A 56783-nucleotide genomic window follows, 5' to 3' on the forward strand; every position below is an offset into this window, starting at 1 on the left:
CGTGGGCTCAAGCGAACAGAAGCCCTGACCATCCTGGCCCGTAAACTCGCTCGTATCGCCTTTGCGCTGATGCAGAAGCAGGTCGATTACAACCCCGAAAAAGGGGGATCCTTGACATAGAATCTCCCACAAAAACGGGCCAAGTTCTTAGGGTGGTTCAGGGTGCGTAGCTGACGCTTCGTCTGCGCGCCCCTATCCATCCCGAGGCCCGCACCTACAGCCACGTAGGGTGGATGACGCTCTTTTCATCCACCATTGCAATCGCAGAGCGGTGGACGGGTCGGGCCGCGTAGGTGAAGCGTCGTCTACGCGACCCGGTCCACCCTACGATCGGCCGATTGCGCCCCTTTGCAGGCAGCGGCGCTGAAGTCGAGCCGCTCTTAAAGGAAAGGCAGGATACCGATGATGCCCTTGTCTTCTTCCTTGGGCTTGTCTTCGATTGGGCACTCGGGGCGTACGCCGTAATCATCCTTTTCGCAGGGGCGCACCTTGCGCTTCTGGGCCAGGGACACACGCTTCATGTGAAAGGGCTGGCTGGGCGTGCGTTCGACGATGATGCCGCCTGCGGTGATGATCTCCACGGCGATCTGATGGGTGCCGCGGTCGATGTTCTCCAGAGGAAACACCGGGCTGCGCCCGACGTTGCCGTAGGGCTCGCCATCGAGCAGCAGGCGGTAGCTGTGGCCTGGGTGCAGGGCCGGTTCGGCATTGACGGTGACGATCAGGTTGCCGGCGTTGTCGTTGATGGTCGCATCGGGCTGCGGAATGGTGATGCGCAGCAGCTCATAGCTGAGGATCGGCCCACTGGGCGCAGCGGGTGCCGGTGGGGAGAGGCGGCGGGTAGGCGGCTCGATACGGTTCGAGGGCGCCATCTGCACCTGCGTGGCATTGCCGTTGCGCGGGCTGTCGGTAAACACCCGGTTCCCGTCGGCATCCACGTAGGTGTAGACCTGGGCAACGCTTGGCAGGGTGATCAGCAACAGGGCGAAGAGCAGCGTGCGCATGGCGCTCAGTTACCCCGGGCCGGACTGTTGGTGCTGACTCGCTGCACCGTGAAGGTGCGCGTCTCGCTCTGCTGAACGATGTGCTCGCCCTGTATCACCGCCACGGCAATGCTGTGCTCGCCGCGGTCAAGTTCGGTCAGCTGCAGGCGCGGTACGTTGCTCGGCTGCCCGTAGGGCTTGCCGTCGACCAGCAGGCGCAGGCTATGACCAGGGCCCAGGCGCGGTTCGATGGTCACGCCCACGGAAAAAGTGCCATTGTTGGCGCGCAGCGCTTCTTCGCTGGGCAGGTCGCGCAGTTCGAGAATCTGATAGGGGTTTTGTGGCAGTTCGCTCAGGCGCGGTTCATTCGCGCGAGTGCTCGGTGGCGTCGGCTGGCTGCTGGTGTTGATCGGCTTGAGCTCGACGCTTTCCGCCTTGGTACCTTCCGGCGGCTGATTGGTGAACACCGTATTGCCGTTGGCGTCGGTGTACTTGTAGATCTGCGCGCTGACCGGCAGGGCCAGGATCAGCAGCAGGCAAGCGAGCGTGCGGCGCATCGAGCCGGTCTCCTGTCGGGTGATGTCGATAGCCTTGCACCGCCATCGCGTGCTGGCAAGCGCGCGTCGCCAAGGATTTGCACTGGCACCGAAAAATAGTCGGGCATGAAAATGGCCAAGAGCCATTTTCAACGTCCCTTGCGACTGCCCGCAGGATAGTCGTCAGAGATGGCAGGCCATAAAAAAGCCTCCCCGGCAGAACCGGGGAGGCTTCGTCGCGCTACAAACTGTAGCGAGGCCAGCTTAGACGCTGTAGTACAGGTCGTATTCCAGCGGGTGTACGAAGGTACGTACCTTGATTTCTTCTTCCGATTTCAGCTCGATGTAGGCATCGATGAAGTCGTCGGAGAATACGCCGCCCTTGGTCAGGAACGCGCGACCCTTGTCCAGCTCTTCCAGGGCTTCTTTCAGGCTGCCGCAAACCTGCGGGATCAGCTTGCCTTCTTCCGGCGGCAGGTCGTACAGGTTCTTGTCCGCTGCGTCGCCAGGGTGGATCTTGTTCTGGATGCCGTCCAGGCCGGCCATCAGCAGTGCAGCGAAGGCCAGGTACGGGTTGGCAGCCGGATCCGGGAAGCGAGCTTCGATGCGGCGCGCTTTCGGGCTGGAAACGTACGGGATACGGATCGAGGCGGAACGGTTACGGGCCGAGTAGGCCAGCATGACCGGCGCTTCGAAGCCGGGAACCAGACGCTTGTAGGAGTTGGTCGACGGGTTGGTGAAGCCGTTCAGGGCCTTACCGTGCTTGATGATGCCGCCGATGAAGTACAGAGCGGTTTCCGACAGGCCGGCATAGCCTTCACCTGCGAAGGTGTTCTTGCCGTCTTTGGAGACCGAGATGTGTACGTGCATGCCCGAGCCGTTGTCGCCGTACAGAGGCTTCGGCATGAAGGTAGCGGTTTTGCCGTAGGCATCGGCTACGTTGTGCACGCAGTACTTCAGGGTCTGGGTTTCGTCAGCCTTGGCAACCAGGGTGTTGAACTTCACACCGATTTCGTTCTGGCCGGCAGTCGCCACTTCGTGGTGGTGCACTTCGATGACCAGGCCCATTTCTTCCATGGCATTACACATGGCAGTACGGATTTCGTGGTCGTGGTCGCACGGCGGAACCGGGAAGTAACCGCCTTTGACGGCCGGGCGGTGGCCTTTGTTACCGCCTTCGACGTCTTGGTCGGTCATCCAGGAGCCTTGTTCGGAGTAGATCTTGAACATGGAGCCGGAGATGTCGGACTTGAACTTCACTTCGTCGAAGATGAAGAACTCGGGTTCCGGGCCCACGAAGACGGTATCACCGATACCGGTGGTCTTCAGGTATTCCTCGGCGCGACGAGCGATGGAGCGCGGGTCGCGGTCGTAGCCCTGCATGGTGCTCGGCTCGATGATGTCGCAGACCAGGATCAGGGTCGGCTCTTCGGTGAACGGGTCGAGCACGGCAGTGCTGTCGTCCGGCAGCAGGATCATGTCGGAGGCTTCGATGCCTTTCCAGCCATGGATGGAGGAGCCGTCGAACATCTTGCCGACTTCGAAGAATTCGTCGTCCAGGGCGTCACGGGCCGGCATGGTCACGTGGTGCTGCTTACCCTTGGTGTCGGTGAAGCGCAGGTCTACCCACTTCACGTCGTGTTCTTTGATCAGTTGAACAGCCTTAGACATGTTGTCCTCCAGGTGGATAGGGTCGTTCGTTGACCCTTCTTTGAGTTCGTGACGCCGGGCCAGATAGTCTGCCAGGACACCCTGCCTCACAAGGGAGCAATATGCATGCCAGTGCCCCGTCATGGACGCGCACCCCGGAAATCGGTGTTTTGGTGGGCATGGAGGCCACAAAATCAATCATCAAGGCACCTTGTTGGTGCGATTTCCATCGGTTGTGTTCAGTTTTGGTGCTCGTACAGATTGTTTGCGGATTTTTGATCAAAGGTTGAGCAATTTCCTTTATAATCCGCGCCCCTGTTTTTCAGGCCCTGGCCCCCGACATTTGCTCCCATGAAACTGATCGTCAAAGTCTTTCCGGAAATCACCATCAAGAGCCCGCCGGTTCGCAAGAACTTTATCCGGCAGTTGGCCAAGAACATCCGCGTGGTGTTGCGTGATCTCGACCCGCAACTGCAGGTGACCGGTGTCTGGGACAATCTGGAAGTGAAGACCGAGGTGGCCGAGCCCAAGGTCCAGCAGGAAATCATCGAGCGCCTGAGCTGCGTGCCGGGCATCGTGCACTTCCTGCAGATCGACGAATACCCGCTCGGCGACTTCGACGACATCGTCGCCAAGTGCAAGCTGCATTATGGCGAGCTGCTGGCCGGCAAGATTTTCTCTGTTCGCTGCAAGCGCGGCGGCCGCCACGCGTTCTCCTCCATCGATGTGGAGCGCTATGTCGGCAGCCAGCTGCGCCAGCAGTGCGGCGCCGCCGGTATCGACCTGAAGAAACCCGAGGTCGAGGTGCGCATCGAGATTCGCGATCAGCGCCTGTACGTCATTCATCACCAGCACCCCGGCCTGGGCGGCTACCCCTTGGGTTCGCTGGAGCAGACCCTGGTGCTGATGAGCGGCGGCTTCGACTCCACCGTGGCGGCCTACCAGATCATGCGCCGTGGCCTGATGAGCCACTTCTGCTTCTTCAACCTCGGCGGTCGTGCCCACGAGCTGGGCGTGATGGAAGTCGCCCACTACCTGTGGAAGAAGTACGGCAGCAGCCAGCGCGTGCTGTTCATCAGCGTGCCGTTCGAGGAAGTGCTCGGCGAGATTCTCGGCAAGGTCGACAACAGCTACATGGGCGTGACCCTCAAGCGCATGATGCTGCGTGCCGCCAGCCGCCTGGCCGAGCGCTTGCAGATCGACGCGCTGGTGACCGGCGAGGCGATCAGCCAGGTATCCAGCCAGACCCTGCCGAATCTCTCGGTGATCGACTCGGTCACCGACAAGCTGGTGCTGCGCCCGCTGATCGCCAGCCACAAGCAGGACATCATCGACACCGCCGAAGCCATCGGCACGGCCGAGTTTGCCCGCCACATGCCCGAGTACTGCGGCGTGATTTCGGTGAACCCGACCACCAAGGCCAAGCCCCATCGCGTCGCCCATGAAGAACAGCAGTTCGACATGGCGGTGCTCGAGCGCGCCCTTGAGCGCGCCCGCCTGATCGCCATTGATCGCGTGATCGAAGAGCTGGGCCAGGACGTGCAGGTCGAGGAAGTCACTGATGCGCTGCCCGGCCACGTGGTGATCGACATTCGCCACCCCGACCAGGCCGAAGACGAGCCGCTGGAAATCGAGGGCGTGGAAGTCCAGGCGCTGCCGTTCTACGCCATCAACAATCGTTTCAAGGAGCTGGACGAGAACCGCCAGTACCTCCTTTATTGCGACAGGGGCGTCATGAGCCGCCTGCATGCCCATCACCTGCTGAGCGAGGGGCATGCCAATGTGCGCGTTTATCGTCCGGCATAAGACGCCCGGGCTCAATGGCGGCAGCATCCGCCATCGCCCTCCCGACCCGATTGGCGGCGAGTTTGCCGCCACACAGCCTTAACAGACTGCCTTTACCCTTAATCCCGATTTTTCGCGTTGGGCCCTCGAAGCAACTGCCGGGTAGCCCGACCCAACCTACGAGACCACTACTGTGATCGAGAATCTACGCAACATCGCCATCATCGCCCACGTTGACCATGGCAAGACCACCCTGGTCGACGCCCTGCTGCGTCAGTCCGGTACCCTGGAGCGCAGCGAGCTCAACGACGAGCGCGTGATGGACAGCAACGACCAGGAAAAAGAGCGCGGCATCACCATTCTGGCCAAGAACACCGCCATCAAGTGGAACGACTACCGCATCAACATCGTCGACACCCCCGGACACGCCGACTTCGGCGGTGAAGTAGAGCGCGTGATGTCGATGGTCGACTCCGTACTGCTGGTCGTCGACGCCCAGGACGGCCCGATGCCGCAAACCCGTTTCGTGACCAAGAAGGCTTTCGAAGCCGGTCTGCGTCCGATCGTGGTGATCAACAAGATCGACCGTCCGGGCGCGCGCCCTGACTGGGTCATGGATCAGATCTTCGACCTGTTCGACAACCTCGGTGCTACCGAAGAGCAACTGGACTTCCAGGTCGTCTACGCCAGCGCCCTGAACGGCATCGCCGGTCTGGACCACACCGACATGGCCGAAGACCTGACCCCGCTGTACCAGGCCATCGTTGACCACGTCCCGGCGCCGAACGTCGACGTCGACGGCCCGTTCCAGATGCAGATTTCGGCACTGGACTACAACAGCTTCCTGGGCATCATCGGTGTTGGCCGTATCGCCCGTGGCCGCGTCAAGCCGAACACCCCGGTCACTGCCATCGACACCGAAGGCAAGAAGCGTAACGGCCGTATCCTCAAGCTGATGGGCCACCACGGTCTGCACCGCGTGGACGTCGAAGAAGCCACTGCTGGCGACATCGTCTGCGTCAGCGGCATGGACGAGCTGTTCATCTCCGACACCCTGTGCGACCAGAACAACGTCGAGGCCATGAAGCCGCTGACCGTCGACGAGCCGACCGTTTCCATGACCTTCCAGGTCAACGATTCGCCGTTCTGCGGCAAGGAAGGCAAGTTCGTCACCAGCCGCAACATCAAGGAGCGTCTGGACAAGGAGCTGCTGTACAACGTGGCCCTGCGCGTCGAAGAAGGCGACTCGGCCGACAAGTTCAAGGTCTCCGGCCGTGGTGAACTGCACCTGTCGGTTCTGATCGAGAACATGCGTCGCGAAGGTTTCGAGATGGGCGTTGGCCGTCCGGAAGTGATCATCCGTGAAGTCGACGGCGCCAAGCACGAGCCGTACGAAAACGTCACCATCGACATCCCGGAAGAATCCCAGGGCAAGGTCATGGAAGAAATGGGTCTGCGTAAGGGCGACCTGAGCAACATGGTGCCGGACGGCAAAGGTCGCGTACGCCTGGAGTACAACATCCCGGCTCGCGGTCTGATCGGCTTCCGTAACGCCTTCCTGACCCTGACCAACGGTGCAGGCATCCTGACCTCGATCTTCGACCGTTACGACGTGATGAAGTCGGGCCACATGTCCGGCCGCCAGAACGGCGTTCTGGTATCGATCGATACCGGCAAGGCGCTGACCTACTCCCTGGAAACCCTGCAGGCGCGCGGCAAGCTGTTCGTCGAGCACGGCCAGGAAGTCTACAACGGTCAGATCATCGGCCTGAACAGCCGCGACAACGACCTGGGCGTCAACCCAACCAAGGGCAAGAAGCTCGACAACATGCGCGCTTCGGGTAAGGACGAAACCATCGCCCTGGTTCCGCCGGTTCGCTTCACCTTGGAGCAGGCTCTGGAATTCATCCAGGATGACGAGCTGTGCGAAGTCACGCCGAAGTCGATCCGTCTGCGCAAGAAGATCCTCGACGAAGGCGAGCGTACCCGCGCTGCCAAGAAAGCCAAGAACTGATCCGGTTCTAGCTGCCTAGAAAGCCCCCGCCGGCGTGAGCCTGCGGGGGCTTTTTCATGGGCGCAGATTGATGGGGCGATCAGGCCGCTTCGGCTTCATCGCGATCGAGCACCAGTTCCTGAATCGCCTCGCCGACCTCCTCGAACAACTTGCCGGCCTCGGCATCCTCATCGAGCGCCTCGGCGCAGGCAAGAATCACCAGGGCGTCGTCACCTTGCGGGTTGGCGATGCCCATGTGGCAGGCGCGGTGTTGCTGGGTACCGGTTTTCTGCACGAAGGGCACTTGCTCACTCAGGCCAGCCTCCAGCCGGTAGGCCTCGTAGCTGTCCAGGCCCATGATGTCGTAGAGCAGCCTGGTGCTCGCTTCGGACAGCAGTTCGCCTTTGGCCAGTTTGCCGAAGAGCTGGCCGTAGGCGACCAGTGTCGCGCCGTTCAGGCCGGTTTCGTAGTAGCGCCGGTAGGCTTCGTCGAGGTCGCGGGTCTCGAGCTGATCGGGTTTCATCTTCAGGGCATTGGCCACCGCTTCGACGCGCTGCGGGCCGAGTGGCGCGGCGGCGATCTCGACGATCTGGCGATTTTCCAATGAGCGCGCGTCGGGGTGCAGTTGCCCGTACAGTTCGCGGCGCACCTCGAGCAGGCGGGTCACCTTGCCGAAGTCGCGGCCGGCGGCTGCCGCAATGCGCTCGTTGATACGCTGTGCCCCGGCTGCGCGAATCAGCATGTCGGCGGCGGTGTTATCGCTCTCCTGCAGCATCCCGCGCAGCAATTCGCTAATGCTGTAACGGGCGCCGGCGTCTTCCCACACCAGGCCGCCGGAGCCGTCGACCCGGTCGCCTTCCTCTAGGGTGATCGGCTGGTCGAGCTGCAGCTTGCCGTCATCTACCTCCTGCAGCACGGCGATGGCGATCGCCGCCTTGGTGGCCGAGGCCAGGTACCAGGTGCGATCAGCCTGATGGTTCAGCTCGCTGCCGTCGGCAGGGCGCAGCAGGTAAACGCCCAGTTGGCCGGGGGAGGCCTCGTCGAGTTCGCGCAACCGCTCGGCCAACGCCTCGAAGCGCTCGTCGCGCTGGGGCGTCGCCCATAGCCAGAGCGACAGCGCCGCGCAGCCGAGCAGGGCAAGGCCTGTGAGCAGAAATTTCATGGCCATTCCCTCAGTTGAGTGCGTCACGGGTCAGGACGCCCGATGCGCTCAGCGCTTCGCCAACCTGGCGCAGGGTGCGCTCGGCCTTGGCCAGCGACAGTTCGCCCTCCACGCAGGCGACGATCAGCACCGGCTCGGCAGCGCCGCGTTCGGGCGTGCGGATCAGCCCCGAGTCGCAGATGCGTGCGCGCTGGGTGCCGGTCTTGTGGGCGAAGTGGGCGTCTTTCGGCAGCCCGGCAATGATACGTTTGCTGCCGGTCTTGACCCGGCCCATCACCGCCAGCAGGTAGGCCGTCTGCGCCTGGCCCAGCGCCTGGCCATCGGCCAGGCGTTCGAGCAGCTCGCCATAGGCTGAGAGCGTGGCGGCGTTGAGGTTGCTGCGATAGTAGGCGGTGTAAGCGCTGCCCAGGCTGATGGGTGCCAGGGCCGAGCGTGGGACGCCGAGCAGCTCGGCCAGGCGGTTCAGGCGCGCGTCGTCCTGGCGTGCCTGGCGCAGGCGCAGCAGGTCGCGACCACCCAGTTTTGCGGCCGCCGGGTGCAGTTCGGCATAGATATGCCGGCGCACGTCGCCCAGCGTGGTAATCGGCTCGAAGCCCTCGGGCGCCAGTTCACGTACCAGCGCATTCACGGCATCCAGGCTGACCAGGCGAATCAGCCGGTCGGTGGCGGTGTTGTCGCTGTAGATGATCATCTGCTCGAGCAAAAAGCGCACGCTCAGGCGCTCGCCGGGGCCGTACTGGTTGGTGCTGCCGGCACCGTCGACGAAATCGTTGGCGGCGAGCGGCAGGCGCGTATCGAGCTGCCAGTCGCCGCGCTCGACACCGCGCAGCACGGCGATGGCCACGGGCACCTTGATGCCGGATGCCATGTACCACAGCCGCTCGGCCTGCAGGGTCACCGCCAGGTTACTGTGCAGGTCCTTGACGTACACGCCGAGCTCGCCGTCCTGCTTGGCGGCTGTTGCCTGCAGGCGTTCGAGCAGCGGCTCCTGCCAGTCAGGTCGCCCGGTTTCGGCCGTGGCGGTGCCTGCCAGTGCCGCGGCGAGGGCGACGAACAGGGTCCTGGCGAGCAGTCGGGAGCGCATGCGAATCCTCCGGGTGGCGGTGCGGGCCGGTGTGGAGGATTCGAGGGATCAGCGAAGCGAGGTGTTCAGGCTCGCGGGTAACCAGACGTTGCAGACTATTTCGGCCGCCAGGCGCAATAGCCGGGGCGCGGGCCAATCTTGGGGTGATTGCGGCAGGTGTCCGGGCGCCGGTCGTAGATGGTGCACAGCCGGGTCTTGCGATCCAGGTAGTAGCAATCGTTGTTGCTCATGCGCGTCAGGGTGAAGATCCCGGACTTCTGATTGAAGCGCTCGACCAACCCGTCCTTCTGCAGGCGTTTGGCGATGTTGCGAGGCGGTTCGCCGCGCTCGAACTCGTCGACCACGCCGATGCGGATCAGGTCATTGAGGCGCACCTCGACCGGCAACTGACAGCAGCTGGAAATGCAGCTATGGCACATGTCGGCGTTATAGCGCGCCCAGGTATCGAGGCGGTCTATTTCCGCGGCGGCGATCAGGTTGCTTTTCATCTTGGAGGGTTTCGCGTGGTTGGCGGCGCGCGATCATAGCGATGTTGCGGAAATTGTGAACAGCTATCCGCCGGCTGGCGCTCACCTACACCTGCCACAGTCATGAATGAGCAATAAAAACCTGCTGAAAATGTGATGAATTGCAGTATCGTATCGGCGAAAATTCTTGCCTTACCTGTGCGCATCCTTCTTGGACTCGCGGCGCGGGTTGACTCTAGGCTGCCAGGTGCCCGCTCCTGGCCTTCTTTCCTGAGCCTGTTGCAATGGATGCGTCCGCCTTGCTTGCCTCCCTCTCGCGTTGCGCTGCACCGCGTCTGGCCTGTTCTCGCTTCCAGGCGGGCAGGGTGGCAGCATGAATTCGTGCCTGGTCAACGCCTGGCGCCTGGATTTCGCGGTACTGCTTACCGTGGTGGTCTGCGTGGGCGGCGTGCTGCTGGCTCGCTGGGTGATCAACCAGCGCGATTTCCCAGGGCGCGACACCTTCATCCTGATGCACCTGGCGAGCATGTGGTGGATGGCCATGGCCGGCCTGGAAGTCGCCTCCGTGGCGCCCGAGTGCAAGATGCTCTGGGCCACCATGTCGTGGCCGGGCATCATCAGCGTGCCGACGTTCTGGGCGGTGTTTCTCTGGCAATACGTCAGCAGCGTACGCAAGCCGCTGAGCCGCCGTTCGATGCTGGGCATGATCCTCATGCCGCTGCTGATCTGGCTGGTGGTGCTGAGCAATCCCTGGCACGGCCTGTTCTACGGCGCCGCCACGGGGCCGGTGTCTGACGAGCCGGGGGCACCGATTCGCTACGACCACGGCCCGCTGTTCTACGCCACGGCGGTGTACGTCTATCTTTTCATGAGCTTCAGCCTGGGCGTGGTGCTGCGCGCAGCCTTGATTAGCCATGGCGTGCACCGGCGTCATTATCTGGCGTTCGTACTGGTCACGGCAGTGCCCTGGTCGGCCAACATCGCCTATGTCGGTTTTGGTTTCGTGGTATTTGGCGTCGACCCGACGCCGTTCAGTTTCGTCTTCACCTTGGCGGCCTTTTCCTGGCTGATCCTCGGCGTGCGGCTTTTCGACATGGTGCCCGTCGCCCGCCACCTGCTGCTCGAAGCGCTGCCCGATCCGGTGATGGTGGTCGACACCCAGTGGCGGGTGATCGAGGCCAACCAGGCGGCCCTCAAGCTCGGCGGGCTCGATCCCGATTGGCAGGGGCGCAGGCTGCAGGACTGGCCGGGCTTCGGCAGCGCCCTGCAGGCGCAACTGGTCGAGCAGGGCGAGCTGCGTGAGCCGTTGTTGATCCAGAGCGACGCCCACCACTACTTCGAAGTGCGCATGCGCCCCATCGAGCGGCTGACTCGCCACGGCATCCTGGTGCTGGGCCAGTTGCTCTACCTGCGCGACGTCACCCAGCGGCAGATCGCCAAACTCAAGCTCGCCGACGCGCTGGCGTTGAGCGAGGAGCGCCTGCGCACCATCACCAGCCTGCACGAGCAACTGCGCGAACAGGCGCTCTGCGACCCGCTGACCGGGCTGTACAACCGCCGCTACCTGGACGAACTGTTCGGTCGCGAACTGGCACGTTCGCGGCGCGAGAAGTCGCCGCTGGCGCTGGCGCTGATCGACCTCGATCACTTCAAACGGCTCAACGACGAGTACGGGCACCTGGATGGCGACGACGTACTCAAGAGCGTGGCCCAGTATCTGCTGGTGAACTTGCGCAGTTCCGATACGGTCTTTCGTATCGGCGGCGAAGAGTTCCTGCTCATTCTCCCCGGTGCCGATGCCCGCGAAGCGATCAAACGCCTCGAGGCCATCTGCCAGGGGCTGGCGCAAAAACCGATCGAAACCCGCAGTGGCGTGCGCCACGTGACCCTCTCGGCTGGCCTTTCGCTGTGGCCCGAGCAGGGCAAGGCGCTCGACGAGCTGCTGCAGGCTGCCGATGCCGCTTTGTACGAAGCCAAACGTCGCGGACGTAACCGTGTGTGCAGCTTGCTGCCGCGCGTTGACACCACGGCGGCTGAGGCACCCGTTCCTGGAAAGGGTTAAACTCCTTTCGATTACCTTCCTTCCCGGAGTCCTTCATGTCCCGCGTTACCCTGAGTCGTTACCTCATCGAGCAGACCCGTAGTCAAAACACCCCGGCCGATCTGCGCTTCCTGATCGAAGTGGTGGCGCGTGCATGCAAGGAAATCAGCCATGCCGTTTCCAAGGGCGCCCTGGGCGGCGTGCTCGGCAGCATGGGCACCGAGAACGTGCAGGGTGAAGTGCAGAAGAAGCTCGACGTGATCTCCAACGACATCCTGCTCGAAGCCAACGAATGGGGCGGTCACCTGGCCGGCATGGCCTCCGAGGAAATGGACAACGCCTACCAGATCCCCGGCAAGTACCCCAAGGGTGCCTACCTGCTGGTATTCGACCCGCTGGACGGCTCCTCGAACATCGACGTCAACGTCTCGGTGGGCACCATCTTCTCGGTGCTGCGCTGCCCCAGCGAATACCTGAGCCAGAACGAAAGCCTCAACGAGAAGGCCTTCCAGCAGCCGGGCACCCAGCAGGTCGCCGCCGGTTACGCCATCTACGGCCCGCAGACCATGTTGATCCTGACCCTGGGCAACGGCGTCAAGGGTTTCACCCTGGACCGCGAACTGGGCAGCTTCGTACTCACCCACGACAACATCAGCGTGCCGGAAAGCACTGCCGAATTCGCCATCAACATGTCCAACCAGCGCCACTGGGAAGCCCCGGTCAAACGCTACGTGGACGAGCTGCTGGCCGGCAAGGAAGGCCCGCTGGGCAAGAACTACAACATGCGCTGGATCGCCTCGATGGTTGCCGACGTGCACCGCATCCTGACTCGCGGCGGCCTTTTCATGTACCCGCGTGACAGCCGCGAGCCGGACAAGGCCGGCAAGCTGCGCCTGATGTACGAAGCCAACCCGATGTCGTTCATCATCGAGCAGGCCGGTGGCGCCGCCACCGATGGGGTGCAGCGCATCCTCGACATCCAGCCCGACTCCCTGCACCAGCGTGTCCCGGTCTTCCTGGGTTCCAAGGAAGAAGTCGAGCGCGTCACCGGCTACCACAAGGCCTGAGCGATGATGCCCTGGCAGCCGTTGCTCGACTGGTGGTTCGGCCCCGCGGGCGCGGCTGCGCAGAGCGCCGCCGAGAAGCACCAGCTGTGGTTCGGCAAGCGTGACGAGCAGGATGCCGAAGCGCGTGAGCGTTTCGGCGTGCTGGTCGAACAGGCGTTGGCTGGCGAGTTGCAGGGCTGGTCAGGCGACCCGCGTGGCTGGCTGGCCCATGTGCTGCTGCTCGACCAACTGCCTCGCATGATCCATCGCGACACGCCGCTGGCCTTCGCTGGCGATGCGCGAGCGCGCGAACTGGCCGAGGAAGGCATCACCCTGGGCTGGGATCGCGAGCTGTCGCCGCTGCAGCGGGTGTTCGTCTACCTGGTGCTGGAACACGCCGAGAACCCGCTTCAGCAGGCGCGCGCCGTGCAGCTGTTCGGTGAACTGGCCGAAGGCGCAGGCGATGCGGAACGCGAGCTGTTCGCTGGCTTTCTCGATTACGCTCGGCGCCATCAGCAGGTCATCCAGCGCTTCGGGCGTTTTCCCCATCGCAACGAGATTCTCGGGCGCGTCAGCACCGCGGACGAGTTGCGCTTTCTCGAGGAACCGGGCTCGCGCTTCTGACGTCGAACCGGCATCTGGCATCCATCGCACTACGGAGATATCCCATGCGCCTGCGCTCTCTCGCGCTGCTGGCAGCTTTTGTCGTTGTGGCCGCCTGCGGCAAGGTCAATCAGGAAAATTATGCCAAGCTCTATTCGGGCATGAGCAAGGCCGAGGTCGAGAACCTGCTCGGCACGGCCACGGAATGCTCGGGCGCGCTGGGCATGTCCAGCTGCACCTGGGGCGACCAGGTGAGTTTCATCAGCGTCCAGTACGCCGGTGACAAGGTAATCATGTTTTCTGCAAAAGGACTGAAGTGATGAACAAACGTACCCTGGGTGTGATGGCGCTGGGCGCCTTGCTGCTGGTCGGCTGCGCCAACTCCGGCACTGGCGAGGCGCCGCCGAAGACCGTCGAGTCCGTCGACCTGCAGCGCTATCAGGGCACCTGGTACGAGGTGGCGCGCCTGCCGATGTTCTTCCAGCGCAATTGTGTGGAATCCGAGGCTCACTACGGCCTGCTGGATGACGGCAGCGTGTCGGTGACCAACCGTTGCCGCGAAGCCGATGGCGAGTGGACCCAGGTCGAGGGCCGCGCCGTGCCCCAGGTCGAGGGCAAGACCGACAAACTGTGGGTAACCTTCGACAACTGGTTCAGCCGCCTGCTGCCCGGCGTGAGCAAGGGCGAGTACTGGGTGCTGGATCTGGATGACGACTACCAGACCGCCCTGGTCGGCCACCCGAACCGCAAATACCTGTGGCTGCTGTCGCGCACGCCGACCATTTCCAACGAAGTGCGTGACGAGCTGCTGTCGGTGGCCCGCGCCCAGGGTTACGACACCAGCGAGCTGATCTGGCGCGACGGCGCCAAGCCCGCCGAGTAAGTCAGCCTTCGAGGGCGGATTCGGCCTGGCTGGATTCGCCCTCCGCCGTCGTTCGCTCTCACTGCCATTCCAATCGCGCGAGTTTCCATTCTCCGTCGTCCTGCCACCATTCCAGTTTCACCGTGTAGTGCCGGGCACTATCGGGGATCAGCCCTTCGGCACCGGTCAATGCTACCTGTGCATCCGTGTAACCCTTGTCATGATAGGTCGTGTCCACGCGGCTGTTCTTGCTCAGGGCCAGCACCTTGACGGTGTTGTGGCGCAGAAACAACAGGGTCATGGTGCGCTTGGCCCAGTCCCGGTCATTGCTTTGCTGGGCGCGGAATTCGCCGTGCAGCTGGTCGAGCACTGCCGTTGTCCTTTTCGCTTCGAGGTTGTCCTGTAGCTGCTGCACAGCGGCTTCCAGCCTGGCCTGCGGGTCGTCCTTGGCACCGCAGCCACTCAGTAGCAGGGCGAGCAGCAGCAGGGGTGTGGCAAATTTCCGTATCGGCATGCCGAATTTCCTTTTCATGGTTATGATGCCCGAACGAGCGCAGTAGCCCGCGACGCGCGAGCGGCACGAGCCTATCTCAATTCTTCCGCAGGAGGGCACCATGCAGACGCTGTATCCGGAGATCAAACCGTACGCCCGTCACGAGCTGGCGGTAGACGCCCCGCACGTTCTCTATGTGGACGAGAGCGGCTCGGCGGATGGTCTGCCGGTGCTGTTCGTGCACGGCGGCCCTGGCGCCGGTTGCGATGCGGCGAGCCGCCGCTATTTCGACCCGAACCTGTACCGCATCGTCACCTTCGACCAGCGCGGCTGCGGCCGCTCCACGCCCCATGCCAGCCTGGAAAACAACACCACCTGGGATCTGGTCGCCGACATGGAGCGCATCCGCGAGCAGTTGGGCATCGACAAGTGGGTGCTGTTCGGCGGCTCCTGGGGCTCGACCCTGTCGCTGGCCTACGCCCAGAAGCATCCGGACCGCGTGCAGGCGCTGATCCTGCGCGGCATCTTTCTGTGCCGCCCGCAGGAGTTCAAATGGTTCTACCAGGAGGGTGCCAGCCGGCTGTTCCCCGATTACTGGCAGGATTACCTCGCGCCCATTCCCGCCGAGGAGCAGGGCGACCTGATGCAGGCGTTCTACAAGCGCCTGACCGGCGCTGACCAGATCGCCCAGATGCACGCCGCGAAGGCCTGGTCGTGCTGGGAAGGGCGCACCGCCACCCTGCGCCCCAACCCGCAGGTGGTCGAGCGTTTCGCCGAGAGCCTGCGCGCGCTGTCGATCGCCCGCATCGAGTGCCATTACTTCGTCAACGATGCCTTCCTCGAGCCCAATCAACTGCTGCGCGACATGCCCAAGATCGCCCACCTGCCAGGCATCATCGTGCACGGTCGCTACGATGCCATCTGCCCGCTGGACAACGCCTGGGCGCTGCACCAGGCCTGGCCCAACAGCGAGCTGCAGATCATCCGCGAGGCCGGCCATTCGGCCGCCGAGCCAGGTATCGCCGATGCGCTGGTGCGCGCCGCCGACGAGATCGCCCATCGCCTGCTCGACCTGGCGCCGGACGAAGCATGAAGGCACTGCTGCAACGCGTTTCCAGCGCCCGTGTGGATATCGCCGGCGAGAGCGTGGGCGCCATCGAGCAGGGCCTGCTGGTGTTGGTTGGCGTCGAGCCGCAGGACAACGAGGCCAGCTGCGCCAAGTTGCTGCACAAGCTGCTCAATTACCGGGTGTTCAGCGACGCGGCCGGCAAGATGAACCTGTCACTCAAGGACATCGGCGGCGGCCTGTTGCTGGTTTCCCAGTTCACCCTTGCCGCCGATACCCGCAGCGGCCTGCGCCCCGGCTTCTCCACTGCCGCGCCGCCCGCCTTGGGCGAAGCGCTGTTCGACCACCTGCTCGAACAGGCACGTGCGCAACACCCGCAGGTCGCCAGCGGGCGCTTCGGTGCCGACATGCAGGTACAGCTTGTCAACGACGGGCCTGTGACCTTTTTGCTGGAAACCTGATCGAGGCCGCTCACTGGCCTGCTTCTTGCCTTCCCGCAGACGGCTCTACGCTACTGTTTGTCGCTGATCCGGCGCGTATCTCTCGCCATCGGCGGCGATCACGGTTAGCATGCCGCGCCGCCTTATCGAAGGGCCAGCCACTTGCACCGTGCCGGTGCACGAGCCTGAGCCGGCCCCATAATCGTTTGCCTTTCAGGAGCAAGAATGAAAAAGCTTGTCGCCTCACTGCTGTTATCCGTCTGCGCCTTCACGGGCATCGCCCAAGCTGGCGTCATCGACGACGCGGTCAAGCGCGGTACCCTGCGCGTGGGCATGGACCCGACCTACATGCCCTTCGAGATGACCAACAAGCGCGGTGAGATCATCGGCTTCGAAGTCGACCTGCTCAAGGCCATGACCAAGGCCATGGGCGTCAAGCTGGAGCTGGTTTCCACGTCCTACGACGGCATCATCCCGGCCCTGCTGACCGACAAGTTCGACATGATCGGCTCGGGCATGACCCTGACCCAGGAGCGCAATCTGCGCATCAATTTCTCCGAGCCCTTCATCGTGGTCGGCCAGACCCTGCTGATCCGCAAGGAACTGGCTGACAAGGTCAAGAGCTACAAGGACCTGAACAGCGCCGACTACCGCATCACCTCGAAGATCGGCACCACCGGCGAGATGGTCGCCAAGAAGCTGATCGCCCAGGCCAAGTACAGCGGCTTCGACAACGAGCAGGAAGCGGTGATGGACGTGGTCAACGGCAAGGCCGATGCCTTCATCTACGACGCACCGTACAACGTCGTGGCGGTGAACAAGGCCGGTGCCGGCAAGCTGGTGTTCCTCGATGAGCCGTTCACCTTCGAGCCCCTGGCCTTCGGCCTGAAGAAGGGCGATTACGACAGCATCAACTGGATCAACAACTGGCTGCACCAGATCCGCGAAGACGGCACCTACGATCGTATTCATGCCAAGTGGTTCAAGAGCACTAACTGGCTGAAAGAGATGGAATAAGCGCGCTAGCGCTTCATCTCCGCTACACCCGGCGCGCGGCTAGTCCGCGCGCTTTCATGTTGGCAACTCAACGGGTAGACACTCACCGTGGCTAAACAGAAGAAAGCCCAGTGGCCCTGGCACCTGCTGACCGGGCTGATCCTGGTCCTGGGTATCCTGGCGATCTGGTATTCCACCTCGCTGATCTCCTACGAATGGCGCTGGAATCGCGTTCCCCAGTACTTCGCCTACCACGCCGAAGAGGCGCAGCGCGCGGCCGACTATGGCAGCGTCGAGAGCATCAGCCGCGAGGGTAGCGACGCCCTGGTCACGCTGCTCGGCGAAGGCGGCGAACAGCAGCAGCTCACTGTGGCCGGCGACAGCCTGCAACTGAGCGAAGGCGACGACGTCGCCGAGGGCGATGTCATTGGCGTCAACCGCCATTGGGCCGCCGGGCCGCTGCTCTGGGGGCTCTGGACCACCCTGTGGATTTCCGTGGCGGCGGGCGTGTTCGGCTTGCTGATCGGCCTGGTCACCGGCCTGTGCCGGCTCTCGGCCAACCCGACGCTGCGCCACCTGTCGACGATTTACGTCGAACTGGTGCGCGGCACGCCGCTGCTGGTGCAGATCTTCATCTTCTATTTCTTCATTGGCACGGTGCTCGATCTATCCCGCGAGTTCGCCGGCGTGGCGGCGCTGGCGTTGTTCACCGGCGCCTATGTCGGCGAGATCGTGCGCGCCGGTGTGCAGTCCATCGTTCGTGGCCAGGATGAAGCGGCCCGTTCACTGGGGCTGAGCGCCGCGCAGTCGATGCGCCATGTGATCCTGCCGCAAGCGTTCAAGCGTGTGCTGCCGCCATTGGCCGGGCAGTTCATCAGCCTGGTCAAGGACACCTCGCTGGTCTCGGTGATCGCCATTACCGAGCTGACCAAGAGCGGCCGCGAAGCCATCACCACCTCGTTCTCCACGTTCGAGATCTGGTTCTGCGTCGCGGCCCTTTATCTGGTGATCAACCTGCCGCTGTCGCAGATCGCCAACCGCCTGGAACGGAGGCTCGCGCAAAGTGATTGAAGTCCGTGATCTGATCAAGGTGTTCGACGCCCGCGGCCAGCAGGTGCGCGCCGTCGATGGCGTGACCACCCAGGTGGCACGCGGCGAGGTGCTGGTGGTGATCGGCCCGTCCGGCTCCGGCAAGTCGACCTTCCTGCGCTGCCTCAATGGCCTGGAAGAACTGGACGAAGGCTCGGTGAGCATCGATGGCCTCGATCTCGCCAACCCGAAGACCGACATCAATGCCTACCGTCGTGAAGTCGGCATGGTGTTCCAGCACTTCAACCTGTTCCCGCACATGACCGTGCTGGAGAATCTGTGCCTGGCGCAGAAGGTCGTGCGCAAGCGCGGCAAGGCCGAGCGTGAAGCCAAGGCCCGGGCGCTCCTCGACAAGGTGGGCATCGGCCAGAAGGCCGGTGAGTTTCCGTCGCGCCTCTCTGGCGGCCAGCAGCAGCGCGTGGCCATAGCCCGCGCCCTGTGCATGGACCCCAAGGTGATGCTGTTCGACGAGCCTACCTCGGCCCTCGACCCGGAAATGGTCGGCGAAGTGCTTGACGTGATGAAGCAGCTGGCGCTCGAAGGCATGACCATGGTCTGCGTCACCCACGAGATGGGCTTCGCCCGCGAAGTGGCCGACCGCGTGCTGTTCTTCGATCACGGCAAGCTGCTGGAAGACGCGCCGCCTGCCGAGTTCTTCGCCCAGCCGAAGGATGCGCGTGCCCAGGCGTTCTTGCGGCAAGTGTTGTAGCGAGAAGGGTTGAGTCGCTTCGAGGCAAAAGCGGCCGCTCAAACCAACCTGTGGGAGCCCCGACCTCGGGGCGAAACGATTGCAGCCTGACTGCCTATTTCGGCGGTGCCTGAGCGATTCGCCGCGAGGTCGCGACTCCCACAGTGGATCGGGGAATGTCCGCTAACGCCACAACGCGGCCCCTAAGGCGTCGCTTCGAGCGCGCATCGCTCCGGCAGTTTTCCAGAACCATTCACGCCTGCCCCAGTCCCAATGTTCTCAATTTCATACGAGGACGTTAAGGCGTGAAAACCGTTCTAGCCCTGCTGGCCGCTGCCATTACCCTGCCGGCGATGGCCGATCAGCCGACTCTCTACGGTCGCTACGAATACATTCAACTGCCTCAGCTCGGCCAGACCCTCAAGGCCAAGATGGACACCGGTGCGATGACCGCTTCGCTGTCCGCCCGTGACATCGAGCAGTTCGAGCGTGATGGCGAGGACTGGGTGCGTTTCCGCCTGGCCGTCGATGATGCCGACGATAAGGTCTTCGAGAAACCCCTGGCGCGTGTCACCGAGATCAAGAACCGCGCGGAGGAGGGCAGCTCTGCCAAACCGTCCTATTCCGCGCGCCCGGTGGTCAACATGGACATCTGCCTGGGCGAGGAGCTGCGTAACATCGAGGTCAATCTTACCGACCGCCGCCACTTCGACTACCCGTTGCTGATCGGTGCCAGCGCCATCCGTAAACTGGATGCGGCCATCGACCCCTCCAATCGCTATACCGCTGAGCGGCCCAGCTGTTGATTTGCAAAGACTGCGCTTCCCTTTCGCGCAGTCCGGTGTGATTCTTGCCTCGAAATGGCACATTGCCACGGCGTTTTTGGACCGTGGCGCGTTCCGAGGTGATGTATGTGGGGATTGCTCAAACCGGGTATACGCGTGCTGGAGCGCGTCAGCTTCGCCCGCAAGTTCCAACTGTTGTTCGTGCTCTTCGTCATCCCCCTGGGCTACGCGCTCTGGGTGATGATGAGCGGCAACCTCGAGCGCATCGAGGTGCTACGCAGCGAGGTAGACGGCATGCAGGGCGTGCAGGCGCTGGGTGCGGTCGAGCAGGAGCTGCATGAGCAACGCCTGTTGCTGGCACGCTGGAAGGGTAATGACAAGGCGGCCGAGGCGCTCCTGCGCGAGCGTAGCGGCAAGCTCGGCGAGGCTCTGGCGGCCGCGGCCGAGCAGGTAAAGCTCACGCCCAGCGAGGAAACCGGCCGGCAACTCGAGGCCTTGCAGGCTTCGGTGGCTGAGCTGGACCTAGCGGTGTTGGGTAAAATGGCACTGCTCGACGCACTCGAGCGTTACCAGAGCACACTCTCGCTGCTCACCGTGCTACGTGAGCAGGTCGCGACCGACAGTGGCCTGATTCTCGATCCCTTCCTCGACACCTACCTGATGATGGAGCAGCTGACGCTGACCCTGCCGCGCCTGTCCGAGAATCTGGGCAGCTTCGCCAGCCAGGGATATGGTTCGCTGGTGGCGCAGCATTTCACCCTGCAGAACCGGGTGGCGGTGCGTGACCTGCGCCGTTCGCTGGAACAAGCTGGTGCACAGATCGCCAAATCGCGCACCGCTTTGCAGCAGGCTTCGCCGCGGGTTTTGCAAACCCTGCAGCAGCCTTACGCCCAGGTCGAAGAGGGCCTGCAGAAATTTTTCGCCGAGGTCGACCGCGACATGTTCGAGGCCAGCCCCATGGTGCTGCAGCCTGCGCAGTTCGTGCAGCAGGTTCAGGCGTTGCAGGAAAACCTCAAAGGCCTGCGCCAGGCGGTATACGAGCAGTTCAACTCCAACATCGGCGACTATCGGGGCAATGCCCGCCAGGACATGCTGCACACCACGTTGATCTTCGCCGTGCTGACCCTGCTGGCGCAATATCTGCTGCTGTGCCTCAACGCCTCCATCCGTCGCAGCACCGCCGGCATCATCCAGGCCGCCGAGGGCCTGCGTGACGGCGATTTGCGGGTGTGCATGCAGGTGCATGGCGCCGACGACCTGGCGGCGATCTCCACCGCCCTGAACACCGCCGTCGCCCAGTTGCGCGATTCCATGCAGGGTGTTGGCCGCGAAGGGCGGAGCCTCGATGAGACCGTGCGTAGTCTGGGAAGCCAGGCGGCGGGCTCGCTGAACGCGGTCGAACAGCAGCAGGCACAGATGAGCCAGATCGCCACCGCTGCCACGCAGATGGCCGCCACCGCCCAGAGCGTTGCGCAGAGCTGCGAGCAGGCCGCCCAGGAAGCCGGGCAGACCCGCGAGATCGCCAACCAGAGCAACCAGCGCAGCGCCCGCACCAGCGCCAGCATGCGTGAGCTCAGCGGGCGTCTGGCCGGCAGCGCGCAGACCCTGCAGAAGCTGCGCCAGCAGACCGAGCAGATCACCCGGGTGGTCGACGTGATCAAGGGCATCGCCGAGCAGACCAACCTCCTGGCACTCAATGCGGCCATCGAAGCGGCGCGTGCCGGTGAGCAGGGGCGTGGCTTCGCGGTGGTCGCCGATGAGGTGCGCTCTTTGTCGCAGCGCACCCAGAACTCCACGGCGGAGATCGCCCAGACCGTTGGTGATCTGCACAAGGTGGTGGGCCAGTCCGTCGCCGAGATGGAGCAGGCCATGCATCAGGCCGAGGGCGATGTGGGTAACGTGCTGGCGATGAGTGCGGATCTCGACGGCATCGTCGAGTCGGTGCAACGCGTCAGTGACCGCTTGGCGCAGATCGCCACCGCTGCCGAGCAGCAGGCTGCGACCGCCGACGAGGTGAGCGGCAATATTCAGCAAGTCGATCAGGCGGCCAGCGAGCTGCTGGACGGCGCACGCATGGTCAGCGACGCCAGTGAGCAACTGCGTCGCGGCAGCGAAACCCTGTCGCGTAACACCGGCCGTTTTCGCGTGGAATGAGAGCAGGGCGAAAGCTGGTCGATAAATGAACGATCCTCTGCAGGCCTCGATTTCACTGGCCTGCAGAGGATGATCTTCAGGTTGTCCACAGGCTCATGCACGGGCATTGTGCATGAATGCTCGTCTGCTGCCGCAGCCGGATTACAGGTCTGCAAAAGTCAGTAATGTCAAGCGATACAATAGGTTGGAGAATCCCTGGATGGACCTGATCAATAACTGATCAGGCGTCCAAATGCCACGCATGGCGTGGCCTCCACGGTTCGATACCAGGGTTATCCACAGAATCTTCCACGGCTATTGTGTATAGCGATCTGCCTTGGCGAAGATTTTTGTGGATGGAAATGCCTCATCGCTCAAAGCGCGAATATTTTCATCACCTCTGATCATTGCTCAGGAAATGATCAGTGCGCTGGAGCGCCCGGTTGTCATGGTCTGTAGCCGGCCATGCAAAGGTTATCCACAAAGTGTTCCACTCAAGTTGTGTATTGTCCCCAGTGTGCCGACGTATCCACGTGTCTTGACAGAATTCCTTTAGTAACAGCGGGTTGTCACGTTTTCATCTGTGAATAAAGCGCTGGTCAAATAATGATCGGTTGACCAGAAGGCGCGTTTCCAGTGGCGTTCAGCACTTAGCTCCAAGCTTATCCACAGAACGGTCCACTTGTTTTGTGCATGAGTACCGGCGCTTCATGCTATTGACGCTGACCACGGCCTCGCGCAGGCTCCGCACCCCACGTGCCGCAAGGATGCCAACCATGGCGACAATCCTGATCGTCGAAGATGAAGCCGCAATCGCCGATACCCTGGTTTATGCCCTGCAGGCCGAGGGCTTCGGCACCCGCTGGTCGACCCTGGGTGGCGAAGCGCTGGCACTGCTCGAGCGCGAGGGTTACGACCTGGTGATTCTCGACGTCGGCTTGCCCGACATCAGCGGCTTCGAGGCCTGCAAGCGGTTGCGGCGGTTTTCCGAAGTGCCGGTGATGTTCCTGACCGCGCGCAATGACGAGATCGACCGCGTGGTGGGGCTGGAGATCGGCGCCGATGATTACGTGGTCAAGCCCTTCAGCCCGCGGGAGGTGGCGGCGCGGGTCAAGGCCATTCTCAAGCGCGTGGCGCCCCGCGAGCCTGTCACCAGGCCCAGCGAAGGCCCGTTTCATCTCGACAGCGAGCGGGTGCGCATCGACTACCACGGCCAGCCCCTGAGCCTGACCCGACTCGAATTCCAGTTGCTGCAATGCCTGCTCGGCCAGCCCGAGCGGGTGTTCAGCCGCGAGCAGTTGCTCGACGCCCTGGGCGTGCCGGCCGACGCCGGCTACGAGCGCAATATCGACAGCCATATCAAGAGCCTGCGCGCCAAGCTGCGCCAGGTCGCGCCCCAGGCCGAGCCGATTCAGACCCATCGTGGGCTTGGCTACAGCCTGCGGCTCGAATAGCGATGCTCACCGTTCAGGAGGCCTGCTGATGCCGCTTGGAGTCCGTATCTTTCTGGCCTACTTCCTGTTCGTCGGGTTATCCGGCTGGTTCGTGCTGAGCACGGTGATGGATGAGATCCGTCCCGGCGTGCGCCAGTCCACCGAGGAGACCCTGGTCGATACCGCGCACCTGTTGGCGGTGCTGCTGCGCGAAGACGTGCGCGATGGCCGCCTCGCCCAGGGGCAGTTGCCCGAGTTGCTCAAGGCCTACGGGCAGCGCCAGCCCGGTGCGCAGATCTGGGGCGTGGCGAAGAACCAGGTCAACCACCGCATCTACGTCACCGATGCCAATGGCGTCGTATTGCTCGATTCCAGCGGCCTGGCGGTAGGGCAGGACTATTCGCGCTGGAACGACGTCTACCTGACCCTGCAGGGGCGTTATGGCGTGCGCTCCACCCGGGAGGATCCGAACGACCCGGATTCCTCCGTGATGTACGTGGCCGCGCCCATCGTCGATGGCGAGCGGATTCTTGGTGTGGTGTCGGTGGCCAAGCCCAATCGCACGTTGCAGCCTTATATCGAGCGCTCGCAGCGGCGCCTGGGCTGGCTCGGTGCCGGGCTGATCGGCCTGGGCCTGCTGGTCGGCGGTTTGCTCAGTTGGTGGCTGAGCGGCTCGCTGCGTCGTTTGACCCGTTATGCCCAGGCGGTCAGCGAGGGCCAGCGCGCCGAGTTGCCCCAGGTCCGTGGCGGCGAACTCGGGCAACTGGCCCAGGCGGTGGAGCGCATGCGCACCGAGCTGGAGGGCAAGGCCTACGTCGAGCGCTATGTGCACACCCTGACCCATGAACTGAAGAGCCCGCTGGCGGCGATCCGCGGCGCCGCCGAGCTGCTGGAAGGCGAGATGCCCGAAGCCCAGCGCCAGCGTTTCGTGGCCAATATAGGCGAGGAAGGCGAGCGCCTGCAAAACCTGGTCGAGCGCCTGCTGCACCTGGCCCAGGTCGAGCAGCGCCAGGGCCTCGAAGAGCGTGTCGCCGTGCCGTTGCAGCCGATGATCGACGAGCTGGTGCGCGCCCAGATGGCGCGTATCGAACAGCGCCAGGTGCGGGTGGACAACCGCGTCGACGCCTCACAGGTCCTGCTCGGCGAACGTTTCCTGCTGCGCCAGGCGCTGAGCAACCTGCTCGACAACGCGCTGGATTTCACGCCGCCCGGTGGGCTGATCCGCTTTACCTGCGCAGCCGATGACGAGGCGGTGCAGCTACGGTTGTTCAATCAGGGGCCGGCGATTCCCGATTACGCTCTGGCGCGCCTGACCGAGCGCTTCTACTCCCTGGCGCGGCCGGCCACCGGGCGCAAGAGCACCGGCCTGGGGCTCAACTTCGTGCAGGAGGTGGCGCAGCTGCACGGGGCGACGCTGAGCATCGCCAACGTCGAGGGCGGTGTGAAGGTGTGCTTGCGCTTCCCGCGCTAAGAACCTGTTCACGCTCTGCTTCGCGTCGGCCCTACTGCGTTAAAAACAGGCTCGGAATGCTCATTTACAGCTCGTAAACTCCGCTTCCTCGCCTGTTTTTGTGGGGCCGCCTAGGCCTTGTAGGGCTCTAGCTCGCTAGATCGTGAACAGGTTCTAGAGGCTGTGGCTGCGACCTCGGCCATGCTGGCGGCGACTTGTGGCAAACACAATGCGTACAGATGCCGGCACTTTGGCTATTCTGAAGCCGTTCGCCAATCTACCGGGACAGGAAGAAAGCGCATGAAAAAGACCGTGGCTGACGTGCTCAAGAGCAAGCCGATATCCAACGTATACAGCGTCACCCCAGACAGCAGCGTGTTCGCGGCGGTGAAACTGATGGCCGAGAAGGGCATCGGCGCCCTGGTGGTGCTCGAAGGCGAGCGCCTGGCCGGCATCGTCAGCGAGCGCGACTACGTGCGCAAGGTGGCGGTACAGGAGCGCTCGCCGGCCAACCTCAAGGTCAGCGAGATCATGACCAGCAAGGTCATTACCGTGACGCCCGAGGAAGACAGCCGCCACTGCATGGAGCTGATGACCACCGGACGCCTGCGCCACCTGCCGGTGATCAGTGACGGTCGGCTGGTTGGCCTGCTCTCCATCGGTGATCTGGTCAAGGACATCATCAGTCAGCAGGAAAATCTGATCCAGCACCTGGAGCAGTACATCCGCGGCGAATGAACGACGCACCAGGCGCGGCGGGTGACGCCTTGGCCCACCCGCTGCGCTGACCTCTCACAATTCCCACATAATCTCCATCCGCGCTCCACGCTGCCTCCACCGGGCGTGGCCAGACTGCGTGCATCCCAACTGCACGGAGCGCTGTGCCATGAACCGAAGCCTGCTGTTCAAACTGGGCACCATCGCCCTGTTGATTCTGTTGTTGATGATTCCCCTGTTGTTGATCGATGGTTTGGTCGGCGAGCGCCAGGGCGCGCGCGACGAGGTGCTGCGCGACATCGCCCGTAGCTCGAGCTACGCCCAGCAGATCACCGGGCCGATCATGGTGGTGCCGTATCGCAAGAAGGTGCTGACCTGGAAAAGCCGCAAGGACAGCGACGAGCGTTATCAGGAAGAGTCCATCGAGCAGGGCCGCCTGTACTTTCTGCCCGAGCGCTTCACCCTCGACGGCGACGTGCGTACCGAGCTGCGTTATCGCGGTATCTACCAGGCGCGCCTGTACCACAGCGATAGCCAGGTCAGTAGCGAGTTCACGGTGCCGGCCAACTACGGCATCAGCGATGTCGACGCCTACCGGTTCGGCGAGCCCTTCATCGCCGTGGGCATCAGTGATGTGCGTGGCATCGGCAACGACCTCAAGCTGCAGCTCAATGGCGCCAGCCTGAGCTTCGAGCCGGGCAGTGGCGACGACAACTTTGGCAGCGGCGTGCACGTGGCGCTGCCGCCTCGCGATACCCGCAACGAGCAGGTCTACAGCTTCGCCTTCGACCTCAAACTGCAGGGCACCGAGCAACTGAGCATCACCCCGGTTGGCCGCGAGAGCCAGGTCACCCTGCGTTCGGACTGGCCACACCCAAGCTTCATCGGCGAGTTCTTACCCAGCCAGCGTGAGGTGACGCAGCAGGGCTTTACCGCCAAATGGCAGACCAGCTTCTTCGCCACCGATATGCAGGATGCCCTGAGCAGCTGCGTCAGCGGCTCCTGCGCCGCCATGCAGAGCCGCGCCCTCGGGGTCAGCTTCATCGATCCGGTGGACCAGTACCTCAAGGCCGATCGGGCGATCAAGTACGCGCTGCTGTTCATCGCCCTGACCTTCGCCGTGTTCTTCCTGTTCGAAGTACTCAAGCGCATGGCCGTGCACCCGGTGCAGTACGCCCTGGTGGGCCTGTCCATGGCGCTGTTCTACCTGCTGTTGCTGTCGCTCTCCGAGCACCTGGGGTTCACCGTCGCCTACGGCCTGTCCGCCCTGGGCTGCGTGGCGCTGAATACCTTCTACGTCAGTAGCGTGCTGCGCAGCTGGTTGCGTGGGGCGGCCTTCGGCGGCCTGCTGGCTGCCCTTTACGGGCTGCTCTACGGCCTGCTCAGCGCCGAGGACTACGCCCTGCTGATGGGCTCGCTGCTGGTATTCGGCGTGCTGGGCTGCGTGATGGTGCTGACCCGCAAGCTCGACTGGTACGGCGTCGGCCGCCCGGCCACCAGCGACACCTTCACGTCCTGACCCTTTGCCGGGGCGTGCCGCAACGCCCGCCCCATGGAGATCGCCATGCGAGTCTTGATGCAATTTTCCACCTGCTTCGCCCTTGGCCTGTGCATCGCCGGTGTACTGCTGATCGGCATGATGTTCGTCGGCCGCTTCGACTGGATCGAGGCGCTCATGCTCAGCGGCTGGCCGGTCGCAACCCTGGGCCTGCAACTGTTGCCAGCGGCGTTCTGGAATGGCCTGACGGGCGTTACCGATGCTGCGGCCAACAGCACCGTGCAGTCGTTCCTGCAACTGTGCGTGGCCATGGCGCAGATCGCCCTGTTGTTCGCGACTGGCCTCTTTCGCCTGTGGTACCGGCGATGAGCGGGCGTGTCGGGCTGCGAGAGGAGCGCAGGGCAGGGCAGAAACTGGCACGTTGCATCGCCCGGTTGTTCCCTGCGCCGTGCCCGGTGCGCTGCGATGGCCGCCGGTCGCTGGAACAGGTCGGGCCGGCGTCGTCATAGACCTGGATCAATGGCTGGGCGGGCCGGGGTCTCTAGAATCGCCGGCCCCGTTTTTCGCGAGTGCGTTGCTCCATGTCCAGTCAACCGTTTCGCCCCGAACTGCTGTCACCGGCCGGCAGCCTTAAGAACATGCGCTACGCCTTCGCCTACGGCGCCGATGCGGTGTACGCCGGGCAGCCCCGCTACAGCCTGCGGGTGCGCAACAACGAGTTCGATCACGGCAACCTGGCCCAGGGCATTCGCGAGGCACACGTGCTGGGCAAGCGCTTCTACGTGGTGGTCAACATTGCCCCGCACAACGCCAAGCTGAAGACCTTTCTCGACGACCTGCAGCCGGTCATCGACATGGCGCCGGACGCGCTGATCATGTCCGACCCGGGGTTGATCATGCTGGTGCGCGGCCGTTATCCACAGATGCCGATCCACCTCTCGGTTCAGGCCAATGCGGTGAACTGGGCCAGCGTGGCGTTCTGGCAGGGGCAGGGCCTGGAGCGGGTGATCCTGTCGCGGGAGCTGTCGCTCGGTGAGATCGAGGAAATCCGCACCCAGGTGCCGGAGATCGAGTTGGAAGTGTTCGTCCACGGCGCCCTGTGCATGGCCTATTCGGGGCGCTGCCTGTTGTCCGGCTACCTGAACCGCCGCGACCCCAATCAGGGCGCCTGCACCAATGCCTGCCGCTGGCAGTACGACCTCAAGGCGGCAGGCGAGAACGAGCTGGGTGAGATCGTCCGGGTGGTCGAGCCGACGTTGGGTATCGGCGCGCCGAGCGACCAGGTATTCGTGCTCGAGGATGGCGAACAGCAGATGCCGGTATTCGAGGACGAGCACGGTACCTACATCATGAACTCCCGGGACCTGCGCGCCGTGCAGCACGTCGAGCGGCTGGTGAAGATGGGCGTGCATTCGCTGAAGATCGAAGGGCGCACCAAGAGCCATTACTATTGTGCTCGCACCGCCCAGGTGTATCGCCAGGCCATCGACGATGCGGTGGCAGGTCGGCCGCTCGACCGCGGCCTCATGGCCAACCTGGAGTCGCTCGCCAATCGCGGCTACACCGAAGGCTTCCTGCGCCGCCACGTGCATGATGAATATCAGAATTACGGGCACGGCAGCTCGGTCTCCGATCGCCAGCAGTTCGTCGGCGAACTGAGCGGCGATCGCCGTGGTGAGTTGGCCGAAGTGCGGGTGAAGAACCGCTTCACGGTGGGGGACGGCATGGAGCTGATGACGCCCAAGGGCAATCTGCGTTTCACCCTGGAGCACCTGCAAAATCGCGCGGGGGAGCCGATCAGCGTGGCGCCCGGCGATGGCCATGTGGTGTACCTGCCGGTGCCGCCCGAGGTGGATCTGCGCTTTGCGCTGCTGATGCGTGACTTGTAGTCAGAGCGCTGTCTTCCTGGGTATCGCTGCGCTCAACCGCAGGCTACGGGACTGCGAGCAATTTCGTAGCCCGGGTTAGCCGAAGGCGTAACCCGGGACGGTCCACGACTAGAGCGAAGGCCCCTGCGACCGCTGCCGCCAGCTCTTCAGCCGTTGCTCCAGTGCCTTGAGGCTGTCGGCCTGTTGCTTGCGCGCGCGGCTGAACAGGATCAGTGCCAGTTCGGCGGTCACCAGGGCGTCGGCGCTGGCGTGGTGGCGCTGGCCGACCTGCAGGCCGAAGTGCGCGGTCCAGTCGTCCAGGCCGCCGTTGCGGATCTCTGCCTGTGGGCAGAGCATGGGTGCCAGCTCGGCGACATCATAGAAAGGGTGGCGCAGGCGCAGGTTGAGGGTGTCCTTGAGGGCGCGGGCCAGCATGCGCTGGTCGAAGCCGGCGTGAAAGGCCAGCAGCGGGCTGTCGCCGAGAAACTCCATGAACGCCAGCAACGCTTCGGCGGGCTCGATGCCGGCGGCGATGTCGCTGGGCGCCAGGCCGTGGATCAACACGCTGGCGCTGACGGTGTGGCCATCGCGGTGCAGGGTGCATTCGAATTGTTCACCGAGCTGGATGGCGCCGTTGTCGATGACCACGGCGCCAATCGACAGCACTTCGTCGCGCTTGAGATCCAGGCCACTGGTTTCCAGGTCGAGCACCACCAGGCGTTGCTGCGCCAGGGGCGTGTCATCCGCCGGCCGTGGTGCCGGTAGGGCGGTGCAGCGGCGCTGCTGGTCGTCGGGCAGGGCAGTACGGCGGCGGGTCAGCCAGGCGAGTGCGTTCATAGTTGGTAGCGTAGCCCCAGGCTGGTTTGCAGACGCTGGGCCTGACGGAAGGATTCACGCAGGATGCGTCGGTCCAGGTGGTTGAGGCTGTCCGGGTCGAGGCGGTTGGAGTAGGGCTGGGCCTGGCGGGCCTGCAACTGATGCTGCTGCAGGCGCGTCTGCTGGATGAAGTGGTAGGCCTCCTCATAGGCGGCGCCATCCAGCTTGTCGATGATCCCGCGGGCACTCAGCTCGCGTAGGCGCTGTTGGGTATTGCAGGCCTTGATGCCGTTGGCCAGCGCCAGCAGGCGGGCGCCATCGACGAAGGGCGTGAGGCCCTGGGATTTGAGGTCCAGGGTGTCCTTCTCGGCGCCGCGCCGGGCCACCACGAAATCCCGGAAGCGGCCTACCGGCGGGCGCTGGCGCAAGGCGTTGTCGGCCATCATGCGCTGGAACAGGCGGTTGTCGGCGATCTGCCTGAGCAGCTCGTCGCGCAAGGTTTCGCAACCACTGGCATCGCCCCACACGGTGCGCAGGTCGAAGTAGATGGTCGAGGCCAGCAGGTTCTCCGGGGACGCTTCGCGGATGAAACCGGCGAAACGCCGCGACCATTCCTGGCGCGACAGGCACAGCTGCGGGTTGCCGGCCATGATGTCGCCCTTGCACAGGGTGAAGCCGCAGCGCGCCAGGCGTTGGTTTATCTCCATGGCCAGCGGCAGCAGGCGGCCACGAATTTCCGCCGCCTGCACGTTATCGCGGGCTTCGAAGAGGATGCCGTTGTCCTGGTCGGTGTGCAGGGTCTGCTCGCGTCGGCCCTCGCTGCCGAAACACAGCCAGGTGAAGGGCACGCCGGGATCGCCCAGGTCTTCGATGGTCAGCTCGATCACCCGGCACACGGTATGGTCGTTGAGCAGGGTGACTATATGGGTGATCTGGCTGGCGCTGGCACCGTGGGCGAGCATGCGGTCGACCAGCTGGCGGATGTCCTCGCGCAGCGCGGCCAGGGTTTCCACCCGGCCGGCATGTCGAATGGTGCGCGCCAGGTGCACCAGGTCGACGCGCTGCAGGGAGAACAGGTCGCGTTCGGAGACCACGCCGCACAGCTTGCCCTGTTCCACCAGGCAGACGTGGGCGATATGTCGCTCGGTCATGGCGATGGCGGCGTCGAAGGCGCTGGCGCCTGGCGGCAGATGGAACGGCGCCTGGGTCATGAGGCTGCTGATTGGTTGCTCCAGGGAGCTGCCGTCGGCCACCGCGCGGCGCAGATCGCGCAGGGTGAAGATGCCCTGGGGGCGCAAGCCAGGGTCGACGATGACGATGCTGCCGACCTGCTGTTCGTGCATCTGCCGCACCGCGTCGCGCAGCGGCAGGTCGGGCGCACAGGAAATCGGTTGGCGCATGGCCAGATCGCCCAGGCGGGTGTCGAGCGAATACTGCGAACCGAGGGTTTCCACGGCGCGCATCTGCACCTGCTGGTTGACCTGGTCGAGCAGGCTGCTGACGCCGCGTAGGGCGAAGTCGCGCAGCGGCGTGGACTGGCCGAACAGCCGGGCGAAGGCGGCCTTGTCGAGCAGAAGGCAGAAGGTATCTTCAGCGGCCAGGTGGGCGGTGCGGGTAGCGCGTTCGCCGATCAGCGCGGCCATGGGAAAGCATTCGCCGCTGGTGATCTCGAAGGTGGTTTCCGTGCCGCGCCGTGCCGAGTGCGGGCGCTGACCGTGCACGCGGCCCTGCTTGACGATGTACAGGTGCTGTACCGGGCCATCGTCCGGGTGGATGATCACCTCGTCTTCGCCATAGAAGCGCAGCTGGCAGTGCTCGACCAGATACGCGAGATGGGCAGCATCCATCTGATTGAAGGGCGGGAATTTCTGCAGAAATTCCATGGTGCCGTGGACGTTCTGGCGTACCGCTGTCTTGCCGGCCTGAACGAAATCGTCGGCTGGTTTCATTGCGCGCGTTCCTTTTGTTCTTGTAGCGGCATGGTGGCGAGCCGTGCCGTGAATCGACATAGGACGTAAGTCTAGGGTCTGTTCCCGTTTCAGCGCGAGCCGCGTTGCCGCGAGAAATGGCCTCCGATTAGGCGCAGGACGCAGGGAATGGACTAGCCGTCCGCGTCTTCCCTTGCCAAGTCCTGCAACGACAGCGGAGGTCATTTCCCGCGCAACCTAGGCGGCCCCACCCGGAGGGCCGGGCCAGTTCTTGCGCGATGCGGCGTTACTCGATGGCTCATTTGGCCTGCCAAACTTCGCATCTGTGTGACCCACATGGATGTGGGAAATGCCGCAAGCCCGCAGGGAGCGGGCGCGGCCCTTGCCTCGCGCAAGAACTGGCTCCGGCGCGGCCGTGCGTGAAACGGGAACAGACCCTCGGCCAGGCGATAAGCGGACGAATATGCCGGCCTACGGTGAACCTCTCAACTTCATTGACGTCCTGATGTGTCTGAGACGCGTTTTTCAGGCAGTCATCCCTTCCAGGCACAGAGGAGACATCATCCATGAATGGCAGCATTCTGCGTCACGCCGTGGCGCTCGGCACCAGCATCCTGTTGAGCTGCGGCGTCGCCAGCGCACAACAGAAGCCCGTCGAACTGATCGGCATCAACGTCGCGGGCGCGGGATTCGCCAGCTCGGTGCTTCCCGGCAAGCACGGCACCAACTTCTTCTTCCCGCCCAAGGGCTATTACGAGAAGTGGCAGCAGAAGGGCATCAGTTGGGTGCGCTTCTCCTTCATTTGGGAGCGGCTGCAGCCAGAGGCCAATGGCGAGTTCGACGAGGCCTACGCGAAGCTGATCGACAAGACCCTCGATGAAGCGCAGCAGGCGGGTATCGAGGTGATGCTCGACGTGCACAACTATGGCCGCTACTACGGCAAGGTGATCGGCACCGACGACGTACCGATTTCCGCCTATCAAAACCTGATGGAGCGCATTGCCAAGCGCTGGGGCAAGCACCCGGCCGTGTATTCCTACGATCTGATGAACGAGCCCTATGGTGCGGCCAACAAGTTCTGGCCGCAGGTGGCCCAGGCCGGTATCGACGGTGTGCGCAAGTTTGACTCGAAGAACGATATCTACGTCGAGGGTGCCGAATATTCGTCGTCGCTGCGCTGGCCCAAGCTCAACGACGACCTGCTCGACCTGAAGGACCCGGCCAACAAGCTGATCTATTCGGCGCACATGTACATCGACCCGGATGCCAGCGGTACCTACAAGACTGCGCTGGCCACTGACCTCGATCCGCAGATCGGCGTCAAACGCATCGAGCCATTCGTCAACTGGCTGATCAAGCACAACAAGAAGGGCCATATCGGTGAGTTCGGCGTGCCGGCCGAAGACGAGAGCGGCCTCAAAGCGCTGGATCAGACGCTCGCCTACCTGCAGAAACACTGCATTCCGTTCACCTACTGGGCAGCCGGGCCGTCGTGGGGCAAGAACAAGCTGTCCGTCGAGCCGGTCAAGGGTGTGGATCGTCCGCAATGGGCGGTGCTGCAGAAGTACCTGGGGGGTGGCAACTGCACCAGTATCGGGCCGGGAACCTGAAGCGCGGGTTGACGCTCTGATCAGCGTGGCGGCGCTCAAGTCGCCGCCATCGCCCCCTCCGCCGTACCCGATCTCAAGGATGCTCGCATGACAAACCGCAATCTATGGGTGGATTACGCCAAGGCCATCGGCATCCTCCTGGTGGTCTATGGCCATGTGGTGCGTGGCTTGCTCAACGGCGGCATCATCACCGAGAACGTGGACTTTCACTGGCTGGTGGACAGCATCATCTACACCTTCCACATGCCACTGTTCTTCTTCCTGTCCGGGCTGTTCTTCTGGCACTCGCTGAACAATCGCGGCAGTGCCGGGCTGTTCTGCAACAAGATCGACACCATCTTCTATCCGTTCGTGCTCTGGTCGCTGCTGCAAGGCACCATCGAAGTGGTGCTGGCGCGCTACACCAATGGTGGCGTGGGCATGGGCGAGGTGCTGGCGTTGCTGTGGTCACCGCGGGCGCAGTTCTGGTTCCTGTATGCGCTGTTCGCCGCGTTCTGCCTGGCGATCCTCCTTTACCGCAGCTTTTCCACACGGGCTTTCCTGCCGCTGCTGGTGCTCAGCGCGTTGTTCTACCTGCTGCAGCAATGGACGCCGCGCGTGGCGGCATTGGTGTTCCTTGCCCAGAACTTCGTGTTCTTCGCCCTGGGCATCTGGTTCAACCAGATCCGCGGCAGCATCGAGCCCCGTGCCTCGGCTGTGGCGCTCGGCAGTGGCTTGGCCTTCGTTGTGGCGCAATACGTGTTCCATGGCTTACTCGGGCTGACCTATGCCGACCGTGGTGCGGCGTCGCTGGTGGTGGCCTTCATTGGCATCCTGTTCACCGTCAGCCTGTGCATGGTGCTGGCGCGCCGACCGATGGGCTGGATGCTGACCCTGGGCGCGCTGTCGATGCCGATCTTCCTGATGCACATCCTGGCTGGCAGCGGTGCGCGGGTGATCCTCAGCAAGTTCCTGGGCATCAACGACGACACCTTGCATATCGTCGTGGGTTGCCTGGCCGGCGTGCTGCTGCCGATCATCGCAGCGAAGATTCTCCAGGCGCTGGGCATCAACTGGCTGTACGAGATGCCGGAGCGCTTCTCGGTCTATCGCTGGCAGCAACGTCGGGTGGCGGCGCAGCCGGCAAGATGAAAACCCAGGGTCGATGTTTGATCCCGCCCAAAAGAAAACCGCCTTTCGGCGGTTTTCTTCTTTTGCGTTGACGCTTAGCGCGCCAGGCTGGCCTTCAGTTCGCGGCGACGGCGGTGCAGCACCGGCTCGGTGTAACCGTTGGGCTGCTTGGCGCCTTCGAGCACCAGCTCCACGGCCGCCTGGAAGGCGATGTTGCCGTCGAACCCAGGCGCCATCGGGCGATACAGCGGGTCAGCGGCGTTCTGCCGATCCACCACTGGCGCCATGCGCTTGAGGCTTTCGAGCACCTGCGCCTCGCTGACCACGCCGTGGCGCAGCCAGTTGGCCAGCAGCTGACTGGAGATGCGCAGGGTGGCGCGGTCTTCCATCAGGCCGACATCGTTGATGTCCGGCACCTTGGAGCAGCCGACGCCCTGGTCGATCCAGCGCACCACGTAGCCGAGGATGCCCTGGGCGTTGTTGTCCAGCTCGTTGCGGATTTCCTCGTCGCTCCAGTTGGTGTCTGGCGCCAGCGGAATGCTGAGGATTTCATCCAGCGAGGCCGGGGTGCGCTTGGCCAGCTCAGCCTGGCGAGCGAACACGTCGACCTTGTGATAGTGCAGCGCGTGCAGGGTGGCGGCGGTCGGCGAGGGCACCCAGGCGGTGTTGGCGCCGGCCAGCGGGTGGCCGATCTTCTGTTCGAGCATGGCGGCCATCAGGTCGGGCATCGCCCACATGCCTTTACCGATCTGCGCACGGCCCTGCAGGCCGCTGGCCAGGCCGACGTCGACGTTGTTGTTCTCGTAGGCGCTGATCCACCTCTCGCTCTTCATGGCGGCCTTGCGCACCATGGCGCCGGCTTCCATGGAGGTATGGATCTCGTCGCCGGTGCGGTCGAGGAAGCCGGTGTTGATGAACACCACACGCTCGCTGGCCGCGGCGATGCAGGCCTTGAGGTTGACGGTGGTGCGCCGTTCCTCGTCCATGATACCGACCTTCAGGGTGTTGCGCGCCAGGCCCAGCACCTGCTCGACACGGCCGAACAGTTCGCTGGTGAACGCCACTTCTTCAGGGCCGTGCATCTTCGGTTTGACGATGTACACCGAGCCGGTGCGGCTGTTGGCGCGGCTGCTGCTGCCATTGAGGTTGTGCAGCGCAGCCAGGCTGGTGCACAGCGCATCGAGGATGCCTTCGGGCAGCTCGTTGCCGCTGGCGTCGAGCACCGCCGGGTTGGTCATCAGGTGGCCGACGTTGCGCACGAACAGCAGGCTGCGCCCGTGCAGGGTCAGCTCGCCGCCATTGGGCCGGGTATAGACGCGATCCGGGTTCATGGTGCGGGTGAAGGTATTGCCGCCCTTGCTTACCTCTTCGCTGAGATCGCCCTTCATCAGGCCCAGCCAGTTGCGGTAGACCAGGGCCTTGTCGTCGGCATCCACCGCGGCCACCGAGTCTTCGCAGTCCATGATGGTGGTCAGCGCCGACTCCATCAGCACGTCCTTCACGCCAGCGGCGTCGGTGCTGCCGATCGGGCTGGCGGCGTCGATCTGGATCTCGAAATGCAGGCCGTTGTGCTTGAGCAGGATGGCGATGGGCGCGGCCGCCTCGCCCTGGAAGCCGACCAGTTGATCGGCGTCGCGCAGGCCGCTGATGTCGCCATTGGCCAGGGTAACCAGCAGTTTGTCGCCTTCGATGCGGTAACCGGTGACCTCGGCGTGGGAGCCGGTGGCCAGCGGCGCGCTTTCATCGAGGAAGGATCGCGCGGCGGCGATCACCTTGTCGCCGCGTACGCGGTTGTAGCCCTTGCCCCTTTCGGCGCCGCCTCTCTCGCTGATCGCATCGGTGCCGTACAGCGCGTCGTACAGCGAGCCCCAGCGGGCGTTGCTGGCGTTGAGCGCGAAACGTGCGTTCATCACCGGCACCACCAGCTGTGGGCCGGCCATGCGGGCGATCTCGTCGTCGACGTTTTCGGTGCTGGCCTGCACGGTTTCAGGCTGTGGTTGTAGATAGCCGATCTGTTCCAGGAAGGCTTTGTAGGCCGCTGCATCGTGAGGTTTTCCGGCCCGCTCGCGGTGCCAGCCGTCGATCTGCGCCTGCAGCTGATCGCGCTTGTCGAGGAGGGCCCGGTTCTTTGGCGCCAGGTCGCCGAATACGGCATCGGCGCCGGCCCAGAACGCATCGGCCGTCACGCCGCTGCCGGGGATGGCTTCGTTGTTGATGAAATCGAACAGCACCTTGGCGACCTGCAGGCCACCGACTCGAACACGCTCAGTCATCTCTCGCCTCTCTGCTTCGCTTAGCCTCTGTAACGGCGGGAACCCTCGGTGCTGCGCAGGCAGACCGCCTCGGGGCCGTGGTCGACGGCTACCCGCGTTGCGGCGGTGTGTCTGGAGGTGCTTCGTGAGCGGGGTTTTCCACAACCAGCAGGACTGGGTTTGGGTTCATGTAGTGGGTTTTGCTCGATACTACATGAACGAATCGGGAAAAACAGTCCAGAAATGATCGACGCGACCTTGGTCGTATCTCTGGGCGCCACTTGCCGTCGAGAGCTGCCTATACTCCAGGCTCCTGACGAGGAACACCACCATGCCCACACGCATCGCCACCGCCGCGGATCTGGATGACCTGATACCGCTGTTCGCCGCCTATCTGGATTTCTATGGCGTCGGCAAGCCCGAGCGCCAGGTTCGTGCTTTCCTGGCCGAGCGCCTGGAACGCGACGATTCGACCCTGCTGATCGCCAGAGACGATGGGGCGAACGCCCAAGGCTTCGTGCAACTCTATCCCCTGTATGACTCGCTGGCGCTGCGCCCCAGCTTTCTGCTCAGCGACCTGTACGTGGCCGAGCACGCGCGCCGCCAGGGTATCGGCGAGCGGCTGCTGGAAGCGGCCCGCGAGCACGGGCTGCGTAACGGTGCCTGCGGGCTGCATCTGGAAACCGCACGTACCAACGAAGTGGCACAGTCGCTCTACGAGCGCCTGGGCTACGTGCGTGATGCGATCTACCTGACCTACCGGCTCGACCTGAGTTGAGCGCCATCGAGGAGAACGGCACATGGATCACCTGATACTCACCGTCATCGCTCAGGACCAGCCGGGCCTGGTCGAGCGCGTCGCTCAATGCGTGGCCAGGCACGGTGGCAACTGGCTGGAGAGCCGCATGTCGCGGATGGCCGGGCAGTTCGCCGGCATCCTGCGCGTGGACGTGCCAGCGGCCTCCCATGGTGCGCTGATGGAGGCCCTGAACGAGCTCAGTGCCCAGGGCATCCGCGTGCAACTCGCCTCCGCCGGAGCCGAGCCGGACTGCACCTGGAAATCGATTCACCTCGACCTGCTGGGCAACGATCGCGCCGGTATCGTGCGCGACATCACCCGATTGCTGGCCGCCAATGGCGTCAACCTGGAGAACCTGGTCACCGAGGTGACGCCCGCGCCCATGAGCGGCGAGCCGTTGTTTCACGCCCAAGCAACTCTGGCCGTGCCCGAGGGTCTGCCTCTGAGCACGCTGCAGACTTCCCTGGAGGGCCTGGCGGACGACCTGATGGTGGAGCTCAAGCTGCGCATGGAAGATTGAGCCGTCGAGTGAAACGACATGGCCGCTCGATCAGCGGCCTTGCTGTTTCACACCCGTGCCGGGCGCTTGCGTAGCGTCAGCCAGGCATCGACGCTGTATACCGCCAACCCCGCCCAGATGAACAGGAAGGCGACCAGCTTGGCTGGGTCCAGGTGCTCGTCGAACATGAACACTGCCAACAGCAGCACCAGGGTCGGCGCCACGTACTGCAGGAAACCCAGGGTGGTATAGGGCAGGTGGCGCGCCGCGGCGTTGAAGCACACCAGCGGGATCAGCGTGACCGGCCCGGCGGCCATCAGCCACAGCGCTTCACTGGTGGTCCAGAACGCCGGTTGGCTACTCATGGCGTCGGGGTGCAGCACGATCCAGCCGATGGCCAGAGGCAGCAGAATCCAGGTTTCCACCACCAGGCCCGGCAGCGCGGCGACCGGCGCTTTCTTGCGAATCAGCCCGTAGGTCGCGAAGCTCAACGCCAGCGCCAGCGACACCCAGGGCAGGCTACCCACCTGCCACAGCTGCTGGGCCACCCCGGCGGCGGCCAGTGCCACCGCCACCCACTGCAGGCGGCGCAGCCGCTCACCGAGAATCAGCATGCCGAGCAGCACGTTGACCAACGGGTTGATGTAGTAACCCAGGCTCGCTTCGAGCATGCGCCCGTTGTTCACTGCCCAGACGTAGATCAGCCAGTTGCCGGCGATCAGCGAGCCGCTCAGGGCCAGCACCGCGAAGCGCTTGGGGTGGTCGATCAGCTCGCGCAGCCAACCCGGGTGCTTCCAGACGAGCAGCAGCAGGGCGCCGAACAGCGCCGACCAGATGGCGCGATGAACGATGATTTCCAGCGAGGGAACGGCCTGGATCGCCTTGAAGTACATCGGGAACAGGCCCCAGATGACATAAGCGGAAAGGCCCAGGATGTAGCCGCGGCGCAAATCTGCGGTGGCCATGTAAGTCCTTATCGAGGCAGTGGGGAAAACGCATCATTCTAGTGCGCAGTTGTCTGCACGTTCAGCTTTTTCTTGCCGAGTCCGTGGGTTTCAAAATAGCTTCAGCGGCTCTTCATCCAGCGCCGCGATCTGCTCGCGCAGCATGAGGATCTGTTCGCCCCAGTAGCGCTCGCTGCCGAACCAGGGAAAGCTCTGCGGGAAGGCCGGGTCGTCCCAGCGGCGCGCCAGCCAGGCGCTGTAATGCATCAAGCGCAGGGAGCGAAAGCCTTCGATCAGCGGCAGCTCGCGCGGGTCGAAATCGTGGAACTCCCCGTAGCCGTCGACCAGCTCGGCTATCTGTCCGAGGCGCTCGTGGCGGTCGCCTGCGAGCATCATCCACAGATCCTGAATGGCCGGCCCCATGCGGCAGTCGTCCAGGTCGACCATGTGGTAGGTCTCGTCGCGGCACAGCAGGTTGCCGGGGTGGCAGTCGCCGTGCAGGCGGATCGCCTTGGCCGGGTTGGCCGCGAACAGCAGATCCAGGCGCGCGAGCAGGTCGCGCGCCACCGATTCGTAGGCGGGCAGCAGGCTTTTGGGGACGAAGTTGCCTGCCAGCAGGGTTGCCAGCGAGGCATGACCGAAGTTGTCCACCCGCAGCGCTTCGCGGTGCTCGAACGGGCGCAGCGAACCGACCGCGTGCAGGCGGCCGAGCAGCTGGCCGAGGCGATAGAGCTGATCCAGGTTGCCTGGCTCGGGTGCCCGTCCGCCGCGGCGTGGAAACAGCGAAAAACGAAAACCGGCGTGTTCGAACAGGGTTTCGCCGTCGCGCTGTAACGGCGCGACCACGGGCACTTCGTGATCGGCCAGTTCGGCAGTGAAACTGTGTTCTTCGCGTATCGCTGCATCGGTCCAGCGATCGGGCCGGTAGAACTTGGCGATCAGCGGCGTCTCGGCCTCGATGCCCACTTGATAGACGCGGTTTTCGTAGCTGTTCAGGGCCAACACACGGGCATCGCTGAGGTAACCCAGGCTCTCGACGGCATCCAGAACCAGATCGGGGGTAAGGGCGGCGAAGGGATGGGTCATGGGCGGCTCCTGCGGTTGGCCGCAGAGTGTAACGCCTCGACGGCGGACACCGGCATTATTCGCTAGGGCCTGTTGACACTACCGCGCAAGCCGCGTTGCTGCGAAAAATCTCGCCAGGCTAGGCGGAGGACGCAGGGAATGGTTGTTCCCTTGCCAAGTCCTCCAACAACGCATGGCGAGATTTCTCGCGCAACCCGAAGGGCCGGGCCCGTTTTGCCGCAATGCGGCGTTTCTCGCCGGCTCATTTAGCCCACTAAACTTCGCGGCTCGTGCCTTGCCTTGCGGCAAAACGGGCTCCGGCGCGGTCGTGCGGAAGTGTTAACAGGCCCTAGACCTGGGTACCCAGCAGCACCTGGGCGGCAGCGAATTGCGCGCGTACCGGGCTGCCAACCACCAGGCCCAGGTCGCTGAGCTGTTCGGCAGGCACCTGGGCGCACAGCGTCTGGCCGTTGGGCAGGCCGATGCGCACTTCGCATGGGCCGTCGGCCTCGGTCTGGATGTGTTCGATGTGCCCGAGCAGTGCGTTGAGCGCGGGATCGGCGGCTGCGCCGACGGCGCTGAGCTGCAGCCAGCCGGCCTTGATCAGCACCAGCAGCGGCGCGCCCGGCTGCAACTGCAGGTGCGCGGTGCTGCTGCGGGTGATCTGCGCCTGGATCGGCACTTCGCCGGGCAGCTCGATATCGATCATGTTGTTGCCGCCGCGCGGGTGAATCGCCCGCACCCGGCCGCTGAGCTGGTTGCGCGCGCTGGTGCGAAGCATCAGGCGGCCCAGCATCTGCAGGTCGGCGTCATCGTCGGCGGCCTGCAGCACCTCGGCCTGAATCGCCAGCAAGCGCTGATGCAGGTGCAGCAAGCGTTCTCCGCTTGGTGTCAGGCGCGCGCCACCGCCTCCTTTGCCGCCCACGCTGCGAGTCACCAGAGGCTGGTCGGCCAGGTTGTTCAGCTCGTCGATGGCGTCCCAGGCGGCCTTGTAACTCATGCCGGCGGCCTTGGCGGCGCGGGTGATCGAGCCCTGTTCGGCGATCTGTTCGAGCAGGGCGATGCGCTGCGGACGACGGGTGACGTGCTGGGCGAGCAGGGACAGGCTGGACATGGGCTGGGCAGCGGTGGGGAGAGGGTCGGCCACTGTGCGCGACGCGTTCGGGGGCGTCAATGATCGCCGGGTGCCGGCGTGCGCGCCAGGCAATAGACATCCACCCGCGACGCCCCCGCGCGCATCAGCAGGCGCGCCAGCTGCTGGGCCGTGGCGCCGGTGGTCAGCACGTCGTCGACCAACCCCAGGTGCAGGCCGCGTGGCTGCGCGGCGGGGCGCAGCGAGAAAGCGCCGCGCAGGTTGCGGCGGCGGGTGGCGGCGTCGAGCTTCTGTTGGGCAGGCGCGTCAGCGGTGCGTTGCAGCCAGTCGCTGCGCTGGGCGATCTGCAGTGCGCTACCAATCACCTCGGCGAGCATCTGCGCCTGGTTGAAGCCGCGCTGCCGCTGGCGTTTCGGCGATAGCGGAACGGCAAGCAATAGATCGGGGCGCGGCAGCCCCTCATTGAAGGCGTGGCTCAGGTGGCGCGCGAGCAGGTCGCCGAGCAGGCGACCCATGGGCCAGTGGGCCTGGTGCTTGAAACGATTGATCTGCGCGTCCACCGGGAAAGCATAGCGCCAGGGCGCCTCGACGCGGCTGAAGGAGGGCGGCCGCCTCAGGCAGCTGCCGCAGGTCAGGCCATCCACCGCCAGCGGCAGGGCGCAGACCTGGCAATGCGGGCCAAGCCACGGCAACTCGGCATCGCAGTCGGCGCAGAGTGGTAGGCGCGTATCGATCCGCTCGTCACAGAGCAGGCAGGTTTGTTTTATTTTTAACCAGCTGTAAACCTGTGTGAATAACGATTGTTGACAGCGCATGAGGCTTCCTTAACTATTTCGCACATCCGTGAAAGGGCCCGCCTCCGACTGAAGCAGGCCGTCTGTTGATAAGGACTTGCCCCCATGAGCGCCGGTACCGCCTCCCCCACGCGTCACGATTGGAGTCTGAACGAAGTTCGGGCGCTGTTTGAACAACCGTTCAATGACCTGCTGTTTCAAGCCCAGACCGTGCACCGCGCGCACTTCGACGCCAACCGCGTGCAGGTCTCGACGCTGCTGTCGATCAAGACCGGCGCCTGCCCGGAAGACTGCAAGTACTGCCCGCAGTCCGGCCACTACAACACCGGCCTGGACAAGCAGAAGCTGATGGAGGTGCAGAAAGTCCTGGAAGCGGCGGCCGAGGCCAAGGCCATCGGTTCGACTCGCTTCTGCATGGGCGCGGCCTGGAAGCATCCGTCTGCCAAGGACATGCCTTACGTGTTGAAGATGGTCGAAGGCGTAAAGGCTCTGGGTCTCGAAACCTGCATGACCCTGGGCAAGCTCGACAGGGAGCAGACCGCCGCCCTGGCCGAGGCGGGCCTGGATTACTACAACCACAACCTCGATACCTCGCCGGAGTTCTACGGCAGCATCATTACCACCCGCACCTACAGCGAGCGCCTGCAGACCCTGGCCTACGTACGTGACGCGGGCATGAAGATCTGCTCGGGCGGCATTCTCGGCATGGGCGAGTCGCTGGACGACCGCGCCGGCCTGCTGATTCAGCTCGCCAACCTGCCCGAGCACCCGGAGTCGGTGCCGATCAACATGCTGGTCAAGGTCGAGGGCACACCGCTGGCCAACGAGGAAGACGTCGACCCCTTCGACTTCATCCGCATGCTGGCCGTGGCGCGCATCATGATGCCCAAGTCCCACGTGCGCCTGTCCGCCGGCCGCGAGGCAATGAACGAGCAGATGCAGGCCCTGGCCTTCTTCGCCGGCGCCAATTCGATCTTCTACGGCGAAAAACTGCTGACCACCGCCAATCCCCAGGCCGACAAGGACATGCAGCTGTTCGCCCGGCTCGGCATCCAGCCCGAGGCGCGTGAGGAGCACGCCGACGAAGTGCACCAGGCCGCCATCGAGCAGGCGCTGGTTGAGCAGCGTGATTCGCGGCTGTTCTACGACGCCGCCGTCTGATCCTTGCAGAGCGCCTGCTCTTTGCCGGTGCGCCGTGATGGTCGCCGGTGAGCGCTGGACGCTCTGCGCTTTACGGTGAACCCATGAGTTTCGATCTTGCCGCTCGCCTGGCCGAGCGCCGCGCTGCCGATCTGTATCGCCAGCGCCCCCTGCTGGGCAGCCCCCAGGGGCCCCTGGTAGAGGTGGATGGCCGCCGATTGCTGGCCTTCTGTTCCAACGATTACCTGGGCCTGGCCAACCACCCCCAGGTGATCGAAGCCTGGCGTGCGGGCGCCCAGCGCTGGGGCGTTGGCGGCGGCGCTTCGCACCTGGTGATCGGCCATAGCACGCCGCACCATGAACTGGAAGAAGCCCTGGCCGATTTCACCGGGCGGCCGCGCGCATTGCTGTTTTCAACGGGTTACATGGCCAATCTGGGCGCGGTCACGGCGCTGGTGGGCAAGGGCGATTCGGTGCTCGAGGATCGCCTCAACCATGCCTCGCTACTGGACGCCGGCCTGCTCAGCGGCGCACGTTTTTCACGCTACCTGCACAACGATGCGCAGAGCCTCGCCAGCCGCCTGGCCAAGGCCGAGGGCAATACCCTGGTGGTCTGCGACGGCGTGTTCAGCATGGATGGCGACGTCGCCGACCTGCCGGCGCTGTGCGCCGAGGCGCGGCGCCACGACGCCTGGGTGATGGTCGATGATGCCCACGGCTTCGGCACTTTGGGCGCCACTGGCGGCGGCGTGGTCGAGCACTTCGGATTGGGCATCGATGAGGTGCCAGTGCTGGTCGGCACCCTTGGCAAGGCATTCGGCACCGCTGGCGCCTTCGTGGCGGGCAGCGATGAACTGATCGACACCCTGGTGCAATTCGCCCGGCCGTACATCTACACCACCAGCCAGCCGCCGGCGCTGGCCTGCGCCACCCTCAAGAGCCTGGAGCTCTTGCGCAGCGAACACTGGCGCCGTGAGCATCTGGCGGCGCTGATCGCGCGCTTTCGCCAAGGCGCCGCCACGCTCGGGCTTACGCTGATGGAGAGCGACACTGCCATCCAGCCGATCCTGATTGGCGATAGCGGCCGTGCCATGGCCTTGTCCCAGGCCTTGCGCGAGCGCGGCATTCTGGTCACCGCGATTCGCCCCCCTACCGTTCCGGCGGGCAGCGCGCGCCTGCGGGTGACCCTGTCCGCGGCCCATGAGCTTGATCAGGTGGATCGACTGCTCGATGCTCTGGCCCAGTGCGCGGCGCAACTGCCAGGGGAATCCGCGTCATGACGGCGTCAATGATTCTGCTGCCCGGCTGGGGGCTGGGCAGCGCGCCGCTCGTGCCAATGGCCGAGGCGCTGGACGAGCATTTTCAAGTGCGCATCGAAGCCTTGCCGGCATTCGAACACGCCGATATCGAGCGTTGCTTGGATGTGCTGGACACGCGTATTCCCCGTGGCGTCTGGCTGGGGGGCTGGTCTCTGGGTGGCATGCTCGCCACCCTGCTAGCGGCACGCCGCGGCGCGGATTGCGCAGGTCTGCTGACGCTGGCCAGCAATGCACGGTTCATCGCCGATGAAGCCTGGCCGATGGCGATGCCGGCGGCGACCTTTACGGCCTTTCGTAACGCCTACGCGCAGAACAGCACGGCGACGCTCAAGCGTTTCGCCATGCTTTGCAGCCAGGGTGCCAGCGATGCCCGAGGGCTATCCCGCCATTTACTGGCGCAGGCAACTGGCGTCGACTCGCTTGCCGGGCTGGATCTGCTCGCCACGCTCGATACCCGGGCTGCGCTGCAGCAGTTCACCGGGCCGCAACTTCATCTGTTCGCAGGTGCCGATGCGATGGTGCCGGAGAGCGCTGCGGCTGCCATCCAGGCATTGCAGCCGGCCGCCGAAGTGCAGGTTTTGAGGGGAGCAAGTCACGCCTTCATGCTGGAGCAGGCTCATGAGGTGGCAGCCAGCTTGCTTCGCTTCAGGGAGATACGAACTTGAGCGCGCGGCCGGACAAGCGCCGGGTGGCCGCCTCCTTTTCCAGGGCCGCCAGCAGTTACGACAGCGTCGCGCAGTTGCAGCGTGATGTTGGGCGGCAGCTGCTGTGGTACCTGCCGCTGTCCGTGCAGCCCGAGCGCTGGCTGGATGTGGGCTGCGGCACCGGTTTTTTCAGCCGCGCGCTGACGGATTGGTATCCGCGCAGCGAAGGCATTGCTGTGGATATCGCCGAGGGCATGCTGCAGCACGCCCGGCAGGCGGGCGGCGCCCAGACTTTCGTGGCCGGTGACGCCGAGCAGCTGCCGCTGCGCGATACCTGTTGCGACCTGATCTTCTCCAGCCTGGCGCTGCAATGGTGCGCGGACTTCGCCGCGGTGCTCGGCGAGGCCCATCGCGTGTTGCGGCCGGGCGGTGTACTGGCGTTCAGCAGCCTGTGCGTGGGCACCTTGCAGGAGCTGCGCGACAGCTGGCAGGCGGTGGACGGCTTCGTGCACGTCAACCGCTTTCGTACTGCCGAGGATTACCAGGCGCTGTGTGCGGCCAGCGGCTTTCAGGTGGATCGCCTGCAGGTGCGTGCCCATCGTTTGCACTACGCCGATCTGCGTAGCCTCACCGACGGCCTCAAGGCGCTCGGTGCCCACAATCTCAATGACGGTCGACCAACTGGGCTGACCGGTCGCGCACGGCTGCGTGCGTTGGCCGATGCCTACGAACGGCGGCGCCAGCCCGAGGGCCTGCCGTGCACGTACCAAGTCATCTACGGCGTATTGCAGAAGGAGCCCCGATCATGAACGCTGCCTATTTCGTTACCGGTACCGATACCGAAATCGGCAAGACCACCATCGCTGCCGGGCTGCTGCACGCCGCACGGCGCAATGGGCGGTCGACCGCGGCGGCCAAGCCGGTCGCTTCCGGCTGCCAGCTCACCGCCGAGGGGCTGCGCAACGACGACGCATTGGCGCTGCTTGCGCAATGCACGCTGCCGCTGCGCTATGACGAGGTGAATCCGTTGGCGTTCGCGCCGGCCATCGCGCCGCACCTGGCTGCCCGTGACGAAGGCGTGGCGCTCGAAGTACCGGCGTTGCATCGAGCGGTGCGGTCGATCCTGGACAAGGGCGCGGACTTCACCCTGGTCGAGGGCGCCGGTGGCTGGCGCGTGCCACTGGGCGGCATGGCCACTCTGGCCGACCTGGCGTTGGCGTTGAATGTCCCGGTGATTCTGGTGGTCGGCGTGCGGCTGGGCTGCATCAATCACGCGGTGCTGAGCGCCGAAGCGATCATCGGCGATGGTCTGCCGCTGGCTGGCTGGGTGGCCAACGTGGTGGACCCGCAGGTCGCACGCTTGCAGGACAACCTCGATACGCTCGCCGAGCGGCTGCCGGCTCCTTGCATCGGTCAGGTACCGTACCTGTCGTCGGCGTCAGCGGAGCAGGTGGCACGACATCTCGATTTATCGCGTTTGATGCTATGAACGCCGGCTCTTGCAGCATTTTTGGCTGTACAGTTTTTGAGCGGCTTCTGCTTAAATGCACCCTATAAAGTTCCTGCAGCAGGAAACGTCCCATGCAGATCTCTTCCACCAGTGCATTCAACGCTGGCATCAATACCATTCAGTCCGGCCAGCGCCGGGTCGACCAGGCCGCCGGTGAGATCGCCAGCGCCCCGGTGACTGCCGAACGTGCCCAGGCCAACGAGCCGTCCGCGGCCCGTGCCGACATCGCCGAGAACATGGTCGAGATGCGTGTCGGTCAGTACGAGGCCCAGGCTGGCGCTCGCGTCGTGCAGACAGCGGACAAGGTGCTGGGCACCTTGATCGATGTCACCGCCTAAATCGCAGCGCTTTTTCGGGTACCTCTAAAAACGCTGACAACGCAGGTAGTTTTTAGAGGTGCCCGGCCGGGGCGCTCGACTCCAGGAGGGACAACGACATGCAAATTGCCGGTTTTTCCTCCGCCTATTCATTCGCCTCGCCGGTTTCGGCAACTGTTCCCCGCCCTATCGAGTCCGCCAGTTCGCCCGATCTGGCCCGCGCCTCGTTCGCACCCGTAGGCGCCGGTGCTGAAACCGATTCTTCCAAAGCGCCGACCTCGCAAGAAGAGCAGGACAAGCCGCAGAATTCTTCGGCAGATACCGCCGCCACCGGCCAACCAGGCGAGCCACGAACTGCCCAGGAAGAGCAGAAGCTGCAACTGGTGATCAGCGAGCTGGCCAATCGTGACCGAGAAGTGCGCGCCCATGAACAGGCCCATGCCGCCGTTGGTGGCGTGCATGCCGGTTCGCCCACTTATACCTACACCCAGGGGCCGGACGGCAAGCGCTATGCCTCCGGTGGCGAGGTGAGCATCGATGTCGGCGCAGTCGCCAACGACCCGCAGGCCACCCTGACCAAGATGGAAATCGTCATCCGCGCGGCGCTGGCGCCTGCCGAACCGTCCGCGCAGGATCGCAGCGTCGCCAGCCAGGCCCAGGCGCAAATGGCGGTGGCGCGTGCCGAGTTGGCGGCGATGCAGCGTGGCGAGGGTGAGGCCGAAAAAGCCCCTGCCGACGAAGACGCAGAAAAAAGCGACGACCCGTCGGTCACGTCCGATGACGCCTCGAGCCGGCCAGTGCCTGCCGGCATCAGTCTTTATGCCGCATCCGCGGATGAGCAGAGGCCTTCCGGGTTGCTCGATCTTCGCGCCTGAGCGCGCATGAGTGGCCTTGACAGCAATTGGGCGTAAACGTATGTTTCAAACATGCGTTTGAGAGATTGCCAGGCAATCTTTCCCACGGCCATCCTGCACACGACCGCCCACCGGTCATCCCAAACAAAAGAGACCACCCGCAGAGGTACCCGCTATGCCTGAATACAAGGCCCCCTTGCGCGATATCCGTTTCGTACGTGACGAGCTGCTCGGCTATGACGCGCATTACCAGAGCCTGCCCGGCTGCCAGGACGCCACGCCAGACATGGTCGACGCGATCCTCGAAGAAGGCGCCAAGTTCTGCGAGCAGGTGCTCTCTCCCCTGAACCGCGTGGGCGACACCGAAGGCTGCACCTGGAGCGAATCCGGCGTGAAGACGCCGACCGGCTTCAAGGAAGCCTACAAGCAGTTCGTCGAAGGCGGCTGGCCGAGCCTCGCCCATGACGTCGAACACGGTGGTCAGGGCCTGCCGGAATCCCTGGGCCTGGCGGTCAGCGAAATGGTCGGCACTGCCAACTGGTCGTGGGGCATGTACCCGGGCCTGTCCCACGGTGCGATGAACACCATTTCCGCCCACGGCACCGAAGAGCAGCAGCACACCTACCTGACCAAGCTGGTATCCGGCGAGTGGACCGGCACCATGTGCCTGACCGAGCCGCATTGCGGCACCGACCTGGGCATGCTGCGCACCAAGGCCGAGCCGAAGGCCGATGGTTCCTACAGCATTTCAGGCACCAAGATCTTCATCTCCGCGGGTGAACACGACATGGCCGACAACATCGTCCATATCGTCCTGGCTCGCCTGCCCGATGCGCCGGCCGGCACCAAGGGGATCTCTCTGTTCATCGTGCCCAAGTTCCTGCCCAACGCTGAAGGCGGCGTGGGCGAGCGCAATGGCGTGACCTGCGGTTCCATCGAGCACAAGATGGGCATCCACGGTAACGCCACCTGCGTGATGAACTTCGATTCGGCCACGGGCTTTCTGATCGGCCCGCCGAACAAGGGCCTGAACTGCATGTTCACCTTCATGAACACCGCACGCCTGGGTACCGCCCTGCAGGGCCTGGCCCATGCCGAGCTGGGTTTCCAGGGCGCCATCAAGTACGCCCGTGAGCGCCTGCAGATGCGTTCGCTGACCGGCCCGAAAGCCCCGGAAAAAGCCGCCGACCCGATCATCGTGCATCCGGACGTGCGCCGCATGCTGTTGACCATGAAGGCGTTCGCCGAAGGCAACCGGGCGATGGTCTACTTCACCGCCAAGCAGGTGGACATCCTCAAGCACAGCCAGGATGAAGAGCAGAAGAAAACCGCGGATGGCCTGATGGCTTTTCTTACCCCGATCGCCAAGGCGTTCATGACCGAGGTGGGTTTCGAATCCGCGTCCCATGGTATGCAGGTCTATGGCGGCCACGGTTTCATCAGCGAGTGGGGCATGGAGCAGAACCTGCGCGATTGCCGTATCTCGATGATGTACGAAGGCACCACCGGTGTTCAGGCTCTCGACCTGTTGGGCCGCAAGGTGCTGATGACCCAGGGCGAAGCGCTCAAGGGCTTCACCAAGATCGTCCACAAGTTCTGCCAGGCCAACGAGGGCGTTGAGGCGCTCAAGGCGTTCGTCGAGCCGCTGGCCAAGCTCAACAAGGAGTGGGGCGAGGTCACCATGAAGATCGGTATGGCCGCCATGAAGGATCGTGAGGAAGTCGGTGCCGCTTCGGTCGACTACCTGATGTATTCCGGTTACGTCTGCCTGGCCTACTTCTGGGCCGACATGGCGCGCGTGGCGGCCGAGAAGATCGCTTCCGGTGAAGGTGACCAGGCGTTCTACAAGGCCAAACTGCAGACTGCGCAGTTCTACTACGCGCGCATCCTGCCGCGCACCCGCACTCACGTAGCGGCCATGCTGGCCGGCGCCAGCAGCCTGATGGACATGAGCGAAGAGGATTTCGCCCTCAGCTACTGATCGCGCGAGTGGTAAACCGAACCGCGGCCCAGTGCCGCGGTTTTTTATGGGGCCAGCGCACGCTCCCGGCAGGCGCGGCGTGCGTCGGCGGCCAATTACAGGCAAAATGCCAGTCTCTTTCTGGTCATGGCGGAGCTGGTCTTGCCGCGTCTCGTCGCGTTGCGCCTGGGGCATTTTCTGCCGGCATTGCTGCTGCTTGGCGGTGGCCTGCTGGCCGCGACATTGCCGACCCTGACCGACTTCTTCACCTCGCTGTTCAACGTGCTGCCTACCTCGCTGCTGTTGCTCGGCGGCACCTTCTGCATGGTCTACGGCCGCCAGCGCGAGCTGTTCATGTTGCTGGTGCTCTACCTGGGTTACTTTCTGCTCGACGAACAGGCCGATTACTACCGTGAGTTCGGCCGGGTGCGCGACGACGCGGCGCTGGTCTTTCACCTCAGCAGCCTGTTGCTGCCCGCGCTCTACGGCTTGTTTGCGTTGTGGCGCGAGCGCACCCACCTGATCCAGGATCTGGTCGCCCGGGGCGCCGTGCTGCTGGCCGTCGGCGGGGTAGCCGCAGCGCTCGCGCGGCGTTATCCACACGGATTGGAACAATGGCTGTCGGTGATTCGCTGGCCGTCGCTGCATGCCGAGTGGATGAGCCTGGTGCAACTGGCGTACCCGGTGTTCCTGCTGGTGATCACCGCGTTGCTGGTCCAGTACCTGCGCACGCCCCGTCCCGTGCATGCCGTACAGCTGATGGGTGCGCTGGCGCTCTTCTGGATGCTGCCCAACACCTTCATCCAGCCCCACGCGCTGCAGGTGATGTCCAGCGTGGTAATGCTGATGATCGTCGTCGGCGTAGCCCATGAGGCTTACCAGATGGCGTTTCGCGACGAGCTGACCGGGTTGCCCGGGCGCCGCGCTCTGAACGAGCGCCTGCAGCGCCTGGGGCGCAATTACGTGATCGCCATGGCCGACGTCGATCACTTCAAGAAATTCAATGACACCCACGGTCATGACGTTGGCGACCAGGTGCTGCGCGTGGTGGCCAGCCAGCTGCGCAAGGTGGGCGGCGGCGGCAAGGTGTACCGCTACGGTGGTGAGGAATTCACCCTGGTGTTTCCCGGCAAGGAAATCGAGCAGTGCCTGCCGCACCTGGAGGCTGTACGCCAGGCGGTCGAGCGCTACCAGATCCAGTTACGCGATCGTCAGCAACGTCCGGCTGACGACAAGGTCGGACGCCAGCGCAGGGCCGGCTCGGGAGCGTCCCAGGTGTCGGTGACGGTGAGCATCGGCGTGGCCCAGCCCGGCCTTGAGCACCGCAGCGTGGAGGCGGTGCTCAAGGCCGCGGACAAGGCGCTTTATGGCGCCAAGAGCGCCGGGCGCAACTGCGTGAGCAGCCAGGCGCAGCGCCGTCGTGGGGCGGTGAAACTGAAGGCTGAAGCCAGCTGACCGATCAGTGGTTGATCGGTCACGACACGACCCTATGTGTCTGAAAAGTTGTTGGGCTAGACTCGGCTTCTGACCGTGCTACCGAGGACTTCCCATGGCCGACTACAAAGCCCCCCTGCGTGACATGCGCTTCGTGCTCAACGAGGTTTTCCAGGTTTCCAGACTCTGGGCGCAGCTGCCTGCCCTGGCCGAGGTCGTCGACGAGGAAACCGCCAATGCGATCCTCGAAGAGGCGGGCAAGATCACCGCCGGCATGATCGCCCCCTTGAACCGCGGCAGCGACGAAGAGGGCTGCACCTGGGCCAATCATGAAGTGCGCACGCCGGCTGGCTTCCTCGAGGCCTACCAGGCCTACGCCGAGGGCGGCTGGGTTGGCGTGGGTGGTGACCCGCAGTTCGGCGGCATGGGGATGCCCAAGGTGATTTCCGCCCAGGTCGAGGAAATGGTCAATTCGTCCAGTCTGTCCTTCGGTCTCTACCCGATGCTCACCGCCGGTGCCTGCCTGTCTATCAACGCCCATGCCAGCGAAGAACTCAAGCAGGCCTACCTGCCGAACATGTATGCCGGCGTCTGGGCCGGCTCGATGTGCCTGACCGAACCCCATGCCGGCACCGACCTGGGCATCATCCGCACCAAGGCCGAACCCCAGGCCGACGGCAGCTACAAGGTCAGCGGCACCAAGATCTTCATCACCGGTGGTGAGCACGACCTGACCGAGAACATCATCCACCTGGTGCTGGCCAAACTGCCGGATGCACCAGCCGGGCCCAAGGGCATTTCGCTGTTTCTGGTGCCCAAGTTCATGGTCAATGCCGACGGTTCGCTGGGCGAGCGCAACGCGGTTTCCTGCGGCTCGATCGAACACAAGATGGGCATCAAGGCCTCGAGCACCTGCGTGATGAACTTCGATGGCGCCACCGGCTACATCATCGATGCGCCGAATCGCGGCCTGGCAGCGATGTTCACCATGATGAACTACGAGCGCCTGGGCGTCGGCATCCAGGGGCTTTCTACCGGCGAGCGCTCCTACCAGAGTGCCATCGAGTACGCCCGTGAGCGTATCCAGAGCCGCGCGCCGACCGGTGCGGTGGCCAAGGACAAGGCGGCCGATCCGATCATCGTGCACCCGGACGTGCGCCGCATGCTGCTGACCATGAAGGCGTTCAACGAGGGCGGCCGCGCTTTCTCCAGCTACGTGGCCCTGCAGCTCGACACCGCCAAGTACAGCGAAGACGAAGCCACCCGCAAGCGCGCCGAAGAGCTGGTGGCGCTGCTGACCCCCGTGGCCAAGGCCTTCCTTACCGACCTGGGGTTGGAGACCACCATCCACGGCCAGCAGGTGTTCGGTGGTCACGGTTACGTGCGCGAATGGGGCCAGGAGCAGCTGGTTCGCGACTGCCGCATCACGCAGATCTACGAAGGCACCAACGGCATTCAGGCGCTGGATCTGGTCGGCCGCAAGATCGTCGGCAGTGGCGGCGCGTTCTGCCGGCACTTCACCGAAGAGGTGCGGGCCTTCGCCAGCGACGAGGCGCTGGCCGAGGAGTTCAAGGCGCCGCTGCTGGAGGCCGTGGACATTCTGGAGATGCAGACTCAGGCATTGCTCGAGCGTGCGCGGGTCAATCCCAATGAGATCGGTGCCGCTTCGGTGGAGTACCTGCATCTGTTCGGCTACACCGCTTACGCCTACATGTGGGCGAAGATGGCCAAGGTGGCGCAGGGCAAGGAAGGGCAGGATGATTTCTATGTCAGCAAGCTGGGCACCGCACGGTTCTACTTCGCGCGCTTGCTGCCGCGCATCCACTCGCTGAATGCTTCGGTGAGCGCAGGTAGCGACAGCCTTTATCTGCTGGCGGCCGAGCAATTCTGAGGTGCGGGCCGCGTGTAGGCGAATGCTTACACGCAGTTCTGCCTTTGGCCACTATTGGCCTTCGCGCGCCAGGCGTAATCTTCACTTCAAGGACTTAGCGCAGGAAGCGCACTGAACAGACAGGGATACGTGGGACGCTGCCAGGATGGCGCGCTGATCAAGGATGTCAGGTTCAAGTCTGTAAAACCCCGCCTCGGCGGGGTTTTCTTTTTGCGCGACGAAAATGTCCGTGAGTCGCTGCGGCAAGAGCCCGGATGGGCTCTTGCGGTATTGGCGTCAGGCGGTCTTTTCCACCCACGCGGCGAAGGTGTCGATGTACTTCTGCAGAAAGGGCTTGATGTTGTCGTTCAGCTTGCCACTTTCATCGAAGAAGTTACCGGCGCCGCCCAGGTAGGCCTCGGGCTGTTGCAGTACCGGCATGTCAAGAAACACCAGGGCCTGGCGCAGCTGGTGATTGGCGCCGAAGCCTCCGATGGCGCCTGGCGAGGCGCTGACCACACCGGCCGGCTTGCCGCTCAGGGCACTCTGCCCATAAGGCCGCGAGGCGACATCCACGGCGTTCTTCATTGGTGCGGGAATCGAGCGATTGTATTCGGGGGTCACGAACAGTACGGCGTCAGCGGCTTTGAGCGCGTTGCGAAAGGTGGTGTAAGCGGCCGGTGCCGGATCGACGTCGATGTCCTCGTTGTACAGCGGCAGGTCGCCGATTTCGACGATCGACAGTTTCAGGTGCTGCGGCGCGAGGTCGGCAAGTGCCAGAGCCAGCTTGCGGTTGATCGACGCCTTGCGCAGGCTGCCGACCAGTACGGCCACGTTGTACGTTTTGCTCATGGAAACTCTCCTGGAAAGGGTTGGAGCTGTTATAGACAGGGCTAGCACACTATAGACTCCGTTCGACGTTAGGAAAGCTCATGAGCCTGTCTGGCACGCGATGTGGCGGCGGTGAGCATGCGATTTTTCTGGAACCGGATGTTGCCGGCACCAGTCGATTGTGGGGTAACGCCCGGTTGGGCCCACTAATAGGACTACCATCATGGATCTGATCCGCATTCTGATCGCCATTCTTCTCCCGCCGTTGGGGGTTTTCCTGCAGGTCGGCTTCGCTGGCGCCTTCTGGCTGAACATCCTGCTGACGTTGCTTGGTTACTTTCCGGGCATCATTCATGCCGTGTACATCATCGCCAAGCGCTGACGTTCAGGCGTTTACAAGAACCGCGCACTGTGCGCGGTTTTTTATTGCCTGCAGAAAATATCTGCCGTGCTGTTGCTGTATGACAACCTTCCTGAGTTGTTCCTTTTTGGCGTGCTTGGTGAGACTTCCGCATCGCCGTATGCAGATGGAAGATTCACGCCTTGGACTGTTTTTCTTCAGCTTTTCCACATTTCATGTGTGGCTTCGAGTGTGCGGGTATAGTTTACTTAAATGGCTGTTTTTATTTGTTTTTTAGTGTTGTTTAGACGCTTTTTAGAGTGATGGTGATGGCCATTTGATGGGCAGATAAGCCCCATTTTTCTTCTTTACAGCTTCTTGACAGCGTTCGGGATAACGGCAATTATCTGCTTATTCGCTGTATGACAACATACATCGGGCCACTCAAATAATCACAAGATCCAAGGCGCGTTCAATGAAGATCACTCAGGTCAATGTCGAGGTTTTCACCTACCCCACCCGCCGCAGCGTCGACGCGGCCGGCCACGCCCATCCGGGCGAAGAGTCGCTGGCCAAGATGGCCATGCTGCGCGTCGCTACTGAGGATGGCACTGAAGGCTATGCGTTCGGGGCGCCCGAACTGATTCGCCCACACATCATCGACAGCTTCGTGCGCAAGGTGCTGATCGGTCAGAACGCCCTGGACCGCGAGAAGATCTGGCAGGACCTGGCCCATTGGCAGCGCGGCAGTGCCAGTCAGTTGACCGACCGCGCTCTGGCGCTGGTCGAGCAGGCGCTGTGGGACTGGGCCGGTCGCAAGTTCAAGCAGCCGGTGCACAAGCTCATCGGCGGCTATCGCGACAAGGTGCTGGCCTATGGGTCGACCATGTGTGGTGACGACCTGCCGGGCGGCCTGTCGACCCCAGAGGAGTACGGCCGCTTCGCCGAGCACCTGGTTGCCCGTGGCTACAAGGCGATCAAGCTGCACACTTGGATGCCGCCGATCTCCTTCGCGCCAGACCCTAAGATGGACGTGCGCGCCTGCGCCGCGGTGCGCGAGGCGGTCGGCCCGGATATCGCGCTGATGCTCGACGGCTATCACTGGTACAGCCGTACCGACGCGCTGTATATCGGCCGTGAGCTGGAGAAGCTCGACTTCGCCTGGTTCGAAGAGCCGATGATGGAGGAGTCCGCCGAGTCCTATGCGTGGCTGGCGGCCAACCTGGACATCCCGGTACTGGGCCCGGAATCCCTCGGCGGCAAGTACATGAGCCGTGCCAGCTGGGTCGGGCAGGGCGCCTGTGACATTCTGCGCGCCGGTGTGGCCGGGGTCGGCGGTATTGCGCCGTGCTTGAAGGTCGCGCACCTGGCCGAAGCCTACGGCATGCACTGCGAGATCCACGGTAACGGTGCAGCCAACCTGGCGGTGGTCGGTGCGATCAAGAACTGCGACTGGTACGAGCGCGGCCTGCTGCACCCGTTCCTCGAATACGACGACGTGCCGGCCTACCTGAACAGCATCGTCGACCCGATGGACCGCGACGGCTACGTGCACCTGCCGGATCGCCCGGGCCTCGGCGAGGACATCAACTTCGCCTACATCGAGACCAACACCGTCAATCGCTATTGATGCACCTCTGCGCAGCCGTGCGCGGCTGCGCCGTTTCTGAGTCGAATAAATATAAGAAGGCCGTCTCATGATCAAACCACTTCCGCATCTGCTGGCGGGCCTGCTGGCCGCCACCCTGGCACTGGGCACCGCCACCGCGGTGCAGGCCAAGACGCCTGCCGACCAGCTCATCGTCGGCATGAGCATGATCAACCTGTTGTCCCTCGATCCGGCCGCCGCCACTGGCCTGGACGTTTCCGAGGTCAACGCCAACCTGTACGACATGCTGCTGGTGCAGGACGCTTCCGCGCCGGACACCCTGGTGCCGGCCCTGGCCGAGCGCTGGGAGATCAGCGACGACCACAAGACGCTGACCTTCCACTTGCGCAGCGGCGTCAAGTTCCACTCCGGTAACGAGCTGACCGCCCGGGACGTGATCTGGTCGCTGCAGCGCGTGCTCAAGCTCAACCTGGCGCTGGCCTCGACCTGGAAGGCCTACGGCTTCACCGCCGATAACGTCGAACAGCAGATCCGTGCGACCGACGACCACACCGTGGTGATCGAACTGGCTCGCCCGACCGACCCGATGCTGGTGCTCAATACCCTGGCCACCTCGCCCAGTGCCTTCATCCTCGACAAGAAAGAGGTGCTCAAGCACGACAAGAATGGCGACATGGGCGGCGCCTGGCTGACCACCAACGCAGCGGGCAGCGGGCCGTTCGTGCTCAACGCCTGGCGCGCCAACGACGTGATTCTGATGACCCGTTTCGAGGATTACTGGGGTGGCCCGGCCAAGCTCAAGCGCGTGGTGATGCGCAACATGACCGAGTCGCAGTCGCTGCGCCTGATGGTCGAGCGGGGTGACCTGGACATCGCCCGTGGCATGTCGGCACCGGACATCACCGCACTGAGCAGCTCGGACAAGGTCAAGACCCAGACCGTGCAGCGCGGCACCCTTTACTACGTGGCGCTGAGCACCAAGCAGCCGATGTTCGCCGACGCCCGCGTGCGCAAGGCGGTTCGCTCGCTGATCGACTACCAGGGCATCAACGATGTGGTGATGCCGCACTACGGCACCCTCAACCAGCGCCCGATGCCGCTCGGCCTGCCGGCGCGCCTGGATGATCCGGGCTATCGCCTGAACGTCGAGGAAGCCAAGAAGTTGCTCGCCGAGGCC

Annotated in this window: 52 protein-coding genes (1 of these 52 running past the window's edge); 37 read left to right on the plus strand and 15 right to left on the minus strand. The window is 63.8% G+C overall.

Annotated elements, in window-relative coordinates:
- Nucleotides 1-380: 380 nt before the first annotated feature.
- The 3 genes from BVH06_RS01085 to glnA all read right to left on the minus strand — a co-directional run bounded on the left by BVH06_RS01085 (nt 381) and on the right by glnA (nt 3190).
- A complete protein-coding gene (locus tag BVH06_RS01085; protein ID WP_075928788.1) occupies nt 381-1004 on the minus strand; it encodes a DUF4124 domain-containing protein in 624 nt (207 codons plus the stop codon).
- Nucleotides 1005-1009: 5 nt separating this feature from the next.
- Nucleotides 1010-1540 (minus strand): DUF4124 domain-containing protein, encoded by a 531-nt coding sequence (locus BVH06_RS01090; RefSeq protein ID WP_075928789.1) that lies wholly within the window; start codon nt 1538-1540, stop codon nt 1010-1012.
- Between the two features lie 243 nt (nt 1541-1783).
- Nucleotides 1784-3190 (minus strand): glutamate--ammonia ligase, encoded by a 1407-nt coding sequence (glnA, locus tag BVH06_RS01095; protein WP_070880561.1) that lies wholly within the window; start codon nt 3188-3190, stop codon nt 1784-1786.
- A 330-nt stretch (nt 3191-3520) separates the two neighbouring features.
- Here glnA and thiI point away from each other — a divergent pair, with 330 nt between their 5' ends.
- Together thiI and typA are read left to right on the plus strand one after the other, a co-directional pair.
- Complete coding sequence (gene thiI, locus BVH06_RS01100) at nt 3521-4975, plus strand: tRNA uracil 4-sulfurtransferase ThiI (protein WP_075932885.1); 1455 nt, start codon at nt 3521-3523, stop codon at nt 4973-4975.
- A 172-nt stretch (nt 4976-5147) separates the two neighbouring features.
- The gene (gene typA / locus BVH06_RS01105) at nt 5148-6968 is read left to right on the plus strand and encodes a translational GTPase TypA (protein ID WP_075928791.1); all 1821 of its coding nucleotides are present in this window, start codon (nt 5148-5150) and stop codon (nt 6966-6968) included.
- A gap of 79 nt (nt 6969-7047) precedes the next feature.
- Here typA and BVH06_RS01110 read toward each other — a convergent pair whose 3' ends face one another.
- The 3 genes from BVH06_RS01110 to BVH06_RS01120 form a co-directional block, all read right to left on the minus strand.
- A complete protein-coding gene (locus tag BVH06_RS01110; RefSeq protein WP_083651815.1) occupies nt 7048-8109 on the minus strand; it encodes a serine hydrolase in 1062 nt (353 codons plus the stop codon).
- A gap of 10 nt (nt 8110-8119) precedes the next feature.
- The gene (locus BVH06_RS01115; RefSeq protein WP_075932886.1) at nt 8120-9193 is read right to left on the minus strand and encodes a serine hydrolase; all 1074 of its coding nucleotides are present in this window, start codon (nt 9191-9193) and stop codon (nt 8120-8122) included.
- A gap of 95 nt (nt 9194-9288) precedes the next feature.
- Nucleotides 9289-9681: a YkgJ family cysteine cluster protein gene (locus tag BVH06_RS01120; protein ID WP_075928793.1), complete on the minus strand. Its 393-nt coding sequence runs from the start codon at nt 9679-9681 to the stop codon at nt 9289-9291.
- A 352-nt stretch (nt 9682-10033) separates the two neighbouring features.
- Between BVH06_RS01120 and BVH06_RS01125 the strand changes: the two genes are divergently transcribed.
- From BVH06_RS01125 to BVH06_RS01145, 5 genes are read left to right on the plus strand one after another with little or no spacing between them, the layout of a single operon-like run.
- A complete protein-coding gene (locus BVH06_RS01125; RefSeq protein WP_075932954.1) occupies nt 10034-11722 on the plus strand; it encodes a histidine kinase N-terminal 7TM domain-containing protein in 1689 nt (562 codons plus the stop codon).
- A gap of 35 nt (nt 11723-11757) precedes the next feature.
- On the plus strand, nt 11758-12768 hold the full coding sequence (locus BVH06_RS01130) for a class 1 fructose-bisphosphatase (RefSeq protein WP_075928794.1): 1011 nt from the start codon (nt 11758-11760) through the stop codon (nt 12766-12768).
- A gap of 3 nt (nt 12769-12771) precedes the next feature.
- Nucleotides 12772-13371 (plus strand): DUF924 family protein, encoded by a 600-nt coding sequence (locus BVH06_RS01135; protein ID WP_075932887.1) that lies wholly within the window; start codon nt 12772-12774, stop codon nt 13369-13371.
- Nucleotides 13372-13415: 44 nt separating this feature from the next.
- Entirely contained in the window at nt 13416-13670 is a 255-nt protein-coding gene (locus tag BVH06_RS01140; RefSeq protein WP_075928796.1) for a hypothetical protein, read from the plus strand.
- On the plus strand, nt 13670-14233 hold the full coding sequence (locus tag BVH06_RS01145) for a lipocalin family protein (protein ID WP_075928797.1): 564 nt from the start codon (nt 13670-13672) through the stop codon (nt 14231-14233). The genes BVH06_RS01140 and BVH06_RS01145 overlap by 1 nt, the downstream gene beginning before the upstream one ends.
- A 58-nt stretch (nt 14234-14291) precedes the next feature.
- On the opposite strand, the gene BVH06_RS01150 is transcribed toward BVH06_RS01145, so the two are convergent.
- A complete protein-coding gene (locus BVH06_RS01150) occupies nt 14292-14726 on the minus strand; it encodes a hypothetical protein (RefSeq protein ID WP_075932888.1) in 435 nt (144 codons plus the stop codon).
- A 100-nt stretch (nt 14727-14826) separates the two neighbouring features.
- Between BVH06_RS01150 and pip the strand changes: the two genes are divergently transcribed.
- From pip to yegQ, 13 genes are all read left to right on the plus strand, one after another.
- A complete protein-coding gene (gene pip, locus BVH06_RS01155; RefSeq protein ID WP_075928799.1) occupies nt 14827-15798 on the plus strand; it encodes a prolyl aminopeptidase in 972 nt (323 codons plus the stop codon).
- Complete coding sequence (gene dtd, locus BVH06_RS01160) at nt 15795-16232, plus strand: D-aminoacyl-tRNA deacylase (protein ID WP_075928800.1); 438 nt, start codon at nt 15795-15797, stop codon at nt 16230-16232. Before pip ends, dtd begins: the two co-directional genes overlap by 4 nt.
- A 204-nt stretch (nt 16233-16436) precedes the next feature.
- Nucleotides 16437-17228, plus strand: a complete 792-nt coding sequence (locus BVH06_RS01165) for a transporter substrate-binding domain-containing protein (protein WP_075928801.1) — start codon at nt 16437-16439, stop codon at nt 17226-17228.
- A gap of 87 nt (nt 17229-17315) precedes the next feature.
- Complete coding sequence (locus tag BVH06_RS01170) at nt 17316-18278, plus strand: amino acid ABC transporter permease (protein WP_075928802.1); 963 nt, start codon at nt 17316-17318, stop codon at nt 18276-18278.
- Entirely contained in the window at nt 18271-19005 is a 735-nt protein-coding gene (locus BVH06_RS01175; protein WP_075928803.1) for an amino acid ABC transporter ATP-binding protein, read from the plus strand. Before BVH06_RS01170 ends, BVH06_RS01175 begins: the two co-directional genes overlap by 8 nt.
- 284 nt (nt 19006-19289) lie before the next feature.
- A complete protein-coding gene (locus BVH06_RS01180) occupies nt 19290-19790 on the plus strand; it encodes an ATP-dependent zinc protease (RefSeq protein ID WP_075928804.1) in 501 nt (166 codons plus the stop codon).
- A gap of 105 nt (nt 19791-19895) precedes the next feature.
- On the plus strand, nt 19896-21923 hold the full coding sequence (locus tag BVH06_RS01185) for a methyl-accepting chemotaxis protein (protein WP_075932889.1): 2028 nt from the start codon (nt 19896-19898) through the stop codon (nt 21921-21923).
- Between the two features lie 755 nt (nt 21924-22678).
- Nucleotides 22679-23356: a two-component system response regulator CreB gene (gene creB / locus BVH06_RS01190; RefSeq protein WP_075932890.1), complete on the plus strand. Its 678-nt coding sequence runs from the start codon at nt 22679-22681 to the stop codon at nt 23354-23356.
- Between the two features lie 28 nt (nt 23357-23384).
- Nucleotides 23385-24806 (plus strand): two-component system sensor histidine kinase CreC, encoded by a 1422-nt coding sequence (creC, locus tag BVH06_RS01195; protein ID WP_075932891.1) that lies wholly within the window; start codon nt 23385-23387, stop codon nt 24804-24806.
- A 279-nt stretch (nt 24807-25085) separates the two neighbouring features.
- Nucleotides 25086-25523: a CBS domain-containing protein gene (locus BVH06_RS01200; protein ID WP_075928808.1), complete on the plus strand. Its 438-nt coding sequence runs from the start codon at nt 25086-25088 to the stop codon at nt 25521-25523.
- Between the two features lie 148 nt (nt 25524-25671).
- On the plus strand, nt 25672-27021 hold the full coding sequence (creD, locus tag BVH06_RS01205; RefSeq protein ID WP_075932892.1) for a cell envelope integrity protein CreD: 1350 nt from the start codon (nt 25672-25674) through the stop codon (nt 27019-27021).
- Between the two features lie 45 nt (nt 27022-27066).
- Nucleotides 27067-27369: a hypothetical protein gene (locus tag BVH06_RS01210; RefSeq protein ID WP_075932893.1), complete on the plus strand. Its 303-nt coding sequence runs from the start codon at nt 27067-27069 to the stop codon at nt 27367-27369.
- A 212-nt stretch (nt 27370-27581) separates the two neighbouring features.
- Nucleotides 27582-28889: a tRNA 5-hydroxyuridine modification protein YegQ gene (yegQ, locus tag BVH06_RS01215; RefSeq protein WP_075932894.1), complete on the plus strand. Its 1308-nt coding sequence runs from the start codon at nt 27582-27584 to the stop codon at nt 28887-28889.
- Nucleotides 28890-28997: 108 nt separating this feature from the next.
- On the opposite strand, the gene BVH06_RS01220 is transcribed toward yegQ, so the two are convergent.
- Nucleotides 28998-29705, minus strand: coding sequence for a PolC-type DNA polymerase III (locus BVH06_RS01220; protein WP_075932895.1), 708 nt, complete (start codon nt 29703-29705; stop codon nt 28998-29000).
- The gene (locus BVH06_RS01225) at nt 29702-31633 is read right to left on the minus strand and encodes a putative nucleotidyltransferase substrate binding domain-containing protein (protein ID WP_075932896.1); all 1932 of its coding nucleotides are present in this window, start codon (nt 31631-31633) and stop codon (nt 29702-29704) included. The genes BVH06_RS01220 and BVH06_RS01225 overlap by 4 nt, the downstream gene beginning before the upstream one ends.
- Nucleotides 31634-32178: 545 nt before the next feature.
- Between BVH06_RS01225 and BVH06_RS01230 the strand changes: the two genes are divergently transcribed.
- A complete protein-coding gene (locus BVH06_RS01230; RefSeq protein WP_075932897.1) occupies nt 32179-33222 on the plus strand; it encodes a glycoside hydrolase family 5 protein in 1044 nt (347 codons plus the stop codon).
- 87 nt (nt 33223-33309) lie between these two features.
- Nucleotides 33310-34353, plus strand: a complete 1044-nt coding sequence (locus BVH06_RS01235) for an acyltransferase (RefSeq protein WP_075928815.1) — start codon at nt 33310-33312, stop codon at nt 34351-34353.
- Between the two features lie 74 nt (nt 34354-34427).
- Here the strand turns inward: BVH06_RS01235 and BVH06_RS01240 are convergent, their stop codons facing one another.
- Nucleotides 34428-36605, minus strand: a complete 2178-nt coding sequence (locus tag BVH06_RS01240) for a malate synthase G (protein ID WP_075932898.1) — start codon at nt 36603-36605, stop codon at nt 34428-34430.
- A 310-nt stretch (nt 36606-36915) separates the two neighbouring features.
- Here BVH06_RS01240 and BVH06_RS01245 point away from each other — a divergent pair, with 310 nt between their 5' ends.
- Both BVH06_RS01245 and BVH06_RS01250 read left to right on the plus strand, forming a co-directional pair.
- A complete protein-coding gene (locus tag BVH06_RS01245; RefSeq protein WP_075932899.1) occupies nt 36916-37362 on the plus strand; it encodes a GNAT family N-acetyltransferase in 447 nt (148 codons plus the stop codon).
- Nucleotides 37363-37384: 22 nt separating this feature from the next.
- Nucleotides 37385-37903, plus strand: a complete 519-nt coding sequence (locus BVH06_RS01250) for a glycine cleavage system protein R (RefSeq protein WP_075928818.1) — start codon at nt 37385-37387, stop codon at nt 37901-37903.
- A 47-nt stretch (nt 37904-37950) separates the two neighbouring features.
- On the opposite strand, the gene rarD is transcribed toward BVH06_RS01250, so the two are convergent.
- The 4 genes from rarD to BVH06_RS01270 all read right to left on the minus strand — a co-directional run bounded on the left by rarD (nt 37951) and on the right by BVH06_RS01270 (nt 41799).
- The gene (gene rarD / locus BVH06_RS01255) at nt 37951-38847 is read right to left on the minus strand and encodes an EamA family transporter RarD (RefSeq protein WP_075928819.1); all 897 of its coding nucleotides are present in this window, start codon (nt 38845-38847) and stop codon (nt 37951-37953) included.
- 90 nt (nt 38848-38937) lie between these two features.
- Nucleotides 38938-39912 carry a serine/threonine protein kinase gene (locus BVH06_RS01260; RefSeq protein WP_075932900.1) on the minus strand — a complete coding sequence of 325 codons (975 nt, stop codon included), beginning with the start codon at nt 39910-39912 and terminating at the stop codon, nt 38938-38940.
- A gap of 328 nt (nt 39913-40240) precedes the next feature.
- Entirely contained in the window at nt 40241-41005 is a 765-nt protein-coding gene (locus tag BVH06_RS01265) for a TOBE domain-containing protein (protein ID WP_075932901.1), read from the minus strand.
- Nucleotides 41006-41061: 56 nt separating this feature from the next.
- Nucleotides 41062-41799, minus strand: coding sequence for a ComF family protein (locus tag BVH06_RS01270; RefSeq protein WP_075932902.1), 738 nt, complete (start codon nt 41797-41799; stop codon nt 41062-41064).
- An 84-nt stretch (nt 41800-41883) separates the two neighbouring features.
- Here BVH06_RS01270 and bioB point away from each other — a divergent pair, with 84 nt between their 5' ends.
- The 10 genes from bioB (at nt 41884) to BVH06_RS01320 (ending at nt 52847) form a co-directional block, all read left to right on the plus strand.
- Nucleotides 41884-42939, plus strand: coding sequence for a biotin synthase BioB (bioB, locus tag BVH06_RS01275; protein WP_075932903.1), 1056 nt, complete (start codon nt 41884-41886; stop codon nt 42937-42939).
- A gap of 83 nt (nt 42940-43022) precedes the next feature.
- Nucleotides 43023-44198: an 8-amino-7-oxononanoate synthase gene (bioF, locus tag BVH06_RS01280; RefSeq protein ID WP_075928823.1), complete on the plus strand. Its 1176-nt coding sequence runs from the start codon at nt 43023-43025 to the stop codon at nt 44196-44198.
- Entirely contained in the window at nt 44195-44902 is a 708-nt protein-coding gene (locus tag BVH06_RS01285) for an alpha/beta fold hydrolase (protein WP_075932904.1), read from the plus strand. The genes bioF and BVH06_RS01285 overlap by 4 nt, the downstream gene beginning before the upstream one ends.
- Nucleotides 44899-45690, plus strand: coding sequence for a malonyl-ACP O-methyltransferase BioC (gene bioC, locus BVH06_RS01290; protein ID WP_075932905.1), 792 nt, complete (start codon nt 44899-44901; stop codon nt 45688-45690). Before BVH06_RS01285 ends, bioC begins: the two co-directional genes overlap by 4 nt.
- On the plus strand, nt 45687-46370 hold the full coding sequence (gene bioD, locus BVH06_RS01295) for a dethiobiotin synthase (RefSeq protein ID WP_075932906.1): 684 nt from the start codon (nt 45687-45689) through the stop codon (nt 46368-46370). The genes bioC and bioD overlap by 4 nt, the downstream gene beginning before the upstream one ends.
- A 92-nt stretch (nt 46371-46462) precedes the next feature.
- Nucleotides 46463-46729, plus strand: coding sequence for a hypothetical protein (locus BVH06_RS01300; protein ID WP_070884509.1), 267 nt, complete (start codon nt 46463-46465; stop codon nt 46727-46729).
- Nucleotides 46730-46827: 98 nt separating this feature from the next.
- Nucleotides 46828-47583 (plus strand): putative metalloprotease CJM1_0395 family protein, encoded by a 756-nt coding sequence (locus tag BVH06_RS01305; RefSeq protein WP_075932907.1) that lies wholly within the window; start codon nt 46828-46830, stop codon nt 47581-47583.
- Between the two features lie 154 nt (nt 47584-47737).
- Complete coding sequence (locus BVH06_RS01310; RefSeq protein ID WP_075928829.1) at nt 47738-49543, plus strand: phenylacyl-CoA dehydrogenase; 1806 nt, start codon at nt 47738-47740, stop codon at nt 49541-49543.
- 141 nt (nt 49544-49684) lie between these two features.
- On the plus strand, nt 49685-50977 hold the full coding sequence (locus BVH06_RS01315; protein WP_075932955.1) for a diguanylate cyclase: 1293 nt from the start codon (nt 49685-49687) through the stop codon (nt 50975-50977).
- 94 nt (nt 50978-51071) lie between these two features.
- A complete protein-coding gene (locus BVH06_RS01320) occupies nt 51072-52847 on the plus strand; it encodes an acyl-CoA dehydrogenase C-terminal domain-containing protein (protein WP_075932908.1) in 1776 nt (591 codons plus the stop codon).
- A gap of 276 nt (nt 52848-53123) precedes the next feature.
- Here the strand turns inward: BVH06_RS01320 and BVH06_RS01325 are convergent, their stop codons facing one another.
- Nucleotides 53124-53678 (minus strand): NADPH-dependent FMN reductase, encoded by a 555-nt coding sequence (locus BVH06_RS01325; RefSeq protein WP_075932909.1) that lies wholly within the window; start codon nt 53676-53678, stop codon nt 53124-53126.
- 202 nt (nt 53679-53880) lie between these two features.
- On the opposite strand from BVH06_RS01325, the gene BVH06_RS01330 reads away from it, so the two are divergent.
- The 3 genes from BVH06_RS01330 to BVH06_RS01340 form a co-directional block, all read left to right on the plus strand.
- Nucleotides 53881-54039, plus strand: coding sequence for a YqaE/Pmp3 family membrane protein (locus BVH06_RS01330; RefSeq protein ID WP_070884503.1), 159 nt, complete (start codon nt 53881-53883; stop codon nt 54037-54039).
- Between the two features lie 433 nt (nt 54040-54472).
- On the plus strand, nt 54473-55627 hold the full coding sequence (locus BVH06_RS01335) for a mandelate racemase family protein (RefSeq protein WP_075932910.1): 1155 nt from the start codon (nt 54473-54475) through the stop codon (nt 55625-55627).
- Nucleotides 55628-55694: 67 nt separating this feature from the next.
- A protein-coding gene (locus BVH06_RS01340; RefSeq protein ID WP_075932911.1) for an ABC transporter substrate-binding protein crosses the window boundary here: on the plus strand, nt 55695-56783 show its 5' portion. The gene runs 525 nt beyond the window's last position; only the first 1089 of its 1614 coding nucleotides appear in the window; the start codon lies at nt 55695-55697; the stop codon falls past the right edge of the window.

This window comes from Pseudomonas sp. PA27(2017) (genome assembly GCF_001945445.1).
Classification (GTDB): Bacteria; Pseudomonadota; Gammaproteobacteria; order Pseudomonadales; family Pseudomonadaceae; genus Aquipseudomonas.

Excerpts from the sequence above, each read along its gene's own strand:
- BVH06_RS01140 (WP_075928796.1), top strand. The coding sequence starts at position 13,416 with ATGCGCCTGCGCTCTCTCGCGCTGCTGGCAGCTTTTGTCGTTGTGGCC.
- BVH06_RS01270 (WP_075932902.1), bottom strand. The coding sequence starts at position 41,799 with ATGCGCTGTCAACAATCGTTATTCACACAGGTTTACAGCTGGTTAAAA.
- BVH06_RS01165 (WP_075928801.1), top strand. The coding sequence starts at position 16,437 with ATGAAAAAGCTTGTCGCCTCACTGCTGTTATCCGTCTGCGCCTTCACG.
- BVH06_RS01185 (WP_075932889.1), top strand. The coding sequence starts at position 19,896 with ATGTGGGGATTGCTCAAACCGGGTATACGCGTGCTGGAGCGCGTCAGC.
- pip (WP_075928799.1), top strand. The coding sequence starts at position 14,827 with ATGCAGACGCTGTATCCGGAGATCAAACCGTACGCCCGTCACGAGCTG.
- glnA (WP_070880561.1), bottom strand. The coding sequence starts at position 3,190 with ATGTCTAAGGCTGTTCAACTGATCAAAGAACACGACGTGAAGTGGGTA.
- BVH06_RS01320 (WP_075932908.1), top strand. The coding sequence starts at position 51,072 with ATGGCCGACTACAAAGCCCCCCTGCGTGACATGCGCTTCGTGCTCAAC.
- BVH06_RS01115 (WP_075932886.1), bottom strand. The coding sequence starts at position 9,193 with ATGCGCTCCCGACTGCTCGCCAGGACCCTGTTCGTCGCCCTCGCCGCG.
- BVH06_RS01210 (WP_075932893.1), top strand. The coding sequence starts at position 27,067 with ATGCGAGTCTTGATGCAATTTTCCACCTGCTTCGCCCTTGGCCTGTGC.
- BVH06_RS01130 (WP_075928794.1), top strand. The coding sequence starts at position 11,758 with ATGTCCCGCGTTACCCTGAGTCGTTACCTCATCGAGCAGACCCGTAGT.
- creC (WP_075932891.1), top strand. The coding sequence starts at position 23,385 with ATGCCGCTTGGAGTCCGTATCTTTCTGGCCTACTTCCTGTTCGTCGGG.
- bioF (WP_075928823.1), top strand. The coding sequence starts at position 43,023 with ATGAGTTTCGATCTTGCCGCTCGCCTGGCCGAGCGCCGCGCTGCCGAT.
- BVH06_RS01235 (WP_075928815.1), top strand. The coding sequence starts at position 33,310 with ATGACAAACCGCAATCTATGGGTGGATTACGCCAAGGCCATCGGCATC.
- BVH06_RS01265 (WP_075932901.1), bottom strand. The coding sequence starts at position 41,005 with ATGTCCAGCCTGTCCCTGCTCGCCCAGCACGTCACCCGTCGTCCGCAG.
- BVH06_RS01260 (WP_075932900.1), bottom strand. The coding sequence starts at position 39,912 with ATGACCCATCCCTTCGCCGCCCTTACCCCCGATCTGGTTCTGGATGCC.
- BVH06_RS01220 (WP_075932895.1), bottom strand. The coding sequence starts at position 29,705 with ATGAACGCACTCGCCTGGCTGACCCGCCGCCGTACTGCCCTGCCCGAC.
- BVH06_RS01200 (WP_075928808.1), top strand. The coding sequence starts at position 25,086 with ATGAAAAAGACCGTGGCTGACGTGCTCAAGAGCAAGCCGATATCCAAC.
- BVH06_RS01305 (WP_075932907.1), top strand. The coding sequence starts at position 46,828 with ATGCAAATTGCCGGTTTTTCCTCCGCCTATTCATTCGCCTCGCCGGTT.
- BVH06_RS01285 (WP_075932904.1), top strand. The coding sequence starts at position 44,195 with ATGACGGCGTCAATGATTCTGCTGCCCGGCTGGGGGCTGGGCAGCGCG.
- BVH06_RS01330 (WP_070884503.1), top strand. The coding sequence starts at position 53,881 with ATGGATCTGATCCGCATTCTGATCGCCATTCTTCTCCCGCCGTTGGGG.
- dtd (WP_075928800.1), top strand. The coding sequence starts at position 15,795 with ATGAAGGCACTGCTGCAACGCGTTTCCAGCGCCCGTGTGGATATCGCC.
- bioD (WP_075932906.1), top strand. The coding sequence starts at position 45,687 with ATGAACGCTGCCTATTTCGTTACCGGTACCGATACCGAAATCGGCAAG.
- BVH06_RS01250 (WP_075928818.1), top strand. The coding sequence starts at position 37,385 with ATGGATCACCTGATACTCACCGTCATCGCTCAGGACCAGCCGGGCCTG.
- thiI (WP_075932885.1), top strand. The coding sequence starts at position 3,521 with ATGAAACTGATCGTCAAAGTCTTTCCGGAAATCACCATCAAGAGCCCG.
- creD (WP_075932892.1), top strand. The coding sequence starts at position 25,672 with ATGAACCGAAGCCTGCTGTTCAAACTGGGCACCATCGCCCTGTTGATT.
- BVH06_RS01245 (WP_075932899.1), top strand. The coding sequence starts at position 36,916 with ATGCCCACACGCATCGCCACCGCCGCGGATCTGGATGACCTGATACCG.
- BVH06_RS01120 (WP_075928793.1), bottom strand. The coding sequence starts at position 9,681 with ATGAAAAGCAACCTGATCGCCGCCGCGGAAATAGACCGCCTCGATACC.
- BVH06_RS01325 (WP_075932909.1), bottom strand. The coding sequence starts at position 53,678 with ATGAGCAAAACGTACAACGTGGCCGTACTGGTCGGCAGCCTGCGCAAG.
- BVH06_RS01125 (WP_075932954.1), top strand. The coding sequence starts at position 10,034 with ATGAATTCGTGCCTGGTCAACGCCTGGCGCCTGGATTTCGCGGTACTG.
- creB (WP_075932890.1), top strand. The coding sequence starts at position 22,679 with ATGGCGACAATCCTGATCGTCGAAGATGAAGCCGCAATCGCCGATACC.
- BVH06_RS01300 (WP_070884509.1), top strand. The coding sequence starts at position 46,463 with ATGCAGATCTCTTCCACCAGTGCATTCAACGCTGGCATCAATACCATT.
- BVH06_RS01135 (WP_075932887.1), top strand. The coding sequence starts at position 12,772 with ATGATGCCCTGGCAGCCGTTGCTCGACTGGTGGTTCGGCCCCGCGGGC.
- BVH06_RS01150 (WP_075932888.1), bottom strand. The coding sequence starts at position 14,726 with ATGCCGATACGGAAATTTGCCACACCCCTGCTGCTGCTCGCCCTGCTA.
- rarD (WP_075928819.1), bottom strand. The coding sequence starts at position 38,847 with ATGGCCACCGCAGATTTGCGCCGCGGCTACATCCTGGGCCTTTCCGCT.
- BVH06_RS01110 (WP_083651815.1), bottom strand. The coding sequence starts at position 8,109 with ATGAAATTTCTGCTCACAGGCCTTGCCCTGCTCGGCTGCGCGGCGCTG.
- yegQ (WP_075932894.1), top strand. The coding sequence starts at position 27,582 with ATGTCCAGTCAACCGTTTCGCCCCGAACTGCTGTCACCGGCCGGCAGC.
- BVH06_RS01335 (WP_075932910.1), top strand. The coding sequence starts at position 54,473 with ATGAAGATCACTCAGGTCAATGTCGAGGTTTTCACCTACCCCACCCGC.
- BVH06_RS01085 (WP_075928788.1), bottom strand. The coding sequence starts at position 1,004 with ATGCGCACGCTGCTCTTCGCCCTGTTGCTGATCACCCTGCCAAGCGTT.
- BVH06_RS01230 (WP_075932897.1), top strand. The coding sequence starts at position 32,179 with ATGAATGGCAGCATTCTGCGTCACGCCGTGGCGCTCGGCACCAGCATC.
- BVH06_RS01225 (WP_075932896.1), bottom strand. The coding sequence starts at position 31,633 with ATGAAACCAGCCGACGATTTCGTTCAGGCCGGCAAGACAGCGGTACGC.
- BVH06_RS01145 (WP_075928797.1), top strand. The coding sequence starts at position 13,670 with ATGAACAAACGTACCCTGGGTGTGATGGCGCTGGGCGCCTTGCTGCTG.
- bioB (WP_075932903.1), top strand. The coding sequence starts at position 41,884 with ATGAGCGCCGGTACCGCCTCCCCCACGCGTCACGATTGGAGTCTGAAC.
- BVH06_RS01240 (WP_075932898.1), bottom strand. The coding sequence starts at position 36,605 with ATGACTGAGCGTGTTCGAGTCGGTGGCCTGCAGGTCGCCAAGGTGCTG.
- BVH06_RS01310 (WP_075928829.1), top strand. The coding sequence starts at position 47,738 with ATGCCTGAATACAAGGCCCCCTTGCGCGATATCCGTTTCGTACGTGAC.
- BVH06_RS01090 (WP_075928789.1), bottom strand. The coding sequence starts at position 1,540 with ATGCGCCGCACGCTCGCTTGCCTGCTGCTGATCCTGGCCCTGCCGGTC.